General features: G+C 60.6%; 50 protein-coding genes and 1 tRNA gene (2 of these 51 only partly in view). 19 read left to right on the top strand and 32 right to left on the bottom strand.

The features are described from left to right. From QRN46_RS05665 to rpsU, 18 genes are all read right to left on the bottom strand, one after another. Window positions 1-1,088 carry the 5' portion of a S9 family peptidase gene (locus tag QRN46_RS05665; RefSeq protein ID WP_041475444.1) on the bottom strand. Its footprint begins 721 nt before the window's first position, so only the first 1,088 of its 1,809 coding nucleotides appear in the window; it begins with the start codon at window positions 1,086-1,088; its stop codon lies off the left edge, out of view. Beyond that, window positions 1,054-2,193, bottom strand: a complete 1,140-nt coding sequence (gene pqqE / locus QRN46_RS05670; RefSeq protein WP_011336230.1) for a pyrroloquinoline quinone biosynthesis protein PqqE — start codon at window positions 2,191-2,193, stop codon at window positions 1,054-1,056. Before pqqE ends, QRN46_RS05665 begins: the two co-directional genes overlap by 35 nt. Beyond that, complete coding sequence (gene pqqD / locus QRN46_RS05675; RefSeq protein ID WP_011336229.1) at window positions 2,186-2,461, bottom strand: pyrroloquinoline quinone biosynthesis peptide chaperone PqqD; 276 nt, start codon at window positions 2,459-2,461, stop codon at window positions 2,186-2,188. Before pqqD ends, pqqE begins: the two co-directional genes overlap by 8 nt. Then, on the bottom strand, window positions 2,458-3,210 hold the full coding sequence (gene pqqC, locus QRN46_RS05680; RefSeq protein WP_011336228.1) for a pyrroloquinoline-quinone synthase PqqC: 753 nt from the start codon (window positions 3,208-3,210) through the stop codon (window positions 2,458-2,460). The genes pqqD and pqqC overlap by 4 nt, the downstream gene beginning before the upstream one ends. A gap of 20 nt (window positions 3,211-3,230) precedes the next feature. Then, on the bottom strand, window positions 3,231-4,142 hold the full coding sequence (gene pqqB, locus QRN46_RS05685; protein ID WP_011336227.1) for a pyrroloquinoline quinone biosynthesis protein PqqB: 912 nt from the start codon (window positions 4,140-4,142) through the stop codon (window positions 3,231-3,233). Between the two features lie 84 nt (window positions 4,143-4,226). Then, window positions 4,227-4,301: a pyrroloquinoline quinone precursor peptide PqqA gene (gene pqqA / locus QRN46_RS05690; protein ID WP_003444522.1), complete on the bottom strand. Its 75-nt coding sequence runs from the start codon at window positions 4,299-4,301 to the stop codon at window positions 4,227-4,229. A 159-nt stretch (window positions 4,302-4,460) separates the two neighbouring features. Continuing rightward, the gene (gene pqqF / locus QRN46_RS05695) at window positions 4,461-6,887 is read right to left on the bottom strand and encodes a pyrroloquinoline quinone biosynthesis protein PqqF (RefSeq protein WP_285354384.1); all 2,427 of its coding nucleotides are present in this window, start codon (window positions 6,885-6,887) and stop codon (window positions 4,461-4,463) included. Window positions 6,888-6,925: 38 nt separating this feature from the next. Further along, window positions 6,926-7,720, bottom strand: coding sequence for a carbon-nitrogen hydrolase family protein (locus QRN46_RS05700; protein ID WP_011336225.1), 795 nt, complete (start codon window positions 7,718-7,720; stop codon window positions 6,926-6,928). Between the two features lie 12 nt (window positions 7,721-7,732). Beyond that, window positions 7,733-9,415, bottom strand: a complete 1,683-nt coding sequence (locus QRN46_RS05705; RefSeq protein ID WP_011336224.1) for a flavin monoamine oxidase family protein — start codon at window positions 9,413-9,415, stop codon at window positions 7,733-7,735. A 146-nt stretch (window positions 9,416-9,561) separates the two neighbouring features. Then, window positions 9,562-10,023, bottom strand: coding sequence for an Lrp/AsnC family transcriptional regulator (locus QRN46_RS05710; protein WP_285354385.1), 462 nt, complete (start codon window positions 10,021-10,023; stop codon window positions 9,562-9,564). Between the two features lie 147 nt (window positions 10,024-10,170). Then, on the bottom strand, window positions 10,171-10,635 hold the full coding sequence (locus QRN46_RS05715; protein ID WP_011336222.1) for an HIT family protein: 465 nt from the start codon (window positions 10,633-10,635) through the stop codon (window positions 10,171-10,173). A 22-nt stretch (window positions 10,636-10,657) separates the two neighbouring features. After that, window positions 10,658-11,623 carry a HesA/MoeB/ThiF family protein gene (locus QRN46_RS05720; RefSeq protein WP_011336221.1) on the bottom strand — a complete coding sequence of 322 codons (966 nt, stop codon included), beginning with the start codon at window positions 11,621-11,623 and terminating at the stop codon, window positions 10,658-10,660. Between the two features lie 60 nt (window positions 11,624-11,683). Then, entirely contained in the window at window positions 11,684-11,899 is a 216-nt protein-coding gene (locus QRN46_RS05725; protein ID WP_041475442.1) for a hypothetical protein, read from the bottom strand. A 374-nt stretch (window positions 11,900-12,273) separates the two neighbouring features. Continuing rightward, window positions 12,274-12,350: transfer RNA gene (locus QRN46_RS05730), tRNA-Ile, on the bottom strand. 15 nt (window positions 12,351-12,365) lie between these two features. Then, complete coding sequence (locus tag QRN46_RS05735; protein WP_285354386.1) at window positions 12,366-16,112, bottom strand: bifunctional diguanylate cyclase/phosphodiesterase; 3,747 nt, start codon at window positions 16,110-16,112, stop codon at window positions 12,366-12,368. Window positions 16,113-16,238: 126 nt separating this feature from the next. Further along, window positions 16,239-18,086, bottom strand: coding sequence for an RNA polymerase sigma factor RpoD (gene rpoD / locus QRN46_RS05740; protein ID WP_011336219.1), 1,848 nt, complete (start codon window positions 18,084-18,086; stop codon window positions 16,239-16,241). Between the two features lie 67 nt (window positions 18,087-18,153). Further along, window positions 18,154-20,121, bottom strand: a complete 1,968-nt coding sequence (dnaG, locus tag QRN46_RS05745; protein WP_221616019.1) for a DNA primase — start codon at window positions 20,119-20,121, stop codon at window positions 18,154-18,156. Between the two features lie 480 nt (window positions 20,122-20,601). Next, window positions 20,602-20,817 carry a 30S ribosomal protein S21 gene (rpsU, locus tag QRN46_RS05750; RefSeq protein WP_002551877.1) on the bottom strand — a complete coding sequence of 72 codons (216 nt, stop codon included), beginning with the start codon at window positions 20,815-20,817 and terminating at the stop codon, window positions 20,602-20,604. 199 nt (window positions 20,818-21,016) lie between these two features. Here rpsU and tsaD point away from each other — a divergent pair, with 199 nt between their 5' ends. Beyond that, on the top strand, window positions 21,017-22,042 hold the full coding sequence (gene tsaD, locus QRN46_RS05755; RefSeq protein ID WP_011336217.1) for a tRNA (adenosine(37)-N6)-threonylcarbamoyltransferase complex transferase subunit TsaD: 1,026 nt from the start codon (window positions 21,017-21,019) through the stop codon (window positions 22,040-22,042). Window positions 22,043-22,065: 23 nt separating this feature from the next. Here the strand turns inward: tsaD and plsY are convergent, their stop codons facing one another. Further along, window positions 22,066-22,635, bottom strand: coding sequence for a glycerol-3-phosphate 1-O-acyltransferase PlsY (gene plsY, locus QRN46_RS05760; protein ID WP_285354387.1), 570 nt, complete (start codon window positions 22,633-22,635; stop codon window positions 22,066-22,068). A 74-nt stretch (window positions 22,636-22,709) separates the two neighbouring features. Between plsY and folB the strand changes: the two genes are divergently transcribed. Both folB and folK read left to right on the top strand, forming a co-directional pair. Next, window positions 22,710-23,066, top strand: coding sequence for a dihydroneopterin aldolase (gene folB, locus QRN46_RS05765; protein ID WP_011336216.1), 357 nt, complete (start codon window positions 22,710-22,712; stop codon window positions 23,064-23,066). After that, entirely contained in the window at window positions 23,057-23,575 is a 519-nt protein-coding gene (gene folK / locus QRN46_RS05770; RefSeq protein WP_011336215.1) for a 2-amino-4-hydroxy-6-hydroxymethyldihydropteridine diphosphokinase, read from the top strand. The genes folB and folK overlap by 10 nt, the downstream gene beginning before the upstream one ends. A gap of 39 nt (window positions 23,576-23,614) precedes the next feature. Here the strand turns inward: folK and QRN46_RS05775 are convergent, their stop codons facing one another. The 11 genes from QRN46_RS05775 to QRN46_RS05825 form a co-directional block, all read right to left on the bottom strand. Then, window positions 23,615-24,844, bottom strand: coding sequence for a multifunctional CCA addition/repair protein (locus QRN46_RS05775; protein WP_285354388.1), 1,230 nt, complete (start codon window positions 24,842-24,844; stop codon window positions 23,615-23,617). Window positions 24,845-24,907: 63 nt separating this feature from the next. Further along, the gene (locus QRN46_RS05780; RefSeq protein WP_011336213.1) at window positions 24,908-26,479 is read right to left on the bottom strand and encodes a SpoVR family protein; all 1,572 of its coding nucleotides are present in this window, start codon (window positions 26,477-26,479) and stop codon (window positions 24,908-24,910) included. Continuing rightward, window positions 26,476-27,747 carry a YeaH/YhbH family protein gene (locus tag QRN46_RS05785; RefSeq protein WP_011336212.1) on the bottom strand — a complete coding sequence of 424 codons (1,272 nt, stop codon included), beginning with the start codon at window positions 27,745-27,747 and terminating at the stop codon, window positions 26,476-26,478. The genes QRN46_RS05780 and QRN46_RS05785 overlap by 4 nt, the downstream gene beginning before the upstream one ends. A 205-nt stretch (window positions 27,748-27,952) precedes the next feature. Beyond that, a complete protein-coding gene (locus QRN46_RS05790; protein WP_011336211.1) occupies window positions 27,953-29,875 on the bottom strand; it encodes a PrkA family serine protein kinase in 1,923 nt (640 codons plus the stop codon). A 296-nt stretch (window positions 29,876-30,171) separates the two neighbouring features. Next, on the bottom strand, window positions 30,172-30,501 hold the full coding sequence (gene glpE / locus QRN46_RS05795) for a thiosulfate sulfurtransferase GlpE (RefSeq protein WP_007959911.1): 330 nt from the start codon (window positions 30,499-30,501) through the stop codon (window positions 30,172-30,174). 33 nt (window positions 30,502-30,534) lie between these two features. Continuing rightward, complete coding sequence (locus QRN46_RS05800; protein ID WP_011336210.1) at window positions 30,535-31,416, bottom strand: symmetrical bis(5'-nucleosyl)-tetraphosphatase; 882 nt, start codon at window positions 31,414-31,416, stop codon at window positions 30,535-30,537. Continuing rightward, window positions 31,416-31,796, bottom strand: coding sequence for a Co2+/Mg2+ efflux facilitator ApaG/CorD (gene apaG / locus QRN46_RS05805; RefSeq protein WP_011336209.1), 381 nt, complete (start codon window positions 31,794-31,796; stop codon window positions 31,416-31,418). Before apaG ends, QRN46_RS05800 begins: the two co-directional genes overlap by 1 nt. 116 nt (window positions 31,797-31,912) lie before the next feature. Then, window positions 31,913-32,731, bottom strand: a complete 819-nt coding sequence (gene rsmA / locus QRN46_RS05810; protein WP_011336208.1) for a 16S rRNA (adenine(1518)-N(6)/adenine(1519)-N(6))-dimethyltransferase RsmA — start codon at window positions 32,729-32,731, stop codon at window positions 31,913-31,915. After that, entirely contained in the window at window positions 32,728-33,717 is a 990-nt protein-coding gene (gene pdxA, locus QRN46_RS05815; protein ID WP_011336207.1) for a 4-hydroxythreonine-4-phosphate dehydrogenase PdxA, read from the bottom strand. Before pdxA ends, rsmA begins: the two co-directional genes overlap by 4 nt. Continuing rightward, entirely contained in the window at window positions 33,714-35,030 is a 1,317-nt protein-coding gene (locus QRN46_RS05820; RefSeq protein WP_285354389.1) for a peptidylprolyl isomerase, read from the bottom strand. The genes pdxA and QRN46_RS05820 overlap by 4 nt, the downstream gene beginning before the upstream one ends. Further along, entirely contained in the window at window positions 35,011-37,824 is a 2,814-nt protein-coding gene (locus QRN46_RS05825; RefSeq protein WP_011336205.1) for an LPS-assembly protein LptD, read from the bottom strand. The genes QRN46_RS05820 and QRN46_RS05825 overlap by 20 nt, the downstream gene beginning before the upstream one ends. A 130-nt stretch (window positions 37,825-37,954) precedes the next feature. Between QRN46_RS05825 and QRN46_RS05830 the strand changes: the two genes are divergently transcribed. The 3 genes from QRN46_RS05830 to QRN46_RS05840 are packed head-to-tail and all read left to right on the top strand — an operon-like array spanning window position 37,955 to window position 40,411. Then, complete coding sequence (locus QRN46_RS05830; protein WP_285354390.1) at window positions 37,955-38,974, top strand: aminoglycoside phosphotransferase family protein; 1,020 nt, start codon at window positions 37,955-37,957, stop codon at window positions 38,972-38,974. After that, window positions 38,971-39,642, top strand: a complete 672-nt coding sequence (murU, locus tag QRN46_RS05835; protein WP_201817804.1) for an N-acetylmuramate alpha-1-phosphate uridylyltransferase MurU — start codon at window positions 38,971-38,973, stop codon at window positions 39,640-39,642. Before QRN46_RS05830 ends, murU begins: the two co-directional genes overlap by 4 nt. A 1-nt stretch (window position 39,643) precedes the next feature. After that, entirely contained in the window at window positions 39,644-40,411 is a 768-nt protein-coding gene (locus tag QRN46_RS05840) for a TerB family tellurite resistance protein (RefSeq protein WP_221616023.1), read from the top strand. Window positions 40,412-40,473: 62 nt separating this feature from the next. On the opposite strand, the gene QRN46_RS05845 is transcribed toward QRN46_RS05840, so the two are convergent. Further along, window positions 40,474-41,463, bottom strand: a complete 990-nt coding sequence (locus QRN46_RS05845) for an alpha/beta hydrolase family protein (protein ID WP_285354391.1) — start codon at window positions 41,461-41,463, stop codon at window positions 40,474-40,476. Window positions 41,464-41,536: 73 nt separating this feature from the next. Here QRN46_RS05845 and QRN46_RS05850 point away from each other — a divergent pair, with 73 nt between their 5' ends. The 10 genes from QRN46_RS05850 to trpE all read left to right on the top strand — a co-directional run bounded on the left by QRN46_RS05850 (window position 41,537) and on the right by trpE (window position 53,563). Beyond that, a complete protein-coding gene (locus QRN46_RS05850) occupies window positions 41,537-43,936 on the top strand; it encodes a PAS domain-containing sensor histidine kinase (RefSeq protein WP_011336201.1) in 2,400 nt (799 codons plus the stop codon). After that, window positions 43,937-44,566, top strand: a complete 630-nt coding sequence (locus QRN46_RS05855) for a response regulator (protein WP_011336200.1) — start codon at window positions 43,937-43,939, stop codon at window positions 44,564-44,566. 218 nt (window positions 44,567-44,784) lie between these two features. Beyond that, entirely contained in the window at window positions 44,785-45,909 is a 1,125-nt protein-coding gene (locus tag QRN46_RS05860) for an ABC transporter ATP-binding protein (protein WP_007959931.1), read from the top strand. A 48-nt stretch (window positions 45,910-45,957) separates the two neighbouring features. Continuing rightward, entirely contained in the window at window positions 45,958-47,001 is a 1,044-nt protein-coding gene (locus QRN46_RS05865; protein ID WP_007959933.1) for an ABC transporter substrate-binding protein, read from the top strand. Between the two features lie 66 nt (window positions 47,002-47,067). Further along, a complete protein-coding gene (locus tag QRN46_RS05870) occupies window positions 47,068-48,315 on the top strand; it encodes an ABC transporter permease (RefSeq protein ID WP_011336199.1) in 1,248 nt (415 codons plus the stop codon). Window positions 48,316-48,327: 12 nt separating this feature from the next. Continuing rightward, the gene (locus QRN46_RS05875) at window positions 48,328-49,152 is read left to right on the top strand and encodes an ABC transporter permease (RefSeq protein ID WP_011336198.1); all 825 of its coding nucleotides are present in this window, start codon (window positions 48,328-48,330) and stop codon (window positions 49,150-49,152) included. 108 nt (window positions 49,153-49,260) lie between these two features. Beyond that, the gene (locus QRN46_RS05880) at window positions 49,261-50,409 is read left to right on the top strand and encodes an iron-containing alcohol dehydrogenase (protein ID WP_201817803.1); all 1,149 of its coding nucleotides are present in this window, start codon (window positions 49,261-49,263) and stop codon (window positions 50,407-50,409) included. A gap of 114 nt (window positions 50,410-50,523) precedes the next feature. Continuing rightward, complete coding sequence (gene rpe, locus QRN46_RS05885) at window positions 50,524-51,198, top strand: ribulose-phosphate 3-epimerase (protein ID WP_007918813.1); 675 nt, start codon at window positions 50,524-50,526, stop codon at window positions 51,196-51,198. Next, window positions 51,195-52,013, top strand: a complete 819-nt coding sequence (locus QRN46_RS05890; protein WP_201817802.1) for a phosphoglycolate phosphatase — start codon at window positions 51,195-51,197, stop codon at window positions 52,011-52,013. Before rpe ends, QRN46_RS05890 begins: the two co-directional genes overlap by 4 nt. Window positions 52,014-52,084: 71 nt before the next feature. Further along, window positions 52,085-53,563 (top strand): anthranilate synthase component I, encoded by a 1,479-nt coding sequence (gene trpE, locus QRN46_RS05895; protein WP_201817800.1) that lies wholly within the window; start codon window positions 52,085-52,087, stop codon window positions 53,561-53,563. A gap of 68 nt (window positions 53,564-53,631) precedes the next feature. On the opposite strand, the gene estP is transcribed toward trpE, so the two are convergent. Further along, on the bottom strand, window positions 53,632-55,542 hold the full coding sequence (gene estP / locus QRN46_RS05900) for an esterase EstP (RefSeq protein ID WP_011336195.1): 1,911 nt from the start codon (window positions 55,540-55,542) through the stop codon (window positions 53,632-53,634). A gap of 403 nt (window positions 55,543-55,945) precedes the next feature. Here estP and QRN46_RS05905 point away from each other — a divergent pair, with 403 nt between their 5' ends. The 3 genes in view from QRN46_RS05905 to trpC are tightly spaced (at most 9 nt apart) and all read left to right on the top strand, a layout consistent with a single transcriptional unit that may run on beyond the window. Continuing rightward, window positions 55,946-56,539 (top strand): aminodeoxychorismate/anthranilate synthase component II, encoded by a 594-nt coding sequence (locus QRN46_RS05905; RefSeq protein ID WP_007956309.1) that lies wholly within the window; start codon window positions 55,946-55,948, stop codon window positions 56,537-56,539. Between the two features lie 9 nt (window positions 56,540-56,548). Continuing rightward, window positions 56,549-57,598, top strand: coding sequence for an anthranilate phosphoribosyltransferase (trpD, locus tag QRN46_RS05910; RefSeq protein WP_011336193.1), 1,050 nt, complete (start codon window positions 56,549-56,551; stop codon window positions 57,596-57,598). Beyond that, window positions 57,595-57,671: the start of an indole-3-glycerol phosphate synthase TrpC gene (gene trpC, locus QRN46_RS05915; protein WP_201817798.1), read on the top strand. 760 nt of this gene lie beyond the right edge of the window; the window shows 77 of its 837 coding nt (coding positions 1-77); the start codon lies at window positions 57,595-57,597; the stop codon falls past the right edge of the window. The genes trpD and trpC overlap by 4 nt, the downstream gene beginning before the upstream one ends.

Here is a 57,671-nt window from a genome sequence, read left to right on the forward strand (position 1 = left end):
CCGTGGGCTTCACCCGAACCGCTGGGATAGCGCAGAGTTTGCGGGCGGCTGATGCGCTCGGCGGGTAGCGGTGCGACTCCGCCGGCCAGGATGTTCACTTCACGCGATTCGCGATCAATGGCGATCACCGCTGAAGGGCTGATCGGTGAGGCGGCAATGCAGTAAATAAATTGATCATCGACAGCCAGATGACGGAAGCGGCTGTAGTCGCCGGTGAAGTCTTCACCGTTGAGCGCCAGACGACCGAAACCGCCTTCGCTCCAGCTCGCCAAAAAGCCTTCGTCGGTGGGCAGCCAAGTGCAGCCACCAAGTTGCCATGGAGCTGGTGCGTGATCGGCTTTGGCGCTAGCTAACGGTTGCAAGTCGTTTGCCGACGCGACCCACGGTTGCCAATAACCACCACGATCGGTCAGACAGCCCAGTCGGCCATTGGCATCGAAACGCGGTTGCTGGATCGACTCTTCAAGGGTTTCACCCGCCACACAGCGTGGGACGGAAAACCCGCTATCCGAGCGCTCGGCGAGCATCAGTCGTGTGGATGTCCACGGCTGATACGGACGGCTCCACTCGATCCACGCCAAGCGCTGGCCGTCCGGACTGATGATCGGCGATGCATAAAAATCCGCGCCTTCAATCAGCCTATGACGCTCGCCATTCGCCAGATCGATAGCCACCAGCCGATGGCGATCACCGTTCTCTTCAATGGCCAGCACCTGCCCGTCGGCGTAATTCAGATCGCCATAACGACACTCGCCAGACGTCAATGCCACGGGCTCGCCGTCCAGCGTCTGGCGATACAGCTGTTGATCCGCCTCGTTGACGAAAACCACCCCGTCAGGCGTCAGGCAAAACGCCCCACCGCCATATTCGTACACCCGGCTGCGCACGCTGAAACCCGTAGGCGTCAGACATTTCGCCGCGCCATCGCGCCAGTGCCAGATCCGGCACGCGGCGTCTGTTGGGCGATATTCATTCCAGAACAAGCCATGGGCACCAAGTTGCAATTCGGCGAAATCCACGCCGGCAGCAACCGCAGCGGTGGCGCTGAAAGGCTCAGCCTTTGGCGATGAGTCGCGAGTTTCGTTCATTGCGAAAGGCCAGTTGTTCGATGGTCTGGGTGGCGTGCTCGGCTTCTTCGCGGGCCTTGAGGATCACGCCGTGATGTTCGGACTTGCTGCACACCGGGTCGGCATTGCTGGCATCGCCGGTGAGCATGAAGGCCTGGCAGCGGCAGCCGCCGAAGTCCTGCTCTTTCTCGTCGCAGGAGCGGCACGGCTCGGGCATCCAGTCATAACCGCGAAAGCGGTTGAAACCGAACGAGTCGTACCAGATGTGCTGCATGCTGTGGTCGCGCACATTGGGAAATTGTACCGGCAGCTGTCGGGCGCCATGACAGGGCAGGGCGGTGCCGTCCGGTGTGACCGTCAGAAACAGACTGCCCCAGCCGTTCATGCAGGCTTTCGGGCGCTCTTCGTAGTAGTCCGGGGTGACGAAAATCAGCTTGCACGGATGCCCTTGGGCTTCCAGTTTTGCGCGGTATTCGTTGGTGATGCGTTCGGCGCGAACCAGTTGTTCCTTGGTCGGCAACAGGCCGACACGATTGAGCTGCGCCCAGCCGTAGAACTGGCAGGTGGCGAGTTCGACGAAGTCGGCCTCCAGCGCAATGCACAGTTCGATGATGCGGTCGATCTTGTCGATGTTGTGCCGATGAGTGACGAAGTTCAGCACCATCGGATAGCCGTGAGCCTTCACGGCGCGAGCCATTTCCAGTTTCTGCGCGAAGGCCTTTTTCGAGCCGGCGAGCAGGTTGTTCACTTGCTCGTCGCTGGCCTGGAAACTGATCTGGATGTGATCGAGCCCGGCCTTCTTGAAGTCGCTGATCTTCTGCTCGGTCAGGCCGATGCCGGAGGTGATCAGGTTGGTGTAGAAACCCAACTGGCGCGCTTCGCGGATCAGCTCGGCGAGATCCTGGCGCACCAGCGGTTCGCCCCCGGAAAAGCCCAGCTGCGCCGCACCCATCTCCCGCGCTTCGCGGAACACCTTGATCCACTGTTCAGTGCTCAGCTCTTTGCCCTGCTCGGCGAAATCCAGCGGATTGGAGCAATACGGGCATTGCAGCGGGCAGCGGTAAGTCAGCTCGGCGAGCAGCCACAGCGGCAGGCCGACCTCAGGCTTGGGCGGCAGATCAGTCAAGGGTGATCCAGTGCTGCGCACGGGCAACCTCCATGAATTGCTCGATGTCGTCACCGAGCTCGGGCACGCCGGGGAACTGTTTGTCGAGTTCGGCAATGATCGCCGCGACATCCCGCTCACCGTCGATCAGGCCGCCGATCAATGCGGCACTTTCATTGAGTTTGATCATGCCTTCCGGGTACAGCAGCACATGGCCTTTCTGCGCCGGTTCGTACTGGAAACGGTAGCCGGGACGCCAGGTCGGGGTCTTGCTGCGGTCGAAACTCATAAGGCGATTCCTTTATGCCAGACCCGTTGATCGGTGACGCTGTGATACGGCGGGCGGTTCAGTTCGTAGGCCATGCTCATGGCATCGAGCATGCTCCAAAGGATGTCCAGTTTGAACTGGAGAATTTCCAGCATGCGTTCCTGGCCTTCGCGGGTCTTGTAGTGCTCCAGCGTGATCGCCAGACCATGCTCGACATCGCGCCGGGCCTGGCCGAGACGGGTGCGGAAATATTCGTAGCCGGCCGGGTCGATCCACGGGTAATGCTGCGGCCAGCTGTCGAGGCGCGACTGGTGGATCTGCGGCGCGAACAGCTCGGTCAGCGAGCTGCTGGCGGCTTCCTGCCAACTGGCGCGGCGGGCGAAGTTGACGTAGGCGTCGACGGCGAAACGCACGCCGGGCAGCACCAGTTCCTGGGAGCGCAATTGATCCGGATCGAGACCGACGGCCTGGCCGAGGCGCAGCCAGGCTTCGATGCCGCCATCTTCACCGGGCGCGCCGTCGTGGTCGAGCAGGCGCTGAATCCACTCGCGACGGATCTCGCGATCCGGGCAGTTGGCGAGGATCGCCGCGTCTTTCAGGGGGATGTTCACCTGATAGTAGAAGCGGTTGGCGACCCAGCCCTGTATCTGCTCACGGGTGGCCCGGCCTTCATACATCGCCACGTGATACGGGTGATGAATGTGGTAATAGGCGCCCTTGGCGCGCAGGGCCGCTTCGAATTCGGCGGGGGACAGCGGGGTGTCGGTCATTGCGGTTCTCCGGGCATTCGTTACAGGACGATGCTCATGCCGTCATACGCCACTTCAACATTGCGCCGCACCAGTTCCGCGCGCTCCGGGGAGTCTTCGTCGAGAATCGGGTTGGTGTTGTTGATGTGGATAAGCACCTTGCGCTGTTCGGGAAGCTGCTCCAGCACTTCGAGCATGCCGCCGGGGCCGTTCTGCGCCAGGTGGCCCATTTCGCGGCCGGTGCGGGTGCCGACGCCACGACGCTGCATTTCATCGTCGTCCCACATCGTCCCGTCCACCAGCACGCAGTCGCTGCCGGCCATGATTTCCAGCAATGGCGCGTCGACCTTGCCCAAACCCGGCGCGTAGAACAATTTGCCGCCGGTGCCGAGGTCTTCGACGATCAGGCCGATGTTGTCGCCCGGGTGCGGGTCGAAGCGGTGCGGTGAGTAGGGCGGTGCGGCGCTGCGCAACGGCAGCGGGGTGAAGCGCAGGCTCGGGCATGCGGCGACGGTGAAACTCTGGTCGAGTTCGATGCGGTTCCAGTCCAGCCCGCCGTTCCAGTGCTTGAGCATGGTGAACAGCGGGAAACCGGTGCTCAAGTCTTCGTGGACCATGTCCGTGCACCAGACCTGATGCGGGCAGCCTTCGCGCAGGCTGAGCAGGCCGGTGGTGTGGTCGATCTGGCTGTCCATCAGGATGATCGCGCTGATGCCGGTGTCGCGCAGGGCCCGGCCCGGTTGCATCGGGGCGAAGCTCTGAAGCTGCGCGCGGATGTCCGGCGAGGCATTGCACAGCACCCAGTTCACGCCGTCATCGGAAATCGCGATGGACGATTGGGTACGGGCCTGGGCATTCAGGCTGCCGTCGCGAAAACCGGCGCAATTGACGCAGTTGCAGTTCCACTGCGGAAAACCGCCACCGGCGGCCGAACCCAGAATCTGGACGAACATGAACGCTCCATCATTTCAACGCTGAAAATAAAACGCCCCGGCGAGCCGAGGCGTTGCACTGCAGTGTTCTGCTTGAGGCAGGACTCAGCGGCTGGCGAAGTACATGGTGACTTCGAAGCCGATGCGCAGGTCGGTGTAAGCAGGTTTAGTCCAAGCCATCGGGTGACTCCTTTTTCAGGTGGGTGAGATAGCGCTATCCATAGGTATAGTCCACGGCAGCGCGGGGATGTTCCAAATAGTTAGGTGGCTATGTTACTCAAAATTTCAGGGGCTTTGCCCGTGAATCTTTGAGAAAGCTCCTTGCAGCCCCGGTAATGATCATTTAGCCGCGTGCCAGGGCGCGCCCGGCGAAGGGCTGTTGGCCAGGCCGTGCCAGCCGCCCTCGGCGCGGATCAGACGTTGTGCGGCGGCCAGCAACGCCGGGCGATCCAGTTGAGCGACTGCGCTGCGTAATTGCAGCAGATAATCCGACGAGTGGCCGGCGAGGCGGGCCTGCCACAGGAGTTCGGCCGCATCTTTGCCGGACAGGACGTTGTCATCGAACTGATCGGCAAGCGTCTGGCGTTGCTGAGTGAGGCTGGCGGCATCCAGCTGTTCGACAAGGGCTGGCAGGCCATCGAGAAACTGCTGAATGTGGTCGAGCAATTGCGCGGCGGTGGCCGTGGGCGATTGCACACCGAACAGCAATCCGGTCTGGCCGTGGAGCTGGCGCAGGCCGCTGAACACCGCATAACCGAGTTGCAATTCAACGCGCAGGCGTTGGTAGAACGGCGTCTGGCACAGGTGGGCGATCAGGCGCCACGCGGCTTCGTCAGCGATTTCGTGGCTGGCGGTTGGGCAGAACAGCAACAAGGCGTGTTCGCTGGACGCGCTGTCGATCTGACTCCACAGGTATCCAGAGTTGATTGTCGACGGTGGGGGAATTTGATTGTCCGGGATGCCGGGGATACGGCTCAGGGCGAGGCCCATGGCTGACTGGGTTTGTTGGTTTAGCCCCAAAGCCAGACCGTCCCAGCGGGAAGTTGTCCACAGCTGCGCGGCGTCATCGGATTCGCCTACCGCTGTCAGGCACTTTTCGGGCAATGCCTTGAGCAGTTGGCGGATCGGTATCAGCGCAGGTTGCGGCTCGCCTTTCGCGGAGTCGGCGCCCACTTGTGTCAGAGATTTCAGCGCGTGCTCCAGCACAACGGGCAGCGTGTCCTGCAGGCCAGTGAGTTTGAGCAACCACTGATCAGCTGAGGCGCTGAAGGACAACTCGACCCCAGCCTGACGCGCGTCGTCGGAAACCTCCCGCAGACTGCGTTGCAGTTTCGCTTGCAGCTCGGCCGTGGCCGCGGCTTCCGTCTGCCAGCGAACATATACCGCACCTTCGTCACCGTTATCCGGCAGCGCTTGGCTGAATTGCATCGGCGAGCGTTCGCGACGGCTGCGCGAGCGATCCTGAGCGAACGTGCGCAGGCCACGGTGGGCGCTGGTCTGGCCGCGGATCAGGCCGGCGTTGGCCAGCGGCTCGGCTGTGCGCAGGAACGGATTGGCGGCAGGCAGATGCCAGTGGCTGCTGAAGTTATCCACAGTGCCGATTTTGCCGAGAATCACTTTCAGCGCCGCAACGGCCGAATCGCAGAGGCCGTTTTCACGTCGTTCGCTGTCGAGTCGCGCCAGCTGAAACGCGCCGCTGACCTGCTGCTGCCGTTCAAGCAGCGTTGCATACTCCTGACGCAACGCTGGCCAGTCCCGCTGCGCTGTGAAGAAGCTCAACCAGTCGAGAAACTGCGCGCGGAGAGCGTCGAGTGACCCGGATGCCCCAGTGAACTGAAGATGCAGAACTGCCTGCTCAGCAAATTGATAGGGCACACAGGCCTGTAAGCCTTCCGCGAATCCCTGCTGTTGCAAGTGAGCGAGCAGCCCACCGGGTTTGGCGCTGTTCAACCAGTGACAGAGAAACGCCAGCGCTTCGGCCGACGACTCCGGCAAACCCTCCAACGCAAACAGCAGATTTCCGTTCCGCTCGCCGAGCTGTTGATAACTTTCCTGTGCGTTGTCCATCAAGCGAACGGGGGCTGCCTGTGCAGTTTTATCCCCAGCCGTCAGCGCGGCGGCAAACTGTTCGGCCAGCGTGCGCAGCTCTTCAACACTTTGCGGCCCGACCAGGCTCAGGATCATCTGCCCGGTGCGGTAAAACTGCTGATGAAAGTCTTTCAACGCCTGCTGAAAATCCGCGTGTTCTACCGGCAGACTGTCGCGGTTCCCGGTATGAAAGCCGCGCAACGGATGCGATGCTGACAACCCTTCGAACAGCGCTTCTTTTTGCTGAGCTCCAGCATCCTGCGACCACGCGACAAACTCCGCCTGCAACACTTCCCGTTCCCGCAACTGATCGTCCGGATTCATACACGGACGGGCGAGCATGTCTGACAGACGCTCCAGCCCACCGCTGAAGGACGCCGGCGGCAATTCAAAGAAGAAATCGGTGGTGCGCTCGCGGGTGCTGGCATTCACCTGACCGCCGTGACCTTGCACGTAGGCCATCAGGCCTTGGCTTGCGGGAAAACGCTCGGTGCCGAGGAACAGCAAATGCTCAAGAAAATGCGCCAGCCCCGGCCACGCCAACGGCACGTCATGACTGCCGGCAGCCACCCGCAACGCCGCGGCGCTGCGCTTCAGGCCGGGCACGTGGCGCAGGGTCACGCGCAAGCCGTTGGCCAGGGTTTCGGTGTGGGGACGGGGATGGGTCGGCGCAGGCATGGGCACTTCCAGAACAGTGAAGTGCCAATGCTAGCGGATTAGCGCTTGTTGAGCGCGTCGTAAAGTTCGGGACGGCGGTCGTTGAAGTAACGGTTGGCGCTGCGCGAGTCGACCATCAACTGGCGATCCAGCTCGCCGACGATCAAGGCTTCATCCAGCCCGGCCTGAGCAATGCGGCTGCCATCCGGCGCGGCAATGCTGCTTTGTCCGCAGTAATGGATGTCGCCTTCGTGGCCGCAGTAGTTGGCGTAAGCCACGTAGCACTGGTTTTCGAAGGCACGGGAGCGCACGGAAACATCGGCAATGAAATCGAAAGGAATCATGTTGGCGGTCGGCACCAGAATCAGCTCGGCGCCCTCAAGGGCCAGGCGCCGGGCATTCTCCGGGAACTCCAGGTCGTAGCAGATCAGGAAACCGAGCTTCCAGCCGTTGAGCTCGACGATGGGAAACTCGCCATCGCCGGGGCTGAACATCGAACGATCCAGATCGCCGAACAGATGCGTCTTGCGGTAATTGCACAGGCGCTCGCCGCTCGAATCGATCAACTGCACGGCGTTATAGATCTGCCCTTCGGCGGTGCGCTCAGGGTAACCGTAAAGGATCGCCAGACCGGCAGCCTTGGCGATCCGTCCGACTTGCTGCGCCCACTCACCGTTGTAGACCTCGGCCAATGTCGCGACCGCCTCCTTGCCGATGTTGTAGCCGGTCAGGAACATCTCCGGCACCACCAGCAGGTCGGCGCCTTTGGCCTCCATCGCCAGTTGGTGCAGGCGCTGAAGGTTGGCGGCGGGTTCCAGTGGCAGCGGTGGACATTGGTAAAGGGCTACACGCATTGAAGATTCCTCTTACTCGGGCAGGGCGATCGGGCCGATGTCGTTGAACACATCACCCGGGCCAGGGTTCTCTTTATGTGTGGACCCGCCGAAGTGCTTCATGATTCCCCAGACTGCATTGAGCGAGGTCTGCACCGCACCTTCGACCCACGCAGGCGTCCATGATACGTCGTCGCCGGCGATGAAAATCCCGCGCTGCTCCTGCGGCATGTCGTCCTGCATGAAGTGCGCGTACATGCGCTGGTTGTAGCGATAGTGGCCGGGCAGGGCGCCCTTGAACGCACCGAGGAAGTGCGGGTCGGCTTCCCACGACACGGTGATCGGATCGCCGATGATCCGCGCGGCGATGTCGACTTTCGGGTAGATCTTCTTCAACGCATCCAGTGCCAGCTTCACGCGTTTTTCCACTGGGTGCGGGAGCATCTTCAGCGCATCGCTCATCCACGAGTACGACAGACAGATCACGCCCGGCTTGTCGTCGCCGTTATCGAACAGGTAGGTGCCACGGGTCAGGCGATCGGTGAGGGTCATGCTCATCAGGTCGCGACCGGTTTCCGGGTCCTTGTCCTTCCAGAACGGGCGGTCGACCATCACGAAGGTCTTCGACGATTGCATGTAGCGCGTGCGGTCCAGGGCCATCCACATCTTTTGCGAGAACAAGCTTTCGTCGCATTCGATCTGGGTGGTCAGCAGCCAGCTCTGGCAGGTGGTCAGTACGGCGGCGTATTCGCGGGTGTCGCCATTGTTGTCGGTGACCGCGAAACGACCGTCAGGCGCGTGGGCGATTTTCTTTACCCCGGAGCGCGGGGCACCGTGGTGAAGCGACTTGAGGCTGGTACCTGCCGGCCAGTGTACGCACCGCTCCGGCGCATGACGCCAGATGCCTTGCGGTACTTGTTCGACGCCGCCGACCACCAGATGCTGGTGATCGTCGCAGTTGGTCATCACCACACGGAAGATTTCCAGCATCGAGTTGGGGAAGTCCGAGTCCCAGCCGCCGGTACCGAAACCGACCTGGCCGAACACTTCGCGGTGATGGAACGACAGTTTGGCGAAGGCTTTGGAGGTGGCGACGAAGTCGTAGAACGTGCGGTCGTCCCACAACGGAACCAGCGTGTTCCACAGCTCTTTCAGGCGCGGCACGTCACGGTCGCGGATCGCCTGCTGGATATCGGCGAACTGCGAACCGGCCTCCAGAGCGTCGGCCCAGGCGTCAGCCACTTCCTGGAACAGTGCAGGAAGATCCTTCAGGCTCTGTGCATAATGGGTTTTGCCTTCCAGGTCGATCACGGTGCTGCCGGAGGCCGGGGTCAGCGGGTTGGGGAAGGGCTTGGTCTCGAGGCCGAGTTTGTCGACGTAGTGATAGAACGCGGTGGAGGACACCGGGAAACGCATGCCGCCGAGTTCGGCGACGATCCCGTCAGTACCGTTAAACGCTTGCGAACGCAGACGACCGCCGAGCTTCGAGGCCTCATACACGACCGGTTTCAAGCCGAGTTTCATCAGCTCATACGCCGCCACCAGACCCGCGATGCCGGCCCCGACGATGGCCACTTCGGCGCCGTGGTTGTGCTCGGGAATGCTGCCGAGACCGGCCGGGTGTTCGATCCAGTCGTCGAAGGCGAAAGGAAAGTCCGGGCCAAAAATGGTGATCGGTTTCTTACCGTCTGCAGGATGGCGATTGTTCTTGTTCATGGCTGACCTTGCTGGCGACCCGACGCTGGAGGCGCGTCTGAGTATAGGAAAAGATGCCAGCCATTCTAGGGAGCGTAGAACACGTTAATAAGACGCAATGTGTCGTCGTTTTGAGTGCATATGCTGCAATCTGACGATTTTATTGGTCAGACTGGATGGCCGCGATCAATCTTGCTGCTGAGAATGATCGAGGTCGTGGTTTTCTCCACACCGTCTACGCTGCCGATCTGATCCAGAAGTTGATCAAGCTGCTCCGGCGAATCGGTCCGCAGCCACGCCACATAATCGAATTCGCCACTCACCGCGCACAATTGCAGCACCTGAGCCATTGCGCTCAAACGGCGCAACACCTCTTTGCCGGAGCGTGGCTGCACCTTGATCCCGACGTAAGCCTGCAATCCGCCGTCCACCACGCGCTGGCCCAGACGCACGCTGTAGCCGGTGATGACTTTGGCCTTTTCCAGCCGCGCCAGTCGTGAAGTCACGGTCGTGCGGGCGATCCCCAATTGCCGGGCCAGCATCGCCACGCTTTCGCGGGCGTTGATTTGCAGGGCTGCGATCAGCTGGCGGTCGATTTCATCAAGACCTGTGGAGGCGATTTTGGACATGGGTTATCTCGGAATTGGCCTGCCTACGTGCTTCGACGTATGCGAATCAGTCAATTAGCGCATCTATCAAACCTCCTGTCTATTGGAGAGGGCGCGCGACTATTGCCAATATCGAGCCCGGCAACACGATGCAAATCGTCGAGTAAGTTACAGAGATGCGTGATTTCTGATTTTTCTCGCAAGTTCGGCCAATTCCTGATCATCGGCACGCTTCCAGTCATGCGATGAGATATATCCCTCATAGCGAGTAAAATATTTATCGATATTTGAACTGATAGGTTTGAATTCGCTGCTATTACCGGTGCCGTGCATCGGGAACAGTTTTGCGTGAAGATGATCCACACCGTAACCCTCAAACATCATTCCTGTGCGTGCAACATCTGGAAGGGCGCTATCGAGTAATAAAGCAACGGCTTTTGCAGCCAGGGTCAACTCAGTGAGTGCCTGATCTGACTGTGCAAACGCGTAACTGGACGCGTGTGCTTTAGGGATGACAACGGTGAACCCCGGGGTGTTAGGACATATTGACAGAAATGCCAGATGGCTTTCGCTTTCCCAGATTACGTGTGCAGGTGCCTTGCCTGATGCGATATCGCAGAAAATGCAGCTCATTTATTTATCCAATATTGACCGGTCAATAAGTTTCAGTTTGGAAGTTTAAAGGAAAGTGGCAAGCGTCCCATTCGATAGTGTGATCTTTGTTCGACTCGAAACTCCGTTTGGCTAGCATTGCGATAGATCCGGAAGCCAACAGCGATGCCATATTTACATTTAGCGGGCCGAAACTGGGCATGATTGAGTGTGGGAGCCGCTGCCAGGGTGTGATTTCGGTCGTGGCGGATAAGGTTTCAACCTGTTCACCGGAATGCAGGTAAACCTTACAATTGGAGTGGTTGTAGCCTCCACTCACAACAGGAACTCCACTTGCCTGAGCAATGCCTGCCGCGTCTTCAGCCAGAGAGGACGGATTATCTGCGGTGATGATAATGATGTTGGCGTCGTATTGACGCTGCAGGTTCTCGATAGCGAATTTGTCCGCTTCTATCGCTAGAGTTTCGATCGTTGTATTCAGAAAACGCGCTTCAATGGCGTACTTCAACGTCGAGACTTTAGGCTGGCCTATGTCTGCCCTCGTCCAGAACAGCTGCCGATTGAGGTTGCTTTCCTCAATGGCGTCGGCGTCCACCAATATAAATTTTTTAATGCCGCAACCTGCCAGCACCATCGCAGTCACGCTACCGATCCCTCCGCAGCCAACAACCAGTGCGGTACTTTTTTCGATGGTGTTCGTGTCTTCGATGATTGCGCTGCAAGACGATGTCCCGCACAGAAAGTAACTAGTCGTTCTGCTCGTTGCCGGGTTTTCTAATAAAGCATGGATTTGGGCCAGTTCTTCGAGGGTGCCGGTTGCAAGTGAGCCAGCTTCGACCAAGCCTTTTGCAAGACCGGCAATTGATCGTTGATTGATTCTGACTGTGCTTTTAGGGCCATCAATCAACAAGCCGCTATCTGTTTCGGCAAAAAAAGTCGAGGGGGCGATCAAGCCCAAAACGTTTCCTTGTTCATCCTTTAGATAAAAATCGATTGCTGCACTGTCCATATTGCTTCTCTGATCGAAATGAAAATCCCAGGGCAGCGGTGCTGCAACCTGGGAGTTTACTTAGTTGCAGCGAGGCTTGGAGAACACAATGCGGCCATCAGAACACATGATTCCAATCATGGCTGTAGTGCCCGATGCGACGGTTTTCTTACCCATGACTGTTGTCAAAGGTTCGCTGCCCGAAGTTATAGCGTCTTTGGTTTGCGCAGCCTGTGCATTCAAGATGGAGGCACCCAGTATGAGTGCAGCGATACCTGCAGCAGCCTTAATTTCCATATTTTTAGCTCCATATTATTAATACTAATGATTCTTTCCAGCATTTCCATATTGTGTTTCTGATCTATTGTCTGTCAACTCTTGGTTGTTTCTGACTGTAAAAGGGGCGTCTGCGATAACTTGTGATAATTAATTTTTCGTTACATTGTTTTGGCGGTTTTAACCAAGGAGAACAGCGATTGCATGCACAAACTCGGCAGCAAACAGATGAGCTATATGATCCTGTGAATCAGATCGCGGCGTGAGCCGGCAGCATCGAGATGGGAGGTACGACAATCGCCGGATTGTAGAGACTGTGCGGTCTCGTTTATGCGTTGTCTGAGGGGGGAACGCAGATACGAAAAAGCCGCACATAAGCGCGGCTTTTTCATGTTTGGTGGGCCCACACGGACTTGAACCGTGGACCAAAGGATTATGAGTCCTCTGCTCTAACCAACTGAGCTATAGGCCCTCAGTAGGCCGCGGATTATAGCGACGGTTTCTCGGCTGTGCTATCCGAAAAATCCGATACGGATATGCGAAGAAACGTCGCGGCGAATTCCTCGGGTGGCAGCGGCAGGCTGACGATGTAGCCCTGGATCTGCTCACAGCCTTCGGCGGCGAGAAATTGTTGCTGGGCCTGGGTTTCCACGCCTTCGGCGATCACGGTGAATTGCATGCTGCGGCCCAGGGCGATGATGGCGCGGACAATCGCCGCGTCGTGCGGATCATCGGGCAGGCCGCGGACGAAAGACTGGTCGATCTTGAGGATGTCCAGTGGCAGGCGTTTGAGGTAGCTCAGCGAGGAATAACCGGTGCCGAAGTCGTCGATGGCCAGTTGCACGCCCAGGTGTTTGAGCTGGTGCAGCACCGCCAGCGCTTCTTCAGCCTGGCTCATGATGAAGTTTTCGGTAATTTCCAGTTGCAGTAATTCCGGCCGCAGGCGGTTGTCCTTGAGCAGTTGCTCGATGCGTCCCAGCAGGTTCGGCTGGCGCAGTTGCGCGCCGGCGAGGTTGACCGACAGCGGGCCGAGGGATTCATAGATCTGGCCCCACTCGAACATCTGCCGGCAGGCGGTTTCCAGCACCCAGTCGCCGATTTGCAGAATCATCCCGTTTTCTTCCGCCAGCGGAATGAAATGCTCTGGCGGTACTTCGCCGAAGTTCGGATGACGCCAGCGGATCAGGGCTTCGGCGCCGACCAGGCTGTGATCGTCGAGGCTGATTTTCGGTTGGTAATAGAGGTACAGCTCCTCGCGCTCGATGGCGCGGCGAAGTTCGTGCTCCAGCGCCACACGCTCGCTGGCCTGGGCGGTGAGATCGCGGGTGTAGCTTTCGACCCGGTTGCGGCCCTTGGCCTTGGAGCGATACATCGCTGCGTCCGCGTTTTTGATCAGGGTTGCGACATCGCAGCCGTCGCGCGGGTAGAGACTGGTGCCGATGCTGGCGCTGATGAAGAACTCATGCTCGCCAGCCTGGAACGGCGCGCCAAAGCAGTTCAGCAGTTTGGTGGCGATGTTGTCGGCATCGCCGGGTTGCTGCAGGCCGGGCAGCAGAATGATGAATTCGTCGCCGCCCAGCCGCGCGACGGTGTCGATATCCCGCAGTTGCTCCTTGAGGCGCACGGCGATGCCCTTGAGCAACAAATCGCCGACCGGATGACCGAGGCTGTCGTTGATGTGCTTGAAGCGGTCGAGGTCGAGGAACAGCACTGCGCCCTGGCCGCCGTTTTCCTGCTGGCTGTTGAGTGCCGTCAACAGACGGCTTTCGAACAGCGTGCGGTTCGGCAGGCCAGTGAGCGGGTCGTGATGCGCCTGATAGTCGAGTTTGGCCTGGGCGTGCTTCAGGCTGGAAATATCGGCGAACACCGCAACGAAGTGAGTGATGAACTTGTCGCGGTTGCGCACGGCGCTGATAGTCAGCCAGCTCGGGTACAGCTCGCCATTTTTGCGCCGGTTGGAGATTTCTCCCTGCCAGTGACCTTCATCGGTCAATTGATGCCACATCGCTGCGTAGAACGCGCTGTCGTGCAGGCCGGACGCAAGCAGGCGCGGGGTGTGGCCGAGCGCTTCGCTTTCGCTGTAACCGGTGATTTCGGTGAAGGCCCGGTTCACGGCGCTGATGTGTTGCTGGGTGTCGGTGATCAACACGCCTTCGGCGGTACTTTCGAACACGGTCGCGGCCTGTTGCAGCTTTTCTTGCATCAAGTGGCGTTCGGTGATGTCCCGGGCGATGGTCAACATGCAGTCTTCGTCGCCGATCGGCAGCGGACGGCTGGACACCTCGCAGAGGCGTATCTGCCCGTCGCTGCGGCGGATGTGGCAGCTGAAGTCACGAACGAACCCGTCGCGGTGCAGCAGGTCGAGCATTTGCTTGCGTTCGTTGAGGTTGACCCAGATGCCCAGGTCCAGCGCCGAGCGATCTACAGACATGGCGCTGTTGAAACCGGTGATACGACTGAAGCCTTCGTTGACCTCCAGCAACAGGCCATCGCTCTGGCGCGACAGCAGCAGGCCGTCCGGCGAGGCGTGGAAGGCCTTGGCGAACTTTTCTTCGGAGGTTTGCAGTTGCTGCTGGGTTTCCTTGAGCTGAGTAATGTCGCGCACCACCACGACCAGCGCCGGTGTGGTGTCGAGTTCGAAGGGTTCGGCGGAAATCAGCCCGGTGAACACCTGGCCATTATTTCGGCGAAAGGGCATCTCCAGGTTGCGAATGCTGCCGGCTTGCAGGCGCTGAAGCAGGCCCGGGCCGACTCCGGGAATGCCCCAGATGTTGAGTTCGGTGGCGGTCTGGCCAATCACTTCTTCGGCCTTGAGCCCGATCTGTTCTTCAAAAGCTTCGTTGACCTCCAGCAGGCAGCCGTCGGAGAGCCGGGCGATGACCAGAATGTCCGGGCATTGCTGGAACACTGAAGCGAACTTTTGTTCTGACAGGCGCAACGCCTCTTCGGTGCGCTTGGTTTCGCTGATGTCGATCATCAGGCCGCGCATCACCGGTTCGTGGCCGTGTTCGATCAGGCTGACAATGTCGCGCACCCACAAACAACGGCCGTCAGCGGTGATCACCCGGTAATCGAGGCTGTGGTCGCGCCCGGCCAGCACTTCATGATCGCAGAAACTCTGAGCACGAGTCAGGTCTGCCGGGTGAATGATGTTGCGCCAGAAGCCCGGAATCAGCCAATGGGACAGTGGATAACCGAGCAGGTCTTCGGCGTGGGGCGAAACATAGCTGTAGGTGAAATCGCTGATCCGCGCTTCCCAGGCGATGGCCGAGAGACTCTCCACCAGTCCGCGATAGTGATATTCGCTGCTGCGCAGTTCCTGTTCGAGATCGATACGTCGGGCGATCTCCGAGCTCAGGCGACGGTTGATGCGGATGACCACCGCCAGCACGATGACCAGAAGCGAGAGGCCCGGTAACCCGTAAATCAGCAGATCCGACCAGAATGTCCGGTGATCGAGGACGTTGCCGACCCAATGCTCCTGGATGCTGCTGATTTCTTCCGGGGACATGTCGGCCAGCACCTTGTCCAGAATCCCCACCAGCATTTTGTTGTCCCGCGGGACGCCCATTGCCAGTTGGTAGCGGTAAGGGGTTTCGCCGCTGACATATAAACCATCCAGTTTGAGCTGGCGCAGGCTCCAGACGCTGGATGCCAGGTCTCCGACCACGGCGTCGACTTCATCGGTAGCCAGGGCCTGCAACGCGGAGCTGACGTTGGGCATCGCCACCAGGTTGAGGTCGGGGTGATGGGTGCGCAGCAGTTCGTGGGGCGCGTAGTTTTCGACCACGGCGATTTTCAGGCCGTAAAGATCCTCGAGCTTGCGTGGTTGCGGGCCGCCGACGTGGGCCAGGATGACGATCGGAAAGTCGAGGTAAGGGCGGGTAAATGAGAGGTAGCTTTGGCGTTCCGGGGTAGACATGATCCCCGGCAGCAGGTCGATCGTGCCGTTTTTCGCCTGTTCGAGCACTACCGTCCAGCTCACCGGCTCGATGGGCGTGAGTTTGATCGCCAGGCGTTGGCGAATCACATCGATATAGTCCGCAGCCAGGCCCTGATAGCGGCTCTGATCGTCGCGGAACTCGAAGGGTGGCCACGACGCATCGACACCCAGGCGCAAATCCGGGTGAGCCGCCAGCCAGCTACGTTCTTCATCGTTCAGAGTCAGCGCGTCAGCCGTTGCGGTCCAGATCATCAGTGGCAGCAAAAAAAGCACGGACGCCAGTCTGGGCATAACGGTCTCGTTATGGCTCGGGGGGAATGTTTCGAGTGTAGACGGGCTGTGCGCGGGGGAGGGCGGAGCTGAGTATTTAATCTGCCATATAAACAAAACCCCCGGCCTGGGCCGGGGGTTCTGGTATCACTCGTCGAGGAAGGAGCGCAGATGCTCGCTTCGCGTCGGGTGGCGCAGCTTGCGCAGCGCCTTGGCTTCGATCTGACGGATCCGCTCGCGGGTCACGTCAAACTGTTTGCCGACTTCTTCAAGCGTATGGTCGGTGTTCATGTCGATACCGAAACGCATGCGCAGTACCTTGGCTTCACGGGCAGTAAGGCCGGACAGCACTTCGCGGGTCGCTTCTTTCAGGCTCTCGACAGTGGCGACATCGATTGGCGACTGCATGGTCGAGTCTTCGATGAAGTCACCCAGATGAGAGTCTTCGTCATCACCGATCGGGGTTTCCATGGAGATCGGCTCTTTGGCGATCTTCAATACCTTGCGGATCTTGTCCTCAGGCATTTCCATGCGTTCACCCAGCTCTTCCGGGGTCGGTTCGCGACCCATTTCCTGCAGCATCTGCCGGGAAATACGGTTGAGCTTGTTGATCGTCTCGATCATGTGCACCGGAATACGGATGGTGCGGGCCTGGTCGGCGATCGAGCGAGTGATCGCCTGACGGATCCACCAGGTGGCGTAAGTCGAGAACTTGTAACCACGACGGTATTCGAACTTGTCCACCGCTTTCATCAGACCGATGTTGCCTTCCTGGATCAGGTCGAGGAATTGCAGGCCACGGTTGGTGTACTTCTTGGCGATGGAGATCACCAGACGCAAGTTCGCTTCAACCATCTCTTTCTTCGCGCGGCGGGCTTTCGCCTCACCGATCGACATGCGACGGTTGATGTCCTTGATCTCGGCGATGGTCAAACCGGTCTCGGTTTCCAGCGCGGTCAGCTTTTGCTGGCAACGGATGATGTCCGGTTGCACGCGGGCGATGGCTTCGGCGTACTTGCTCTTGCCTTTGGCCAGGGCGTCGGACCAGCTTTCGTCGACTTCGTTGCCCGGGAACTGGCGCAGGAAGTCGGCACGAGGCATACGTGCATCACGTACGCACAGTTGCATGATCGCGCGCTCTTGCTGACGCAGGCGATCCAGGGCGCTGCGAACACGCTCGACCAGGGCTTCGAACTGCTTCGGCACCAGCTTGATCGGCATGAACAGCTCGGCCAGGGCCAACAGTTCGGCAATTGCCGCCTTGTTGTGACGACCGTGCTTTTTCAGGGCCTTGCGGGTGATTTCCATCTGGTCGGCGACAGCACCGAAGCGCTGTGCGGCAATGACCGGATCCGGACCGCTTTCGGCTTCTTCTTCGTCATCGGAAGCTTCGGCGTCATCGTCCTCGGAGTCGTCATCCGCTTTCGCGGCTTTCGCGTCGATCGGTGGCGGTACTTCGGCGGCAGGCGGCGTAATGCCGTCGTCCGGGTCGATGTAACCGCTCAGAACGTCGGACAGGCGACCACCTTCGGTGGTGACGCGAGTGTACTCGGAGAGAATATGGTCAACCGTGCCGGGGAAGTGCGCGATGGCGCTCATCACTTCACGGATCCCTTCTTCGATACGCTTGGCGATTTCGATTTCGCCTTCACGAGTCAGAAGCTCGACCGTACCCATTTCACGCATGTACATGCGCACCGGGTCAGTGGTGCGACCGATATCGGTCTCCACCGCCGCCAACGCAGCGGCTGCTTCTTCCGCAGCGGCCTCGTCGGTATCGGCGTCGGCCAGCATAAGGGCGTCCGCATCCGGAGCACTCTCGTGTACGGGGATCCCCATGTCGTTAATCATGCGGATGATGTCTTCCACCTGCTCCGGATCTGAAATATCCTCGGGCAGGTGGTCGTTGACCTCGGCGTAAGTCAGATACTTCTGCTCACGACCCAGTTTGATCAACTCAATAATACGAGACTGCTGTTGCGCTTTTCCGGACATAACACCCTATCCACTGAAGGTCTTGGCGGGCAAAAAACAAGCCGAGGATTATACCTGAGCTATGACCTCACGCGCCAGTTGAGGTCGGGTTTGATGCGGAAACATTGCGACTTAAAAGGTCGCGCAGTTGATTTTTCTCTTCGGCGCTCAGTTCGCTTTGACGCGCTTTCCTGAGCAGTTGTTCCAGATTTCGCTCGCGTTGGCGGGCTGACAAGCTAGTAATGGTGTCGAAAAACTGTTGTTCAAGGTTGTCTCCGTCAATCAGCCATTCCTTTTCCGCCAGCGCCTTGAGCAGGCGACCCTGTTCGGTTCCGTGCCATCGCGCGATCAACTGAAATGAGTTTAGCTTGGGATTCTTCTGTACGGCTTCGAGCAGTGCCACCAGCAGCTGTGCGTTGGTCTGGTTCTCGTCCGCGAAGTGCCCGGCGTCCTCGACTTTTTCCGCCAGTTGCGGGTGATGCAGCAAAGTTCTCAGGGCGGCCAGGGTCGGTGGTTCGACGGCGGCCGGCACGCGTGGGGCACGGGGCTGATCGCGATCACCGCCACGCTTGCCATTTTTGTCCCACGGTTTCTTGTCCCATTTCTTGCCGCCGGCACCGGATTTCTTCGGCGTCCATTCCTGCTGCGGCACATACATGTCCTGTGCCTGCGGCTGATGGTAGTCGCTGTAGTCCGGCATGGCGTCGTAATCGATGCCTGGGTCGTAGGCCGGCGGCGCTTCCTGCGGTGCGCTCTGGGCCAGCTGGCTGACGCTCTCGCTGCTCAGGCCGGTGATTTCCGTCAGGCGCTGGCGCATCAGGATGCGCAGGTTGGCGCCGGGGACCTTGTCGATCAACGGTGCTGCGAGCGTGGCCATGTGGGCCTTGCCCTCCAGCGAGCGCGGGTCGGCTTCTTCGGTCAGTTGCTGGAAGAAGTAGTCCGCCAGCGGCTGCGCGTGCTGATTGATCCGGGCGCGGAAGGCGTCAGTGCCCTCGGCGCGAATCAATGTGTCCGGGTCTTCGCCTTCGGGCAGAAACAGAAAGCGTGCACGGCGTCCGTCTTGCAGGCTGGGCAGTGTTGCTTCCAGTGCGCGCCAGGCAGCATTGCGGCCGGCCTGATCGCCGTCGAAGCAGAACAGCACGTTCGGCACGACGCGAAACAGGCGCTTGAGGTGTTCTTCGCTGGTGGCGGTGCCCAGTGTCGCGACGGCATTGCGCAGGCCTTGCTGGGCCAGGGCGATGACATCCATATAGCCCTCGACGACGATGATTTCGTCGAGGTTGCGATTGTTCTTGCGTGCTTCGTACAGGCCGTAGAGTTCCTGGCCTTTATGGAAAACCGGGGTTTCCGGCGAGTTCAGGTACTTTGGCTTGTCGTCGCCGAGCACTCGACCGCCGAAAGCGATGATCCGTCCACGGGTGTCGCGGATCGGGAACATCACGCGATCGCGAAAGCGATCGTAGCGTTTGCCGGTTTCGGCGTTTTCGATCAGCAGGCCGGCCTCGATCATGGCTTTCTGCTGCAAGGTGTCGCTGCTCAGGTGTTTGAGCAGGTTGTCCCAGCCCGGTGGTGCGAATCCGAGACCGAAGTCGCGGGCGATCTCGCCGGTCAGGCCGCGACCCTTGAGGTAATCCACCGCTGCCTTGCGTGCCGGATGGCTTTTGAGCGCCTGTCGATAAAAGTCGGCGGCGGCGGTGAGCAGCGGGTACAGCGGTGAGTCGGTCGGCTGGCGCGGTTTGTTCGAACGACCGCCTTCTTCACGCGGCACTTCCATGCCGGCGGCTTTGGCCAGGTCTTCGACAGCCTGGGGGAAGTCCAGGTTGTCGTGATCCATGAGAAAGCCGAGGGCGTTGCCGCCGGCGCCGCAGCCGAAACAGTAATAGAACTGTTTGTCGGGGCTGACGCTGAACGACGGGGTTTTCTCTTTATGGAACGGGCAGCAGGCGGTGTAGTTTTTGCCGGCCTTCTTCAATTGCACGCGCGAGCTGACCACGTCGACGATGTCGGTGCGGTTCAGAAGGTCGTCAATGAAGCTCTGGGGAATCAGCCCGGCCATGGCGTTCTCGTCTGCGCTGTAATGGATCCGATGCGAAAGGCGGCCGGACGCGGGTCATTGAGTGATGCACGCACGTAGGGCGGCTCGACCGGTGTCGTTTGCGTAATCGCTGTCGGGAAGTGTATCTGCCGAAAATCCACTGACGTTAGTGTTCATCAGTCTTCGACTATTCGAAAATGTTGCGCTGAATCCGCTGACGGCCTGTAATCGGCCTCGGATAGCTCATGAAGCGGGCACGCAAGCAGGTGCCTTGGGCTGATCGTCGTAAGAGGAATCAGTGGGTGTGCTCGTCAGTAGCCTTGAAAGGCTCGTCAGAAAAGACGTGCACCGCTGGCAAAAGAGCCAGGCCTGACGCGGTGAAGCGGGTTTGTCTCGGTCGCATCTGCGGCTTCGACGGTGAAGCATCAAGCGTTTTACGCAAATGCCATTAGCCCGGCTGAGGGCCGGGCTTGGCAGAAGCTTGCTACGATCGTCTGTGTATTAGTACAGACGAACGGCGCGGCGCTGTTCGCGCTGAACTTTCTTGGCGTGACGCTTAACAGCAGCAGCTGCCTTGCGCTTACGCTCAGAAGTTGGCTTCTCGTAAAATTCGCGGCTACGAACTTCAGCCAGTACACCGGCTTTTTCGCAGGAGCGCTTGAAACGACGCAGAGCTACGTCGAAGGGTTCGTTCTCTTTAACTTTGACGGCTGGCATCCAGAGCTACCTTCATTCATTACCGGGGTCAACATCCTCGCGGCAAAAGAGCACTTGAAGACGTCGGTTTTTAAGGGTTGCGGATGTTAACCCCTCATCGCTCGGAATGCAAAGCCTCTGATCGAAAACCGCTGGTCGGGGCATCACGCGGCGACTATTATGCGCGCCTTCGAATTCAGCCTAAACAAGGCGCAAACCCATGCTAGTACTGGGATTAGAAACTTCCTGCGACGAAACCGGCGTCGCTTTGTACGACAGCGAGCGCGGACTGCTGGCCGACGCGCTGTTCAGTCAGATCGACCTGCACCGCGTCTATGGCGGCGTGGTGCCGGAGCTCGCTTCGCGCGACCACGTAAAGCGCATGCTGCCCCTGATTCGTCAGGTGCTGGCCGAGGCCGACTGCGTGCCGACCGAAATCGACGCCATCGCCTACACCGCAGGTCCCGGCCTGGTCGGGGCGCTGCTGGTGGGTGCTTCGTGTGCCCAGGCGCTGGCGTTTGCCTGGGGCATTCCGGCGCTCGGCGTGCACCACATGGAAGGCCATTTGCTGGCGCCGATGCTGGAGCCAAAACCGCCGGAATTTCCGTTCGTCGCTTTGTTGGTGTCCGGTGGTCATACGCAGCTGGTTCAGGTCGATGGCATCGGCCAATACAGTCTGCTCGGCGAGACGCTGGATGATGCCGCGGGCGAAGCTTTCGACAAGACTGCAAAAATGATGGGCCTGAATTATCCGGGCGGACCGGAAATCGCCAAGCTGGCAGAGAAGGGTGTCGCAGGACGTTTCACCTTCCCGCGTCCGATGTGTGATCGCCCGGGTCTGGATTTCAGCTTCAGCGGCCTGAAGACCTTCGCCCTCAACACCTGGCAGCAATGCGTCAGCGCCGGGGACGACAGCGAGCAAGCCCGTTGCGACATCGCGCTGGCGTTCCAGCAGGCCGTGGTGGAGACTTTGACCATCAAGTGCAAGCGTGCCCTGAAGCAGGCCGGCATGAAGCGTCTGGTGATCGCCGGAGGCGTCAGTGCCAACAGGGCGCTGCGTGTTTCGCTGGAGAAGATGCTCGGCGACATGAAGGGCGATGTGTTCTATGCCCGTCCCGAGTTTTGCACCGATAACGGCGCAATGATTGCGTTTGCCGGCTGCCAGCGTTTGCAGGCCGGCCAGCAGGAAAGCCTGGCGATCAGCGTGCAGGCGCGCTGGCCGATGGAGCAATTGTCAGCGCTGTGATAAGCAGCGCTCACATGCGGTATTTAAAAATGCCGTTCGCGCCCGGCGAACAGGTCGCGTAGATTGCCCCGGTGGCGCCAGACGATCAGCAGTGTCAGCGTGCTCATCGGCAACAGCGCCGCCGGTTCCTGCCAGGCCAGCAACGGCAGTGTCAGGGGTGTAGCGATCAACGCCGCCAGCGAGCTGGTGCGGGTCAGGTAGAACGTCAGCAGCCACGCACACACGGCCAGCAGCGTAGCGGGTGGATACAGGCCCAGCAGCATGCCGGCCGCCGTGGCAACGCCCTTGCCACCGCGAAAGCGGAAGTACAACGGGAACAGGTGACCGATCACGGCGCAGACGCCGATCCACGCCTGATCCTGCAGCGAAAGGCCCATTGCCGAAGCGATCAGCACCGGCAACAGGCCTTTGCACAGATCACCCAGCAGGGTCAGGATCGCGAGTTTGCGTCCGGCCAGGCGCAGCATGTTGGTGGCGCCGGCATTACCCGAGCCACTCATTCGCGGATCCGGATTTCCGGTCAGGCGGCTGAGCAAAATGGCGAAGGACAGAGAGCCGAGCAGGTAGGCGAGGATCGCCAGTAACCAAAACATGCTAACTATTCCGGGCGAGGACGCCCTGATTCTAACGGCGCATTGCGCCCTTGTCGTGCAGCGGAGAAAAGTGCTTGGACAGAGTGTTTATCGAGGGCCTGGAAGTCGACACCGTGATCGGTGCCTACGACTGGGAGCGCGGCATCCGACAGTGCCTGCGTCTTGATTTGAGCTTCGCCTGGGACAATCGCCCGGCCGCCGCCGGTGACGACCTGACCCTGGCGCTCGATTACGCCAGTGTGTCCACACGGATCCAGGCCTTTGCCGAGCAATCCCAGTATCAACTGGTCGAGACCTTCGCCGAGCGTCTGGTTGAAGTGCTGATGAATGAATTCAAGATCACCTGGGTGCGCCTGAAGCTGACCAAGCCAGGTGCCGTACCGGCCGCCAAGGGTGGTGTGGGTGTGGAGATCGAGCGCGGATGCCGCTGACCCAGGTCTATCTCGGGCTCGGTAGCAATATCGAGCGCGAAACCCATTTGCAGGCCGGTCTGGATGCCTTGTCCACGTTTCTGGTGGATATACGCTGTTCGCCTGTGTTCGAAAGCCAGCCGGTGGGAATCAAGAGCGGGCCGTTCTTCAACTTCGTGGTGTCGGCGTTCACCGATCTGCCGTTGATCGAGCTGGATCGCCGCTTGAAGTTCATTGAAGCGGACAACGGTCGTTATGCGCCGGATCGCAAGGGCTTGCCGCTGGACATCGACGTGTTGTTGTACGGCGATCTGGCGGGCAACTTCGACGGGCTGATCCTGCCTCGTGCGGAAATCCTGAAAAATGCCTTTGTGCTGTGGCCGCTGTCGCTGATTGCGCCGGATCGGGTGCATCCCGGTGCAGGAAAAAGCTTTGCCACGTTGTGGGCCGAAGCGCAGATCGATCAGGTGCTGGCACCGGTCGGATTCGAGTGGCGCGGTATTCAGCTCACGCCTTCAGATCTGTCTTGAACAGTTTGATCCGCCCTCGCGAGGGCGGATCAGGTGCTTTCAGGACGCCGCCGATTCCTTGTAAACCTTCAACGCCTTGAGCCGTTCGCGCTTGAGTGCCTCGCCCAGTTCCGGGCCTTTGAATCCCTTTTCCAGCAACGGCTGCACCGCCACGCCGCGTGCCACATTGGCCGCGCCGCGCAGGTAATCCGCCTGTGGATAACTGCGTTGCTCGAGCCCTTTGCGGCCTCGGGCATCCATCTCGCACGCGACGATGAACTCTTCGAAACGCTGTGGCCGACGGTAAACGTCAAAGCTTTGCAGCAACTCGAGCAAGGTCGAAGCCTTCAGCTCCAGGGCGCGATGCCCGTGGGTGTGATATTGGCCGACCAGCAAGGCCAGTTCCTGACAGTCCTTCGGTGCCTTGAAGCGTTCGTTGACTGCTTTGATCAACTTCAGGCCTTTGTGCTCATGGGCGATGTGCCGTGGCCATTCCTCCTCTGGAGTAAGACCTTTGCCGAGGTCGTGCAGCAGGCAGGCCCAGCGCACGGTCAGCGGTTGTTTGTGCAAGGCTGACTGCTCAAGCACGCTCAGGGTGTGAAGGCCGCTGTCGATTTCCGGGTGATGGGCTTCCGGTTGCGGCACGCCGAACAAGGCATCGACCTCCGGCATCAGCACCTTCAAGGCGCCGCAATCGCGCAACACCTGAATGAACACCTGGGGCTGATCTTCCATCAGTGCGCGGGAAATCTCTTTCCAGCTGCGTTCGGCCGTAAGGGCTTCCAGTTCACCCGATTCGCTGAGCTGACGCATCAGCTCCAGGGTCTCGGGCGCCACGTTGAAACCAAGTTCCGCGTAGCGAGCGGCAAAGCGTGCAACACGCAGGACCCTGAGCGGATCTTCGGCAAACGCGGGAGAAACGTGGCGCAGAATCCGCTCTTCGAGATCGCGCTGACCGTGGTAGGGATCGGTCAGGTTTTGCTGATCATCCTCGGCCATGGCGTTGATCGTAAGGTCGCGGCGGATCAGGTCTTCTTCAAGCGTGACCTCGGGGCTGGCGTGAAAGGTGAAACCACCATAACCGCGACCGCTCTTGCGCTCGGTGCGGGCGAGGGCGTACTCCTCGCCACTTTTCGGGTGAAGAAACACCGGAAAATCCGCGCCGACCGGGCGAAATCCCTTGGCGAGCATTTCTTCTGTAGTCGCCCCGACCACCACCCAATCGATATCGGTGACCGGTTTGCCCAGCAGGCGATCACGTACCGCACCGCCGACCTTGTAAATCTGCATAAAAAACCTCCGTTGGCCCGACAGGATAACCCTTGCGCCGGACTTCTGGAGGTCTCAACGGAGTCAAAGATGAATGACGGCCAGGTCGAGTCGACCGTAATCCCCCTCGCTGTGTTCGCTGCGGGGCGGAACATGATGGGTCTTCATGATCTGGTCGCCTTGCAGGGTTTCCAGATGAATGTCGAAGCCCCACAGCCGGTGCAGGTGTTTGAGGACCTCCTCGGTGGAGTCGCCCAGCGGTTTGCGGTCGTGTTGCTGGTGGCGCAGGGTCAGCGAGCGGTCGCCGCGGCGGTCGATGCTGTAGATCTGCACGTTCGGTTCGCGGTTGCCCAGGTTGTATTGCGCGGCCAGGGTCTCGCGGATGATCCGGTAACCGCCCTCGTCATGGATTGCGGGCACCAGCAGATCGTCCTTCTGATCGTCATCGAGGATGCTGAACAGCTTCAGGTCGCGGATCACCTTGGGTGACAGGTACTGCAGGATGAAGCTCTCATCCTTGAAGCTGCTCATGGCGAACTTGATGGTCGACAGCCAGTCGCTGCCGGCGATTTCCGGGAACCAGCGGCGGTCTTCTTCCGTGGGCTCTTCGCACATGCGCCGGATGTCGCGATACATCGCAAAACCCAGCGCATAAGGGTTGATACCGTTGTAATAAGGGCTGTCGAACCCCGGCTGGAACACCACGCTGGTGTGGGACGTCAGGAACTCCATCATGAAGCCGTCCGTCACCAGGCCTTCGTCGTACAGGTCGTTCATCAGCGTGTAGTGCCAGAACGTCGCCCAGCCTTCGTTCATCACCTGAGTCTGGCGCTGCGGATAGAAATACTGGGCGATCTTGCGCACGATCCGCACGATCTCGCGCTGCCAGGGTTCCAGCAGCGGGGCGTGTTTCTCGATGAAATACAGGATGTTTTCCTGCGGTTCGGCCGGGAAACGAGCGTTGTCCTTGTCGCTGTATTTGTCCGCGCCTTTGGGTATGGTGCGCCACAGGTCGTTGATCTGCTTCTGCAGGTGCTCTTCGCGATCCTTTTGCCGACGCCGCTCTTCTTCGGCGGAAATCGGGTACGGACGTTTGTAGCGGTCGACACCGTAGTTCATCAGGGCGTGGCAGGAATCCAGCAGATCCTCCACGGCATCGATCCCGTGGCGCTCCTCGCACTGCATGATGTACTGCTTGGCGAACACCAGGTAATCGATGATCGAACTGGCGTCGGTCCAGGTGCGGAACAGATAGTTGCCCTTGAAGAAGCTGTTGTGGCCGTAGCAGGCATGCGCGACCACCAGTGCCTGCATGCAGATGGTGTTTTCTTCCATCAGGTAGGCGATGCACGGATCCGAGTTGATCACGATCTCGTACGCCAGCCCCATCTGCCCGCGACTGTAGGATTTTTCGGTGCTGAGGAAGTGCTTGCCGTAGGACCAGTGGTGATAGCCCAGCGGCATGCCGACCGACGCGTAGGCGTCCATCATCTGCTCGGCGGTAATCACTTCGATCTGGTTGGGGTAGGTATCCAGGGCATAACGGGCCGCGATACGGGCGATTTCACGGTCGTACGTCTGGATCAGCTCGAATGTCCATTCCGAGCCGGTGGAAATGGGTTGGCGCTTCTGCTCTTTGGCGGTCTTGGCGGTCATGTCACTAACCTGCGCTGGAAGAGTTCACGGAAGACCGGATAGATATCCCCGGCCGAGACCAGTTGTTGCTGGGCAAAAGTGTCGGAAAAAGCTTCGGCGATGCGTTCGTATTCGTACCACAAGGCCTGATGTTCGCGCGGGGTGATCTCCACGTAAGTGTAGTACTGCACGAACGGCATGATCTGGTTGATCAGGATGTCGCGGCAGATCGGCGAGTCGTCGTTCCAGTTGTCGCCGTCGGAAGCCTGGGCGGCGTAGATGTTCCATTCATTGCTCGGGTAGCGCTCGGCCATGATCTCCTGCATCAGTTTCAAGGCGCTGGAAACGATGGTGCCGCCGGTCTCGCGGGAATAGAAGAACTCCTCTTCGTCGACTTCGCGGGCGCTGGTGTGGTGGCGGATGAACACCACGTCGATCTTGTCGTAGTTCCGCTTGAGGAAAAGGTACAACAAGATGAAAAACCGCTTGGCGATGTCCTTGGTTGCCTGGGTCATGGAGCCGGAAACGTCCATCAGGCAGAACATCACGGCTTTGGAGCTTGGATTGGGTTGCTTGACCAGCAGGTTGTATTTCAAATCGAACGTATCGAGAAACGGCACGCGATGGATACGCGCACTGAGTCGTTCGATTTCTGCTTCAAGATCCTGAATATCCCCGAAGTTGTCCGGTTCTTCGCGTTTGAGTCGCGCCAGTTCCTCCTTGACCTCGCGCAGTTTGGCGCGGCTGCTGCCCGATAACGCAATGCGCCGGGCATGGGCCGAGCGCAGGGTACGGATAATGTTGATCCGCGAAGGGTTGCCCTCGTTGCTGATCCCCGCACGTACGGTCTTGAAAGTGTCGGTGCCGGTCAGGTTGCGCTTGACCAGGTTGGGCAGTTCGAGGTCCTCGAACATGAATTCGAGGAATTCTTCCTGGGTGATCTGGAAGACGAACTCGTCCATGCCTTCACCGGAGTTGCCGGCCTTGCCCGGCCCACGGCCACCACCACCTCCCGGCGGACGCGCGATGTGTTCGCCAGCGGTGAATTCCTTGTTGCCGGGATGAACCACGGTCTGCTTGCCGCCGCGACCATGGTGAAGCACCGGTTCGTCGATATCGCGACCAGGGATGCTGATCTGCTCGCCGTGCTCCATATCGGTGATGGAACGCCGGCTGACCGCCTCTTCGACAGCCTTCTTGATGTGGTCACGGTAACGCCGCAGGAAGCGCTGACGGTTCACCGTGCTCTTGTTCTTGCCATTGAGACGTCGGTCGATCACATAGCTCATGACTGCTCCTTAGAAGCTGTCCTGCCAAGGGGCGAGCGGTCATGCAGCATTGAACCGAATGCCAAGGGACGTACACGCTCCCCCAAGCGCTCTGGGTGCTGCCTGCACCTCGCTACCGCCTTTCGAACACCTTCCAGAGGCCTGTGTAGCAGAAAATGCGCGCACAGGCCTCGGGCTGACGACAACCGGTCTGACCGGCCGCGGTTTACTGTGATTTTCTGACCCGCAGATACCACTCAGAAAGCAGTCGTACCTGTTTGTCGGTGTAGCCGCGTTCGACCATTCGTGTAACGAAGTCGTTGTGTTTCTGCTGATCCTCTTTGCTGGCCTTGGCGTTGAAGCTGATGACTGGCAGCAGATCCTCGGTGTTCGAGAACATTTTCTTCTCGATGACCACCCGCAGTTTTTCGTAGCTGAGCCAGGTCGGGTTCTTGCCGTTGTTGTTGGCCCGGGCACGCAACACGAAGTTGACGATTTCGTTGCGGAAGTCCTTCGGATTGCTGATGCCGGCCGGTTTCTCGATCTTTTCCAGCTCCTCGTTGAGGGCGACGCGATTGAGGATCTCGCCGGTTTCCGGATCGCGGTATTCCTGATCCTGAATCCAGAAGTCCGCATACAGCACGTAGCGGTCGAAGATGTTCTGGCCGTACTCGCTGTAAGACTCGAGGTAGGCGGTCTGGATCTCCTTGCCGATGAATTCGATATAACGCGGCGCCAGGTACTCTTTCAGGTAACGCAGATAGCGCTCGCGGGTTTCGGCCTGGAACTGTTCCTGTTCAATCTGCTGTTCCAGCACATAGAGCAGGTGTACCGGGTTGGCGGCAATTTCGTGCGGATCGAAGTTGAAGACCTTGGACAGAATCTTGAAAGCGAACCGGGTCGACAGACCGTTCATGCCTTCGTCGACGCCCGCCGCATCGCGGTATTCCTGAATCGACTTGGCCTTCGGATCGGTGTCCTTGAGATTTTCGCCGTCATACACGCGCATCTTCGAATAGATGTTGGAGTTTTCCGGCTCCTTCAGGCGTGACAGTACGGTGAACTGCGCCAGCATCTTCAGGGTGTCCGGCGCGCAATGGGCCTTGGCCAGGGAGCTGTTGAACAACAGCTTGTCGTAGATCTTCACCTCGTCGCTGACCCGCAGGCAGTACGGCACCTTGACGATATAGATCCGGTCGATGAACGCTTCGTTATTCTTGTTGTTGCGGAAGGTGTGCCACTCCGATTCGTTGGAGTGGGCCAGCAGAATCCCGGTGAACGGAATCGCACCGAGGCCTTCGGTACTGTTGTAGTTGCCTTCCTGGGTCGCAGTCAGCAATGGGTGGAGCACCTTGATCGGTGCCTTGAACATTTCGACGAATTCCATCAGGCCCTGGTTGGCCCGGCACAGCGCACCGGAGTAGCTGTAGGCGTCGGCATCGTTCTGCGGGAATTCTTCGAGTTTGCGGATATCGACTTTGCCTACCAGCGCGGAGATGTCCTGGTTGTTTTCGTCACCCGGTTCGGTCTTGGCCACGGCGATCTGGTTGAGGATCGACGGGTACAGCTTGACCACGCGGAACTGGCTGATGTCTCCGCCGAATTCGGCCAGGCGCTTGGTGGCCCATGGCGACATGATGGTGTTCAGGTAGCGCCGTGGAATGCCAAAGTCTTCCTCGAGGATCGCGCCATCTTCGGTGGCGTTGAACAGACCCAGTGGCGATTCGAATACCGGCGAGCCCTTGATGGCATAGAAGGGCACTTTTTCCATCAGTTGTTTCAGCTTCTCGGCCAGGGACGACTTACCGCCGCCGACAGGGCCGAGCAGATAGAGGATCTGTTTCTTTTCTTCCAGGCCCTGAGCGGCATGGCGGAAATACGACACGATCTGGTCGATGCATTCTTCCATCCCGTGGAAGTCTTCAAAGGCCGGATAGCGGCGGATCACCTTGTTGGAAAAGATGCGCGACAGCCTCGAATTGGTCGAGGTGTCGAGCAGTTCCGGTTCGCCGATGGCCATTAACAGACGCTCGGCGGCGGAAACGTAGGCACTGCGATCCTTTTTGCACAGTTCCAGGTACTCCTGCAGGGAGAATTCTTCCTGGCGTGTGGACTCGAAGCGTTGTTGGAAGTGGCTAAAGATACTCATGACGTCACCTCGCTCGATACGTGGAGCCGACGCCGGATCACTCAGTCGATGCTGGCAGCAGCCGCGATGGCAGCTGTTGTTTACCCCCCAGAACCCTTCCGCGATCGACAATCGCGAAAGTCACTCCCGATGACCCGTGCGCCGGTGTACCGGCTCTCCCCTGTTTTGGATGGCCTGGGCTTAAGGATAGTTGGGAATTCGGGAGGTAAAGGCGAGATACGTAATTAGTTGTGGCAGACCGTTCGTCTGCCACCGCGCGAGCCCACGGGAGCCGGGGCTTGCACGTTACAAAAAAATTATTCGGAGGTGCCTTGCGCGGTTTCCGAAGGAAAAGTCGTACGCCACAGTTCGAAGCCGCCGTCCATGCTGTAGACGTCGGAGAAGCCCTGGCTTACGAGATACGCGGCGGCACCCTGGCTCGAGTTGCCGTGGTAGCAGACCACGACGGTCGGGGCATCGAGGTCGGCGCCCTGGATGAAAGCATGCAGGGAATGATTATCCAGATGCTTCGAGCCGCTGATGTGCAGTGCGGCAAATGTTGCCGGGTCACGGACGTCGACGACCACGGCGCCTTGTTCGCGCAGGGCCTGGGCCTGTTCCGGGGGGATACGTTTGAATTCGCTCATGGCGGGCTCCTTTGGCTCGGCTGAAAACGCAGTCTAGCGCGGGGCGCTGACGGGAGAAGATTCGGTGATCAGTGGTGCGACGGTGGGCAGGGCGGCCCCGTGTTCGTCGCATTTGCATGACAGCCGTTCGCCGCTGTCGACATTCATCAGGGTCAGGCTGCCGCCCCAGACGCAACCGGTGTCGAGGGCGCAGATGCCGGGCTCGTGGACGTTGCCTTCCAGCGCGGCCCAGTGACCGAAAATGATCCGCAGGCCACGGGTCTTGCGCTCCTTGTGCTGGAACCAGGGCTTGTAGCCCGGCGGCGCGGTGTCGAGGCCTTCCTTGCTCTTGAGGTCGAGCTTGCCTTCGGCGGTGCAGAAACGCATGCGGGTGAAATAATTGGTGATCACCCGCAGGCGTGTCACGCCTTTGAGGTCGCTGTCCCATTTCGCCGGCTCGTTGCCGTACATACCGTCGAGGAAGGGTGGAAGAAGGTTGTCGTCACGCAGCGCGGTCTCGACTTCTTCAGCGTACTTGAGCGCCTTGCGCAGCGACCACTGCGGCGGGATGCCCGCATGTACCATGGCCACTTCGCGCTGCTCGTCGTAGTGCATGAGTTTTTGCTGGCGCAGCCATTCCATCAGTTCGGCGCAGTCGGGCGCTTCAAGGATTTCACGCAGCGTGTCGGACTTCTTCAGGCGCTCGATGTTCTTCGCCGCTGCCAGCAGGTGCAGGTCGTGATTGCCGAGAACACACACCAGCGACTCGCGCATGCCATAAAGGAAGCGCAGGGTTTCCAGTGACTGCGGACCACGATTGACCAGATCGCCGACCAGCCACAGGCGATCCAGAGCCGGGTCGAACGCGACCTGCTGGAGCAGGCACTTGAGCGGTTCGAGGCAGCCTTGGAGGTCGCCGACGGCATACGTCGCCATCAGTGCAGGGCTCCGGGAACGGCGAGGCGGAAGGGCTTGATGATCGCATCGAAGTGCTTGCCGTCGTCGGCGACCATTTCGTAACTGCCTTGCATGGTGCCGACCTTGGTGGTCATCACCGTGCCGCTGCTGTAGGTGTGGCTTTTGCCAGCGCCGATCAACGGTTGCTGGCCAACCACGCCGGCGCCGCGCACTTCTTCGACATGCCCGTCGCCATCGGTTATCACCCAGTGGCGCGACATCAGGCGGGCCGGTTGCTCGCCATTGTTCTGCACGGTGATGGTGTAGGCGAAGGCAAAGCGCTCGTGCTCGGGTTGCGATTGGTCTGCCAGATAGTGGGTAACGACACTGACATCGACCTGGTAGCGAGGATCGGACATGCAAAAGGCCTTAAAAACGAAGCGGGACGCGGGGCGTAGCTGATTGGGATTCAGTCTAGGCAAGTATCGGGCAGTAGACCAGAGTTGGCATCCTGCCCGATAGCGATCATTGCCGGTCAGTCGGCTTCAGGTGCTTTCGCCGGCTGTTCGGCGAGCTTGTCGGCCAGACGTACGAACGCGGCCAGATCGAGTTGCTCGGGGCGCAGGCTGCCATCGACTCCGGCGGCTTCGATTTCGGCATTGCTCAGCAACTGCTTGAGGGTGTTGCGCAGGGTCTTGCGGCGCTGATTGAAGGCTTCACGCACCACGCGCTCGAGCAGGCGATGATCCTTGGCCGGATGCGGCAGCACCGCGTGCGGTACCAGGCGGACGATCGCCGAGTCGACTTTCGGCGGCGGATTGAATGCGCCCGGGCCGACGTTGAACAGGTGCTCGACCCGGCAGTGGTACTGAACCATGATCGACAGACGGCCCCAGTCACCGCCACCGGGACCGGCGGCCAGACGCTCGACCACTTCCTTCTGCAGCATGAAGTGCATGTCGCGGATGATGCCGGCGTTGTTCAGCAGATGGAAAATCAGCGGCGTGGAGATGTTGTACGGCAGGTTGCCGACCACACGCAGGCTGTTCGGCGCAGCGTTCAGGCTGTTGAAGTCGAACTTCAGCGCATCGCCCTGATGCAGGTTGAAATTGCTCTTGCCGGCGAACTGCTGGTTGAGGATCGGGATCAGGTCCTTGTCCAGTTCCACCACATCCAGCTGTGCGCCGGAGTTGAGGATGCCGGCGGTCAGTGCGCCCTGGCCCGGCCCGATTTCCAGCATGCGGTCGCCGGCCTTGGCATTGATGGAGCGCAGGATGCGGTCGATGACGCCGGCATCGTGCAGGAAGTTCTGGCCAAAGCGTTTGCGCGCCTTGTGTTGGTATTGCTCGGTCATAAACGGGTCTCGGCCATCTGGTAGGCGGTTTCCAGGGCGGTTTCCAGGCTGCCGGTGTCGATCCTGCCGCTGCCGGCCAGATCCAGGGCGGTGCCATGGTCGACCGAGGTGCGGATGATCGGCAGGCCCAGGGTCACGTTGACTGCAGCGCCGAAGCCTTTGTACTTCAGCACGGGCAGGCCCTGGTCGTGGTACATCGCCAGCACTGCGTCACAGTGCTCCAGATATTTGGGGGTAAACAGAGTGTCGGCAGGCAGCGGGCCACGAAGGTCCATGCCCTCGCCGCGCAGGCGCTCCAATGTGGGTTCGATGATGTCGATTTCTTCATGGCCCAGGTGTCCGCCTTCGCCGGCGTGCGGGTTGAGTCCGCAGACCAGGATACGCGGTTGGGCGATGCCGAATTTTTGTTGCAGGTCGGCGTGCAGAATCCGCGTGACCCGTTCCAGGCGCTCCGGCGTGATCGCATCGGCAATGTCGCGCAAGGGCAGGTGAGTGGTGACCAGCGCCACGCGCAAACCGCGGGTGGCGAGCATCATCACCACTTGGGCGGTGTGGGTCAGGTCGGCGAGAAACTCGGTGTGACCGGAAAACGCGATGCCCGATTCGTTGATCACGCCTTTGTGCACAGGCGCGGTGATCATCCCGGCGAAGTCGCCGTTCAGACAGCCATTGCCGGCGCGGGTCAGGGTTTCGAGGACGAATGCGGCGTTGGCCTTGTCCAGTTGCCCGGCGACCACGGGGGCGCTGAGCGGGGTGTCCCAGACGTACAGGCTGTTGGCGGGCGCGGGAGCGTCCGGCCAGTTGTCAGGCGCCACTTCCAGCAAGCTGACAGCCAGCCCCAGCTGCGCGGCCCGCTCTTGGAGCAGGTCGCGGCTGGTGATGGCAATCAGGGGGTGTGGCTGGGCTTGCGAGGCGAGCAGCAGGCACAGGTCGGGACCGATGCCGGCCGGTTCGCCGGGTGTCAGCGCGAAACGCTTGGGTTTCACTGCGCTGCCTGGTCTGCACCAGGGAGTTTGATCTCAACGTACGCTTCGTCACGGATCTGACGCAGCCAGGTCTGCAGCTCTTCGTCGTATTTGCGGTTACGCAGTACGGTCATCGCTTGCTGCTCACGGGCCTGTTCGGTGCTGTCAGTGGCGCGACGGCCAAGGACTTCCAGAACGTGCCAGCCGTACTGGGTCTGGAACGGCTTGGACAGCTGACCCTGCGGGGACTTGGCCATCACGGCGCGGAATTCCGGTACCAGTGCGTTCGGGTCGATCCAGTTCAGGTCGCCGCCGTTGAGGGCAGAGCCCGGATCTTCCGAATACTTCTTGGCCAGTTCGGCGAAATCTTCACCGGCTTCGATGCGGTTGTAGAGCGATTGGGCCAGTTCCTTGGTCTTGGCTTCGTCGCGAACCGGACTTGGCTTGACCAGAATGTGGCGCACATGCACTTCGTCGCGCATCTGGCTCTCGCCACCACGTTTTTCCAGCAGCTTCAGGATGATGAAACCACCCGGAGTGCGTGCCGGTTGAGTGATGTCGCCAGTCGCCATGCTGCTCAGTTCACGGTCGAACGGCGGTGGCAGTTGAGCGGCTTTACGCCAGCCCATATCGCCGCCTTCCAGCGCGTTGTCACTGGCGGAGTTGGCCACGGCCATCTGGCCGAAGTCAGCACCTTGCTTGAGCTGTTGGTAAACGTCCATCGCCTTGCGAGCGGCACTCTGAATCGCTTCGGAGTTGGCGCTTTCCGGGGTCGGAATCAGGATGTTGGCCAGGTGCAGTTCTTCGGACAGTTGCATCTTGCCCAGATCGGAGGCGAGGAAGTTCTTCACTTCCTGTTCCGAGACCTGAATGCGCTCGGCCACGCGGCGCTGGCGCACACGGCTGATGACCATTTCGCGGCGGATCTGCTCGCGAGCGTCCTCATAGGACAGGCCATCACGGGACAGGGCGATACGGAACTGTTCCGGGGTCATGTTGTTGCGCTGGGCAATGGTGCCGACAGCCTGGTTCAGTTCTTCATCGGTGATGCGGATACCGGAGCGTTCGCCGATCTGCAGTTGCAGGTTTTCGACGATCAGGCGCTCGAGCACCTGTTGATCCAGCACGCCCGGAGGCGGCAGACCGCCGCCACGCTTGGCGATGGTTTGCTGAACTTCGTGGACGCGTTGATCCAGCTGGCTCTGCATGACCACATCGTTGTCGACGATGGCCACCACTCTATCGATGGACTGCACCGCGGCGTTGGCCGCGGTACCCAGGAACAGCGCGCCCAGCATCAGCGGGCGCAGACAATCAGAAAGCTTGGTCTTCACGTTGACGATAACCTTGGATGCCTTTGTCGAGGAAGCTCTCTACCTTGGCGCCGGTGAGGCCGCCGAGTCCCTTCAGAACAATTTGGAGGAAGACGCCGTGGTCGCCTTTTTCGTTTTCCGGGGCGTTCTGACTGAATTCGTCATAGCTGACCCAGTAACGGTTGATCAGGCGCAGTTTCCAGCAGCAGTTGTCATATTCGAAACCACCGAAGGCTTCCAGCGTGCGATTGCGGTTGTAGTCGTACTGCCAGCGGCTGATCGCGCTCCACTGCGGAACGATCGGCCAGATGACCGAGAAGTCATGCTGCTGGATCTTGTAGTAGTCCTTCACGTAGCCAGGCTGGCCCGGTGTGCCGTAGTCACCGCCGCCCACCGACCATTTACCGGTGTTCTGGTCGTAACGAACCTGGTCGTTGCGATAGCGATAACCGACGTTGACCACCTTGTTCGGGTTGTCTTCAGGCTGGTAGTGGAGCATTGCACTGCCGGAGCGTGGGCTGCGGCTGTCCGGATCCCAGTTGTAATCGGCAGTGGTGCGCCAGTCGCGGTTCCAGCGGTACTCGTATTCCAGAGCGTACGGCGAAACATTGGAATGCGCGTCGTCGCGGGTCTTCGGATCAATGCCCGGCAACTGGACTTCACGATCCTTGAAGTAGAGTGCCTGACCGATACTGATGCGTTGACGCTCGAAGCCGTCTTCCTCGATCCAGCGGTTGTCGATGCCCAGCGACAGTTTGTTCTCGTCACCGACGCGGTCGGAGCCGGAGAAGCGGTTGTCACGGAACAGCGACGCATAGTTGAAGGTGTATTCGCTGGTATCGAAGACTGGAATGTCTTCCTGGTCTTTCTCGGGTACATAGAGATAGAACAGGCGAGGTTCCAGGGTCTGGCGATAATTCTTGCCGAACCAGGTGGTGTTGCGGTCGAAGTACAGGCCGCCATCGATGCTGGCGATCGGTACGCCACGGTTCTGGCTGCTGCCGAATTCACCGCCGACATAGCGGGTGCCGGTCGCGGCTGCCGCGTTCTGTTGAGCGACGATCTGGCTCTTGCCGGTCCCGTCCAGATCCAGCTGGTACTGGGTGTACTGGTACTTGAGCGATGGCTTGAGGAAACCGTAGGTCCAGTTGAGCGGCAGGCTGACGCTTGGCTTCAGGTTCAAACGATCGCCGTTGGCACGGGCCAGGCCGATGACGTTATTGTCCAGGCGGCGTTCCACAGTGCCGTCTTCATTAACGAAGTTGCCATTTTGCAGGTCACGGTCGAAGCGAACGACCTCGGTCTCGTAATCGAAGTTCAGACCTTCCGGGTGATACGGCAGCTGACCATTGAAGGTGATCTGCGGCAGACGGTCATACGGTGTGATGTTCGATACGGTGGCAAGTTGGTAGGCCTGCGCATTCAGGCGCGCGGTGTAGTTGTCGCCACGATAGGTAACCGAGCCCTGCTGGTTCACGAAGTCGGCGCTCTTCACACCGATCTGATCGGTCTGCAGATCCTGGAAGTAGTACGGATCGCTGATCTTGGTGTAGTCCACCTGGGTGAACACGCGGGAGTCGAGACCACCCTTGTGTTGCCAGTTGTACATGTAGCGATTCTTCTGGTAGTCGGTCTGTTTGCTGCGCTCGGTTTCCTCGTCGTTGAGGAACGCCGCACCGAACTGCCCTTCGCTGGACTTGGTGAGGTAGCGGAATTCGCCCTCCATCAACAGACCGCGTTTAGCCATGTAGCGTGGATACAACGTGGCATCGTAGTTCGGTGCCAGGTTGAAGTAGTACGGGGTCACCAGCATGAAGCCGGTGTCGCTGCCGGTGCCGATGGTCGGCGGCAGGAAACCCGACTGACGACGATCGTCGATCGGGAAGTAGATGTACGGGGTGTACAGGACCGGAATGTCCTTGACCCGCAGCGTCACGTTGGTCGCGGTACCGAAGCCGGTGGCAGGGTTCAGGGTGATGTTGTTGCCCTTGAGCTGCCAGGCGTTGCTGTTCGGTTCGCACGTGGTGTACGTGCCGTCCTTCAGACGGATGATCGCGTTTTCGGCACGCTTGGCGTACAGCGCGTTACCGCGGATGCGCGACTTGTGCATGACGTATTCGGCGTTGTCGACCTTGGCTTCACCGGTGTCGAGCTGCACATCGGCGTGGTCACCGACGATCAGCGCGCCGTTGTCGCGAATGCGCACGTTGCCGGCCAGTTCGCCACGGCTTTCGGCCTGATACAGGTTGGCCTCGTCGGCTTCGACCTGCATGCTGCCCTGACGCATGACCACGTCACCGGCCAGACTCGCAACCTGCGAATCCTGCTGATAACGCGACGCCTTGGCGCCGATGAAGGTCGGGGCGTCACTTTTATTCGTCTTGTCATTCATGCCAGGACGAATCGGTTCGATATAGGAACCAGAGCAGTAAGGACCGGTCTCGGCCAGTTGGGCGGCGGTGAGCTTCTCGCGCGGAACCCAGTCGAGGTGACTGTAGTCTTCGCTACGGGATTTCAGGCCACGGCCCTTGGACTCGGTAACCAGTACCGGCTTGGGCCCGGACTCCGCAGTGGAGCCGCTCTCGGCCGGGGCTTCGCCAGCGGCGCTGACGGCACTGCCGTCATGCACGGGACGCGGCGGCAAGGCAGCGGCCGGCGTCTTCGGCGAGCAGGCCCAGCCACCCGTTGCCGAGACGGCGCAGTCATACTGCTCGGCGGCAACAACGAATGAACTGGCCAGAGGTTGCATAGCCAGCAGACTGCCGGTTACCAACAACGGAAATTTTTTACGAAACGCGGGGGATTTCAATGCCATCTTATTAGTCCGGGCTTCCTGCGTGCCATCTGCCCGCGGTGTGGGCCGCACGCCTCTCGATGGTCTGAAAAAGATGCTGGATAATAAAGCATGACCCGCTTGACGGCTAGCGCCGTCGGAGACCCTTGCAATGCCTGATCAAGATGTACGCTTGCAACACCTGAAAGTTTGGCTCGATGAACAGCTGGCAACCCTTTTTGCAGCTCAGGGCTGGGGAGCCGTACCCCCGGCCACGTTGACCGCGGCCAGCAGCGACGCGAGTTTCCGCCGGTATTTCCGCTGGGAAGGCGCCGGTCGCAGTTTCGTCGTGATGGACGCGCCGCCGCCTCAGGAAAACTGCAAACCGTTCGTGGATATCGCTTTTTTGCTGGCGAAATCCGGCATCAACGTGCCGAAAATTTATGCCGAGGACCTCGAACGCGGGTTTCTTTTGCTCAATGACCTGGGCAACAAGACCTATCTGGACGTGATCGACAGCGAAAATGCCGACGCGTTATTCAGCGATGCCTTGCAAGCGCTGCTGGCTTTTCAGCAGCTGCCGATGGTGGCACCACTGCCGAGCTATGACGTCGCGTTGTTGCGCCGCGAGCTGGAGCTGTTTCCCGAGTGGTACGTGAAACGCGAGTTGGGCGTCGAGTTCGATGCCACTCAACAGCAGCAGTGGCAAAAGGTCAGCGAGCTGCTGATCGACAGCGCCCTGGCCCAGCCGAAAGTGCTGGTGCACCGCGACTACATGCCGCGCAACCTGATGCTCAGCGAGCCGAACCCCGGCGTGCTGGATTTCCAGGACGCCGTGTACGGCCCGGTGACCTACGACGTGACCTGCCTGTTCAAGGACGCCTTCCTCAGCTGGCCAGAAGGACGAGTGCGCGGCTGGCTGGAAAGCTACTGGCAGCAGGCGTCAGCACTGAACATCCCGGTGCAGCCGGACTTCGAGGAGTTCCTGCGCGCCAGCGACCTGATGGGCGTGCAGCGTCATCTGAAAGTCATCGGAATCTTCGCCCGCATCTGCCATCGCGACGGCAAGCCGCGTTACCTCGGCGATGTGCCGCGGTTCTTCTCTTATATAGAAGCGGTCATCGCGCGCCGTCCCGAGTTGGCGGATTTGCAGGCACTGCTCGCCAGCCTGCGTGGTGGAGCGACGGCATGAAGGCAATGATTCTGGCGGCCGGCAAAGGCGAGCGCATGCGCCCGCTGACCCTGACCACCCCCAAACCGCTGGTGCGAGCCGGCGGCGTGCCGCTGATTGAATATCACCTGCGTGCCCTGGCCGCGGCCGGTTTCAACGAGATCGTGATCAACCATGCCTGGCTCGGACAGCAGATCGAAGATCATCTGGGCGATGGTTCGCAATTCGGCGTGTCGATCCAGTACTCGCCTGAAGGGGAACCTTTGGAAACCGGCGGCGGAATTTTCCGCGCCTTGCCGCTGTTGGGCGAAGACGCGTTTCTGGTGGTCAACGGTGACATCTGGACCGATTACGACTTCAGCGTGCTGCATCAGCCGATCAACGGCCTGGCGCATCTGGTGCTGGCGGACAATCCGGCGCATCACCCGACAGGGGATTTCACCCTGACCGACGGCCTGGTGCGTGATGGCCAGGCCGATTTGGCAACCCTGACCTACAGCGGCATAGCCGTACTGCATCCGCAGTTGTTCGACGGCTGCCGCGACGGTGCCTTCAAACTGGCGCCGCTGTTGCGTAAAGCCATGGCGGACGGGCAGGTGACCGGCGAGCGGTTGAAGGGGCACTGGGTCGATGTCGGTACGCACGAGCGTCTGGCCGAAGCTGAAGCCTTGATAGAAGCGAGTCGCTGATATGTTGTGGCCAGGGACTCTGATTGGAGCCGGAGCGGGTTTTGCTATCGCCAGCATTCCGGGGGCCATGCTTGGGGCTTTGTTGGGGCAGGCGCTGGATCGGCGCCTGCATTTGCAGAGCTGGGGGCATTTGCGGGAAAAACTCGGCGGCCGGCCGATGCTGCGCAACGACGAATTGTTGTTTGTGTTGCTCGGGCGTCTGGCCAAGAGCGACGGGCGGGTCACGGACGGTCACATTCAGCAGGCGCGGCAGGAGATGCGCGCGCTGGAAATGAGCGAACCGGCACAGCGCCGTGCGATTGCCGCGTTCAATCGCGGCAAGTCCGGCAACGACAATCTGCGCGGTTATCTGCGTCGCTTGAGCACTCAACCCCATGCGGCCGAAGGCGTGTTGCGCGCCTGCTGGCGAATGGTCTGGGCCGATGGCCGGGCCGGCGTCAGCGAGCGAGAATTGCTGGCGCAGTGGGGCAAGTGGCTGGGCTGGACGACCCATCAGATCCAGGCGCTGGCGGCGGACTACGAGCCGCACAAGCGTCCGATCGTCAGTGCGGCGGTGAGCTATCAGGAGGCGATGCGCCTGCTCGGTGTCTCAGCCACCAGCGAACCGGCGCAGATCAAACGTGCCTATCGACGCCTGCTCAGCCGGCATCACCCGGACAAGGTCGCCGGGACGGGTGCCACGCCGGCGCAGGTGCGTGAGGCCACCGAGAGGACCCGCGAATTGCACAATGCCTACACGTTGATTCGCGAACGGCGGGATTTTCGTTAGGCATAAAAAAATCGCAGCGTCGGGCTGCGATTTTTTTGTCTGCGTTTTGACGGTCCGGACTATTAGTCCGGGCTCTGCGGATTCAGCCAGCCACGCACCCGGCGGAACAATTGCTCCTGTTCGGCCTTGTTGTCCGGCAAGGCCTTGAGTGCGACCTGACTGAACGCGGACGTCTTCAGTCGCTTGCTCGCCTGCAGGCGCTCCAGTGCCGCGTTGCGGTCCAGCGCTTTATCCATGTAGAAAATGTCCGCCGTCGGCAGCTTCAGGGTCGGTGTCAGTTCCACCAGCTCCGGTTTGGCCTTGGCCGGGGTCTGCGCGGCCACCAGCAGCAGCTTCTCGACCTGCGAGCTCTGTCTCTCGCTCATGTAGCGCGCCGCCCAGTAAGCGCCGGTGCCATGACCGAGCACGACGATGCTGCGCGCGCTCTGTTGTTCGGCGTAGGCCAGCGCGGCGTCGATGCGGGCGAAGATTCGCTCGGCGTCGGCCTTGGACTGTTCCTCGGTGGATTCAGCCACGACCTTGTCGGCCACATCGGCTTCGCCACCGGCGGCTTGTTCGATCGGCTCGGCGGTGGTCGAATCCTTACTGCCCGGGTCGACGGTTTTCGGCGCGGCGGGTGCTTCGACCACGCGCGGTGCGATGGCATCGCTTTGCAGATCGGGCAGTGTGATACTCAGGCTGCTCCACTCGACGTCCGGCAACTTGCGGCGCAACGGGCTGATCGCCTGGGGCCAGTCGGCGGTTTCGCCGGTGCCGGGAATGAGGATCACCGCTCCTTTGGGTTCGGCGGTGTTGGCCGGTTTCCACAGGGCGAGGAAGGTGTCGCTGCCGGCTTGCAATTGCTGTTGTTCCTGGGCCGGAACCTTGCGTTCGAGTGCCGCGGCTTCTTCCTGACTACGCTCAAGCAGAGGCTGGCGTTCGAGCGGTTTTTCTTCGGTGGCTTTTTCTGCGGCGGGGGCGGATGCCGGATCCGCGGCTTCGACGGAAAACGCACAAGGCAGGATCAGCGACAGGCACAATGCTGGCATTGCCAGGCGATAGACAGGGGGCATCGGTTATTCCAGGCCAGAAGATATCCCGGCAGCCTAATGGGTTGGTCAGAATTTGTCAGTGTATGAGACTTCAATGATGCGTTTTTGCTGCCTGTGGGTTATCGGCTGTCTGGCGTTTCCCTTGATGGGCTGGGCGGCGCCTGCGCCCCCGAGTCACCTCGCGCGGTTGTCGGCGAGCGAACAACAGTGGCTCGCACAGCACAATGAATTGCGCGTGGGCCTGGTGTTGCAGGCGCCGTACGCGCAATACGACCGGCGCTTGCAGCGGCTGTCGGGGGCCAATGTCGAGGTGATGAAGGCATTGGCGAGGGCGCTGAATGTCGAGCTGAGCTGGCGCAACTTTCAGGATCTGGCACAACTCGAGGCCGCTGCCCGGGACGGCGAGATCGACATCGCTCCGGGCCTGACCCAGACCCCGGGCGGGCTGCGTCTGTGGCAGTTCTCCGACCCGTACATGCGCGTGCCGCAACTGGTGGTCAGCGACCAGAAAAGCAGCGCGACCGTGGAGCTGGAAAAACTCGACAGCCAGACCCGCGTCGCCGTGCGCATGCCCGGCGTCACCGCCGATTACCTGCGCGGCAACTATCCGCACCTGAATCTGCAAGGCGTACCGATGGAGCGTCAGGCGCTGCAACTGTTGCTGAGTCAGCAGGCGTCCTACGCGGTGGTCGATGAGGCGCAGCTCGGTCGGCTGTCGGCGGAACCGGAGTTCGCCGGGCTGGTGGTGGTCGGTGATATCGGTCTGCCGCAACTGCTGCGCATCGGCACCCGCCGCGACTGGCCGGAGCTGGCCGGAATCGTTGAAAGCGCCCTGCGCGCAATCCCGGCCAAGGATCTGGAGCGCCTGCATGCGCAATGGCTGCAACCCAAGTATCCACGGCTTTCCGAGTCGCCGGGCTTCTGGCAGAACCTGAGTCTGTTGTTCGCAGTGTTGCTGCTCAGCTGCGTGGCCATCGTGTTCTGGCAACGCCGCCAGCAACGCAGTCTTGAACAACGTTTGTTCGACGCGCGTGAAGACATCGCCCTGCGTGCCGCCAGCGAAGAAGCCCTGCGCCTGACCCAGTTTTCCATCGATCAGAGCACCGTCGGCATTCTCTGGGTCAACTGGGACAGCCATGTGCGCTACGCCAACCGTGCGGCAGAAAACATGCTCGGTTATCCGCAGGGCGCCATCATCGATCGACCGTTGATCGACTTCGAACCGGGCCTGCACATGGATCGCTGGCTCAACCTGTGGAAGCGCGCCCGGGCCAGCGAAGAAGGGCCGCTGAGTTTTGAAACCAACTGCGTGCGGGCCGATGGCAGTGTGCTGCCGGCCGACGTGTCGCTGAGCTTCCTGCGATTTCGCGATGGCGAGTACCTGGTGGTTTACCTCACCGATGTCACCGAGCGCCGTCGTGCCCTGGCGGCGTTGCAGGAAAGCGAGGCGCGGCTGCAAGGCATCGCGGCCAATGTGCCGGGGCTGGTGTTCCGTCTCGAGCGCGCACCGGTCACCGGGCAGATCGACTTTGCCTACATCAGCGAGGGCAGCGAAAGTCTGGTCGGCTACGCGCCGGCCGCCATCGCCCATCGCGACATGGGCTTGCGCAGTCTGGTGCATCCGGATGACCGGGCCGCCTATCACCAGACCCAGGATCAGGCGCTGGACACCGACAGCGACTGGTCGTGGCAGGGCCGAATTCTCACGCGTCAGGGCGAGCAGCGCTGGGCCGAAATCAAGGCCATCACCCGTCAGCTGGAAGGCGGGTCCTATGTCTGGGACGGCATCGTCTGGGACATCACCGAAAGCAAACGCATCGAACTGGAGCTGGCGGCCTCCCGTGAACAATTGCGCGAATTGTCGGCGCATCTGGAAAGCGTGCGGGAAGAGGAAAAGGCGCGCATCGCCCGCGAGGTTCACGATGAGCTGGGGCAGATGCTGACGGTGCTGAAACTGGAGACGTCGATGTGCGAACTGGCCTACGCGCAACTCGACCCAGGCCTGAACGAGCGGCTGAACAGCATGAAGCGCCTGATCGCCCAGTTGTTCCAGTTGGTGCGCGATGTGGCGACGGCATTGCGCCCGCCGATCCTCGATGCCGGGATCGCCTCGGCCATCGAGTGGCAGGCGCGGCGGTTCGAGGCGCGCACGCAGATTCCGTGTCTGGTGCAGGTGCCGGACAACCTTGCACCGCTCAGCGACGCCAAGGCCATCGGCCTGTTCCGCATTCTTCAGGAGGCGTTGACCAACGTCATGCGCCATGCCCAGGCGCATACTGTAGAACTGACGCTGACGCAGGAAGGTGACGAATTGTGTCTGACGGTCAGCGATGATGGCGTAGGATTTGTCGCCGCTGCCGGCAGGCCGACATCCTTTGGGCTGGTGGGCATGCGCGAGCGGGTGTTGATCATGGGCGGGCAGCTGTCACTCGACAGCGAACCGGGCGAGGGCACCACGCTGAGCGTGCGGGTGCCACTGGATGAGGAGAAGTAAGTGATCCGTGTACTGGTAGCCGAAGACCACACCATCGTTCGCGAAGGCATCAAGCAATTGATCGGCCTGGCCAAGGATCTGCAAGTGGTGGGGGAGGCGAGCAATGGCGAGCAGTTGCTGGAAACCCTGCGCAACGTGCCCTGCGAAGTGGTGCTGCTGGATATCTCGATGCCCGGCGTCAACGGGCTCGAAGCGATTCCGCGGATCCGCGCGCTGAACCATCCGCCGGCGATTCTGGTGCTGTCGATGCACGACGAAGCGCAGATGGCCGCCCGGGCACTGAAGATCGGCGCCGCCGGGTATGCGACCAAGGACAGTGATCCGGCGCTGCTGCTGACGGCAATTCGCAAGGTCGCTGCAGGTGGGCGTTACATCGACCCGGAGCTGGCCGACCGCATGGTCTTCGAAGTCGGCCTGACCGATGCGCGGCCGCTGCACTCGTTGCTGTCGGAGCGCGAGTTCTCGGTGTTCGAACGGCTGGCGCAAGGCGCCAACGTCAACGACATCGCCCAGCAATTGGCCCTGAGCAGCAAGACCATCAGCACCCACAAGGCGCGGCTGATGCAGAAACTCAACATCACTTCGCTCGCCGAGCTGGTGAAGTACGCGATGGAACACAAGCTGCTCTGAGCGACATATCCATTAGCGACAGGCGCTTTTGCCGGTTCTGGCGGCTTGAGCCCCGACCCATGCGCCGGGTTTGCCAAAACGCGCCATCCGTGTAGGGCAATCCCTACCCCCGGCCTTCCATCCGGCTGAGGCGATTCTCTCCTGCGCCCCGATTTGCGTGACTGCAAGCAGCCACTAGGCTTACTCCCACAGCAGTCATCAATAACAAAGGTGTGGGTATGAGCCAGGTCGAATCAAACGCAGGGGCCAGCGATGTGCTGGTCAGCTTTCGTGGAGTGCAGAAGAGCTACGACGGCGAGAACCTGATCGTCAAAGACCTCAACCTGGACATTCGCAAGGGCGAATTCCTCACCTTGCTCGGACCGTCCGGCTCCGGAAAGACCACCAGCCTGATGATGCTCGCCGGTTTCGAGACGCCGACCGCCGGCGAAATTCTCCTTGCCGGGCGGGCGATCAACAACGTGCCGCCGCACAAGCGCGACATCGGCATGGTGTTCCAGAACTACGCGCTGTTTCCGCACATGACCGTCGCCGAAAACCTGGCGTTTCCGCTGACCGTACGCGGCCTGAACAAGAGCGACGTCAGCGACAAGGTTAAGAAAGTCCTGAGCATGGTTCAGCTCGACGCGTTCGCATCGCGTTATCCGGCGCAGTTGTCCGGCGGCCAGCAACAACGTGTAGCACTGGCCCGTGCGCTGGTGTTCGAGCCGCAGCTGGTGCTGATGGACGAACCCCTCGGCGCCCTCGACAAACAACTGCGCGAACACATGCAGATGGAAATCAAACACCTGCACCAGCGCCTTGGCGTAACCGTGGTCTATGTGACCCACGACCAGGGCGAAGCCCTGACCATGTCCGACCGCGTCGCCGTGTTCCACCAGGGCGAGATCCAGCAGATCGCCCCGCCGCGCACCCTCTACGAAGAACCGAAAAACACCTTCGTCGCCAACTTCATCGGCGAGAACAACCGCCTCAACGGTCGCCTGCTCAGCCAGAACGGCGAGCGCTGCGTGGTCGAGCTGGGGCGCGGGGAAAAGGTCGAGGCGCTGGCGGTCAACATCGGCCAGACCGGCGAACCGGTCACCCTGTCTATCCGCCCCGAGCGCGTCAGCCTCAACGGTTCGAGCGACCAATGCGTCAACCGCTTCTCCGGGCGGGTGGCCGAATTCATCTATCTGGGCGACCACGTCCGGGTGCGCCTGGAAGTCTGCGGCAAGACCGACTTCTTCGTGAAACAACCGATTGCCGAGCTCGATCCTGCGCTCGCAGTCGGTGACGTGGTTCCGCTTGGCTGGCAGGTCGAGCACGTTCGCGCGCTCGATCCTCTTCTAGAGGCGCACTGAAACGCCCCGCAATACCAACACCAACCCTGCACGTGGAGAGAACAATAAATGTTGAGATCCCTGAAGTTCACAGCCCTGACCCTGGGCCTGATGGGTGCGGCAAGCGCAATGGCCGCTGGGCCGGATCTGACCGTGGTGTCGTTTGGCGGGGCGAACAAGGCGGCGCAAGTCAAAGCCTTCTACGCACCGTGGGAAGCAGCGGGCAACGGCAAGATCGTCGCCGGCGAGTACAACGGTGAGATGGCCAAGGTCAAAGCCATGGTCGACACCAAGAGCGTGTCCTGGGATCTGGTCGAGGTTGAATCGCCGGAGCTGTCCCGTGGCTGCGACGAAGACATGTTCGAACAACTGGATCCTGCGCTGTTCGGCAAATCCGAAGATTACGTCAAAGGCGCGATCCAGCCGTGCGGCGTGGGCTTCTTCGTGTGGTCGACCGTGCTGGCCTACAACGCCGACAAGCTGAAAACCGCACCGACCAGCTGGGCGGATTTCTGGGACACCAAGAAATTCCCGGGCAAGCGCGGCCTGCGCAAAGGCGCCAAGTACACCCTCGAATTCGCACTGATGGCCGACGGCGTTGCGCCGAAAGACGTGTACAAGGAACTGGCCAGCAAGGGCGGTCAGGATCGCGCATTCAAGAAACTGGATGAGCTGAAACCGAACATCCAGTGGTGGGAAGCCGGCGCTCAGCCGCCGCAATACCTCGCTTCCGGTGACGTGGTCATGAGCTCGGCCTACAACGGTCGTATCGCTGCGGTGCAGAAAGAGTCCAACCTGAAAGTGGTGTGGAACGGCGGCATCTACGACTTCGACGCCTGGGCCATCCCGAAAGGCCTGGACGCCAAGCGCGCCGAAGCGGCGAAGAAATTCATCGCGTTCTCGGTGCAGCCACAACAACAGAAGACCTACTCGGAGAACATCGCCTACGGCCCGGCCAACTCTCAGGCAGTGCCATTGCTGGACAAGGCGATCCTGAAAGACATGCCGACCACCCCGGAAAACATCGCCAACCAGGTGCAGATCGATGTCAGCTTCTGGGCTGACAACGGCGAGCAACTGGAGCAGCGCTTCAATTCCTGGGCTGCGAAGTAAGGCTGATGCATACGCGGCGTCACCCCCAGGGTGACGCCGTCATTTAAAAGATTTGCGGAGTACGTCATGGCCATCGCCGTTCCCCTGAACGAGGGCAACAGCCCCACCTTGAAGCAGCGGCTCAAGCACGCCGAGCGGGTCAACCGCTGGAAGGCCCAGGCGCTGATCGCGCCGCTGGTGCTGTTTCTGTTGCTGGTGTTCCTGGTGCCGATCGTGGCGCTGCTCTATAAAAGCGTCGGCAACCCGGAAGTGGTCAGCGGCATGCCGCGCACCGTGACTGCGATTGCCGCGTGGGACGGCCGAGGCCTGCCCGCAGAACCGGTCTATAAAGCCGCCAGCGAAGACCTCGCCGAAGCGCGCAAAAACCAGACTCTGGGCGATCTGTCCAAGCGCCTGAACATGGAGTTGGCCGGTTATCGCAGCCTGCTGACCAAAACCGCCCGCTCGCTGCCATTCGCCAGTGAACCGGCCTCTTATAAAGAAGCGCTGGAAGGCCTCGACGAGCGTTGGGGCGATCCGGCCTACTGGCAAGCGGTGAAGCGCAACACCAGCAGCATCACCCCGTTCTATCTGCTGGCAGCGGTGGATCATCGCATCGACGACCTCGGCGAAATTGCCCCGGCGACCCCGGATCAGGCGATCTACCTCGACATCTTCGCCCGGACTTTCTGGATGGGCCTGATCATCACCGTGATCTGCCTGGTGCTGGCCTATCCGCTGGCGTACCTGTTGGCCAACCTGCCGTCGCGTCAAAGCAACCTGCTGATGATTCTGGTGCTGCTGCCGTTCTGGACGTCGATCCTGGTGCGGGTCGCCGCGTGGATCGTGTTGCTGCAATCCGGCGGATTGATCAACAGCGCGTTGATGGCGATGGGCATCATCGATAAACCGCTGGAACTGGTGTTCAACCGCACCGGGGTCTACATCTCGATGGTGCACATCCTGCTGCCGTTCATGATCCTGCCGATCTACAGCGTGATGAAAGGCATCTCGCCAACCTACATGCGTGCCGCGATTTCCCTCGGCTGCCATCCGTTCGCCAGTTTCTGGCGGGTGTACTTCCCGCAGACCTACGCCGGTGTCGGCGCCGGTTGCCTGTTGGTGTTCATCCTCGCCATCGGCTACTACATCACCCCGGCGCTGCTCGGCAGCCCGAACGATCAGATGGTCAGCTACTTCGTCGCGTTCTACACCAACACCAGCATCAACTGGGGCATGGCCACCGCACTCGGCGGGCTGTTGCTGCTGGCGACCGTGGTGCTTTATCTGATCTACAGCTGGCTGGTAGGCGCCAGTCGCCTGCGCCTGAGCTAAGGGGAATTTGAAATGCTGAGTCCTTATATGTCGCCCGTCGAGCGGGTGTGGTTCTACAGCTTGCGGATCCTCTGCGGCTTGATCCTGTTGTTTCTGATCCTGCCGGTGCTGGTAATCGTGCCGCTGTCGTTCAACTCGGGCAGTTTCCTGGTGTACCCGCTGCAAGGTTTCTCGCTGCACTGGTATCAGGACTTCTTCGCTTCGGCGGAATGGATGCGCTCGCTGAAGAACAGCATCATCGTCGCCCCGGCGGCGACGGTACTGGCAATGGTCTTCGGCACGCTCGCTGCCATCGGCCTGACCCGTGGCGACTTCCCCGGCAAACCGCTGGTGATGGCGCTGGTGATTTCGCCGATGGTGGTGCCGGTGGTGATCATCGGTGTGGCCAGTTACCTGTTCTTCGCGCCGCTGGGCCTGGGCAACAGTTTCTTTTCGCTGATCGTGGTGCACGCGGTGCTGGGTGTGCCGTTCGTGATCATCACGGTGTCGGCGACCCTGCAGGGGTTCAATCACAACCTGGTGCGGGCGGCCGCCAGCCTTGGCGCCTCGCCACTGACCACTTTCCGTCGGGTGACCTTGCCGCTGATTGCGCCGGGGGTGATTTCCGGTGCGCTGTTTGCCTTTGCAACCTCGTTCGATGAAGTGGTGGTGACGCTGTTTCTTGCAGGTCCCGAGCAGGCGACGTTGCCTCGGCAGATGTTCAGCGGGATTCGCGAGAACCTGAGCCCGACGATTGCGGCGGCTGCGACTCTGCTGATTGCCTTCTCGGTGATTCTGTTGCTGACGCTGGAGTGGTTGCGTGGGCGGAGTGAGAAGCTGCGCACCGCTCAGGTCTGACAACTGCACAATCCGGGTTGTCTGCCATTCATGCGCTGAATGACAGACAACCCGATTTCCCCAGCTACGCTTGTGCTCAGCTCCCACATCTATAAGAGGCTGCGCACGATGAGTCTTTCCTCGTTCAAGATCGCTCACAAACTGATCACCGGCGCCGGGGCCATCGAGCAACTGGCGGCCGAACTCACGCGGCTGGACATCGACAACCCGCTGATCGTTACCGATGCCGCGCTGGTCAAGTCCGGCACGGTGGAGCTGGCGCTGGCGCAGATCGGCGAGCGCGAGTACGAAATCTTCGACCGGGTATTGCCGGATCCGGAAATCGCCATCGTCGAGGATTGCATGCGCGTCTACCGCGAAGGCGGGCATGACGGTCTGATTGGCCTCGGTGGCGGCAGTGCCATCGACATCGCCAAGAGCGTCGCGGCGTACGCCGGCTATCACGGTGCGCTGGAAGATCTGTTCGGCGTCGATCAGGTGCCGCGCAAAGGCCCACCGTTGATTGCGATCCCGACCACTGCCGGCACCGGTTCTGAAGTGACCAACGTCGCCATCCTTTCGGACAAGGTCGCCCAACTGAAGAAAGGCATCGTCAGCGATTACCTGTTGCCGGACGTGGCGCTGGTCAGTCCGCAGATGACCCTGACCTGCCCGCGCAGTGTCACCGCCGCCAGTGGCGTCGATGCGCTGGTGCATGCCATCGAATCCTATCTGTCACTGAATGCCTCGCCGATCACCGATTCGCTGGCCATCGGCGCGATCAAGTTGATCGCCCGGTCATTGCCCAAGGCCTACGCCAACCCGTCCAACCTGCAGGCCCGGGAAGACATGGCCACCGCCAGCCTGATGGCCGGCATGGCGTTCGGCAATGCCGGGGTCGGCGCGGTGCATGCGCTGGCGTATCCGCTGGGCGGGCGATTCAACATTGCTCACGGCGTCAGCAATGCGTTGCTGCTGCCGTATGTCATGACCTGGAACAAGATGGCCTGCGTCGAGCGGATGCAGGATATTGCCGAAGCCATGGGAGTGAAGACCGCTCATCTGAGTCTCAATGCAGCCGCCGATAGCGCCGTCGCGGCGATGACCGAACTGTGCGCGGCGGTGGAAATTCCACTGGGGCTGCGCAGCTTCGGCGTGCCCGAAGAGGCGATCCCGGCCATGGCCGTGGAGGCCGCCGGCATCGAGCGCCTGATGCGCAACAATCCGCGCAAGCTCAGCGCCGCCGACATCGAGAAGATCTACCGGGCGGCGTATTGAGAACCTGCCGGTCATCGGTCATGGCACAACCCAATCATCGCGGTCACGGTGCGCGCGCGGAAACTTGAGGTATACAATGCGCGCCATCGTGATTTAGCTCAGAAAAGGTGCGTCATGCAGCCCTTCGTTATTGCTCCGTCGATTCTCTCCGCCGACTTCGCCCGCCTGGGCGAGGAAGTGGACAATGTTCTGGCCGCCGGTGCCGACTTCGTCCACTTCGATGTCATGGACAACCACTACGTGCCGAACCTGACCATCGGCCCGATGGTCTGCGCCGCGCTGCGCAAGTACGGCGTGACCGCGCCGATCGACGCGCACCTGATGGTCAGCCCGGTGGATCGCATCGTCGGCGACTTCATTGAAGCCGGCGCCACCTACATCACCTTCCACCCGGAAGCCACGCTGCACGTCGATCGTTCGCTGCAACTGATCCGTGAAGGCGGCTGCAAATCCGGCCTGGTGTTCAACCCGGCGACCCCGCTGGATGTGCTCAAGTACGTGATCGACAAGGTCGACATGGTCTTGCTGATGAGCGTCAACCCGGGCTTCGGCGGGCAGAAATTCATCCCCGGCACCCTCGACAAGCTGCGTGAAGCCCGCGCGATCATCGATGCCTCGGGCCGTGACATCCGCCTGGAAATCGACGGCGGCGTCAACGTCAACAACATCCGCGAAATCGCTGCCGCTGGCGCCGATACCTTCGTGGCCGGTTCGGCGATCTTCAATGCGCCGAACTATCAGGAAGTCATCGACAAGATGCGTTCCGAACTGGCGCTGGCTCGCCCATGAGCGGTTTTGAGCAGCTGTTCCCGGGGCAACTGCCGCGGTTGGTGATGTTCGATCTGGATGGCACGCTGATCGATTCGGTACCCGACCTGGCGGCGGCGGTGGATAACATGCTGCTCTCCCTCGGGCGCAAGCCTGCCGGTATCGAGTCGGTGCGCGAGTGGGTCGGCAACGGTGCGCCGGTGCTGGTGCGCCGTGCGTTGGCCGGTGGCATCGATCATTCCGCCGTGGATGACGTCGAAGCCGAGCATGCGCTGGAGGTTTTCATGGAGGCCTACGGCGCCAGCCATGAGCTGACCGTGGTCTATCCCGGCGTGCGCGACACCCTGAAATGGCTGCACAAGCAGGGCGTGGCCATGGCGCTGATCACCAACAAGCCGGAGCGCTTCGTCGCGCCGCTGCTGGATCAGATGAAGATCGGCCGCTACTTCAAGTGGATCATCGGCGGCGATACCCTGCCGCAGAAGAAGCCCGATCCGGCGGCGCTGTTCTTCGTCATGAAGATGTCCGGGATTCCAGCCTCGCAATCGCTGTTCGTCGGCGATTCGCGCAGCGACGTGCTGGCGGCGAAAGCGGCGGGGGTCAAATGTGTCGGGCTGAGTTATGGCTACAACCATGGCCGACCGATTGCCGAGGAATCCCCGGCGCTGGTGATCGACGATCTGCGCAAGCTAATTCCCGGTTGCCTGGATACGGCCGCTGAGATAACGTTGCCCGACGCTGCTCAATCCCCTTCTGGAAACGCCATCGTGGTGGTCACCCGCAAACTCTGGATGAAAGTCATCAAGGCCCTGGCCCGCTGGCGTTGGCGCGCCTGACTTGTTCCTGGCCGGCTTGCCGGCGCGTTTGCACACCTGACTGATTTGCACCTCACACCACGAGGCACCTTATGATCCGCGAAGAATTCCTGCGTCTGGCCGCTGACGGCTACAACCGCATCCCGCTGGCCTGCGAAACCCTGGCCGACTTCGACACGCCGCTGTCGATCTACCTGAAACTGGCCGACCAGCCCAACTCCTACCTGCTCGAATCGGTGCAGGGCGGCGAGAAATGGGGTCGTTACTCGATCATCGGCCTGCCGTGCCGCACCGTGCTGCGGGTTCACGATCATCACGTGAGCATCACCGTCGATGGCGTCGAAACCGAAAGCCACGACGTCGAAGATCCGCTGGCCTTCGTCGAAACCTTCAAGGCCCGCTACAACGTGCCGACCATCGCCGGCCTGCCGCGCTTCAACGGCGGTCTGGTGGGTTACTTCGGTTACGACTGTGTGCGTTATGTAGAGAAGCGCCTCGGCAAATGCCCGAATCCGGATCCGCTGGGCGTGCCGGACATTCTGCTGATGGTCTCCGATGCGGTGGTGGTGTTCGACAACCTCGCCGGCAAGATGCACGCGATTGTGCTGGCCGATCCGGCGCAGGCCGATGCGTACGAACAGGGCCAGGCGCAATTGCAGCAACTGCTGGAAAAACTGCGTCAGCCGATCACCCCGCGCCGTGGCCTGGATTTCAGAAAGCAGCAGGCGGCCGAGCCGGTGTTCCGCTCCAGTTTTACCCAGGACGACTACGAAAAAGCCGTCGACACCATCAAGGAATACATCCTCGCCGGTGACTGCATGCAGGTCGTGCCGTCCCAGCGCATGTCGATCGACTTCAAGGCGGCGCCGATCGATCTGTACCGCGCGCTGCGTTGCTTCAACCCGACGCCGTACATGTACTTCTTCAACTTCGGCGACTTCCACGTCGTCGGCAGTTCGCCGGAAGTGCTGGTGCGGGTCGAAGACAACCTGATCACCGTGCGCCCGATTGCCGGCACCCGTCCTCGCGGGGCCACCGAAGAAGCGGACGTGGCGCTGGAAGAAGACCTGCTGTCCGACGACAAGGAGATCGCCGAGCACCTGATGCTGATCGACCTCGGTCGCAACGACACCGGGCGCGTATCGGAAATCGGCTCGGTGAAACTTACCGAGAAAATGGTCATCGAGCGTTATTCCAACGTGATGCACATCGTGTCCAACGTCACCGGCCAGTTGAAGGCCGGGCTGACGGCGATGGACGCACTGCGGGCGATCCTGCCGGCGGGCACCTTGTCCGGCGCGCCGAAGATCCGTGCGATGGAAATCATCGACGAGCTGGAGCCGGTCAAGCGTGGTGTGTACGGCGGTGCGGTCGGCTACTTCGCCTGGAACGGCAACATGGACACCGCGATTGCGATCCGTACCGCCGTGATCAAGAACGGCGAACTGCACGTGCAGGCCGGTGGCGGCATCGTCGCCGACTCGGTGCCGGCGCTGGAGTGGGAAGAAACCATCAACAAGCGCCGGGCGATGTTCCGCGCTGTTGCACTGGCCGAGCAAACCCCGGACTGAGTCATTGATGATTCAGCCATAAAAAAACGCGGCGCCTGTGAAGGCGCCGCGTTTTTTTTGCCTGCGAATCAGAAGTCGAGCGCTACGCCGACGTTGATCCCTTGCTGGGTGAAGTCGTCATCCTTGCGGATGTCGTAGCTGGCACGTAATGCCAGATCCTTGGTGAGGTTGTGGCTCACGCCCAGGTTCAGGCGGTTCAGGTTGGTCTGAGGGGTATAGCCGGCCAGGGTGTAGCGGTTGTTCGGCAGGCTGTTGAGGTTCATCGTCACATTCTGGGTGTCGTCGTTGTACTCGCGTTCGTGGGCCAGTTCGCCGAACACCTGGGTCTGCGAGGTGATCTGGTACTTGCCCTGGATCCCGAGGCCCAGGCGCCGGGAGATGCGCGACTGGTCATCGAACGTCAGCGCGGTGGAGTCGGCGCCGTTTTCCGAGTAACCATCGACTTCAACCTTGGCGAAATCGGCGCTGACGAACGGCGACAGGTGCCATGGGCTGCTTGCCTCTGGCGCAATGTCGTAACCCACGCGTCCACTGAAGGCCAGAACATAGCCGTCGGTATCGCCTTTCTCGCCGCGTTCGTTGACCCCCAGCTGGAATTTGCGTTTGAGGCTGTCGTAATCCAGATGTCCGGCGGTCACGGCGGCGTCACCCCACCAGCGGTTCTGCTGGTACTGGGCGAACGCGGTGCCCAGATAAGTGTTCAGTTTGTAGTCCGAGTCGTTGTCGCCGGCCTCGAGCTTCTGATTGTAGAAACCGGCCGCCACGCCCACGCGCCAGGCGTCGTTGAGACGGTAGCTGCCGCCGATGTTCAGGTTGTAACCGTTACCGTCAGCGCTGGCGCCGCTGCGCTGGCTGTCGAAGTCCTGATGCTGGCCACCACCGGCGACAATCGCCCGCCATTGGCCAACGGCCTGCCAGTTTTCCCAATCCGCCAGCCACTGGTTGCGCAGTTCATCCTGATGCGAGCGCAAGGTGCCTTGGGCCATTTGCGGAAGCAGAGTCGCTTCCCATGGCGCGGCCAGCAGCGAGTAAGCGTAATCGGCAATCAGGCGTTGCCCGGCTTCGGTCGGGTGGACGGCGTCGTTGTAGATCAGCTTGGTCGGATCCGGGGTGGCGCTGTTGATGCCATACCGGGCGTTCTCGGTGCAGCCGCTGCCGCTGAAGCAGGTGCCGACCAGATTCTGGTCGGTCGCCAGACCGAATTGCGCCGGATTGGCGAACGCCTCTTTGAGCAGAACCGGGACGTTCAGCGGAATCACGTTGGCATTGACGCTCTGCAACTGGCTGACCAGTTCGGTGTTGAACTGGGTGCTGAGTTGCGAGGTGAAGGCCTGCAGCGGCGAGCCGTTGATGGCCGGGGTCAGGCCGATGTCCGGCAACAGCCAGACCATGATGTAGCGGGCGCCGGCACCTTGCAGTGTGCGAACGCTGTCGACCAGTCGATCGGCGGCGGCATTCGCCTGAGGCAGGCTGGTGACGCGGCCCTGAAGGAAGTCGTTGCCGCCCCCGGTCAGGTAATACAAGGCATTCGGGTCAGCACGGAAACCGTTCGACGGCAGATAACCGGCGCGGGTGCGTTCGCCGGTGGCGGACTGGCTGGTGATCGAGTCGAGAATCTGGTCGGTGCGGTAGCCGCCGACAGCCCAGTTGTTACCATCCGGCTGGCCTTGGCCGGCACGTACTGCTGAGGACGAGGAGGCGGTTTGATCCGGTGTGAAGCCGAGTCGGCCACCGAGCAGTTGCGTCGAGTTCAGCGAGCGGAGTTCACCGCTGCCGTCCAAATACACCGGACCGGTGCGGTTGGTGTAGCGCTGTGTGGCGCCGGCCGGGCCGCCGCTGTCGGTGAAAGTCCCCGCATCGCTCAGGCTGTCGCCGAAGACCACGAAATTCGAATAAGGATTGGGTGCGGCGTTCGCCTGGGCGCAGGCCATCGCGAGCAGGCATCCGGCGAGCGGTACAAACAACGTCTGTTTGATCATGAGCAAGTCCGTTTATTTATTGTTGTAGTGAACGAAACGACAGTACCAAAAACTTCCGGCGTTTTGCCATCGGTCGTCAAGCCTCCCATTGTTTTATCCCCCACGGCCCCGGCCATATTGCGCGCTCCGCCCAGCTAAGTTACTGTGCCGAAACGTATGAACGAGACCTTCCCCGTGTTGATCACCAGCAAACTTCTGGATCAAGTCATCAAGGCACACGCCCGCTGGCGTTGGCGCGCCTGAATCTTTTCTGCCGGCCCCGCCGGATCTGTATCGCTTTGCCTTCCTTGCCCGTTTGAAATGCCGCTGTGCCGATGCGACCTGCGCGTCCGGCAGTGTGCAGCGCCCTGGCAAGTCATCCGAAGGCTGTCTTCAAGTCAGAATTCAAGAGGTTCGAAACGCCATGTTGCTGATGATCGACAACTACGACTCCTTTACTTACAACGTTGTGCAATACCTCGGCGAGCTGGGTGCCGAGGTCAAGGTGGTGCGCAACGACGAACTGACCATTGCCGAAATCGAAGCGCTCAACCCGGAGCGGATCGTCGTATCCCCGGGCCCGTGCACACCGACCGAAGCCGGCATCTCCATCGAAGCCATCAAGCATTTTGCCGGCAAGCTGCCGATCCTCGGTGTCTGCCTCGGCCATCAGTCCATCGGCCAGGCTTTTGGCGGCGATGTCGTTCGCGCCCGTCAAGTGATGCACGGTAAGACTAGCCCGGTATTCCACGAGGACAAGGGCGTGTTTGCCGGTCTGAATCGCCCGCTGACCGTCACCCGCTATCATTCCCTGATCGTTAAACACGAAACGTTGCCCGATTGCCTGGAGCTGACGGCGTGGACCCAGCACGATGACGGTTCGGTCGACGAAATCATGGGCCTGCGTCACAAGACCCTGAACATCGAGGGCGTACAGTTCCACCCGGAATCGATCCTCACCGAACAGGGCCATGAACTGTTCGCCAACTTCCTCAAACAAACCGGCGGCACGCGCTAAGGACTTTCCATGAATATCAAGACAGCCCTGAGCCGTATCGTCGATCACCTCGACCTCAGCACCGATGAAATGCGCGACGTGATGCGCGAAATCATGACCGGCCAATGCACTGACGCGCAGATCGGCGCGTTCATGATGGCCATGCGCATGAAGAGCGAGAGCATCGACGAGATCGTCGGCGCCGTGTCGGTGATGCGCGAACTGGCGGACAAGGTCGAACTCAAGACCCTCGACCGCGTGGTCGATGTGGTCGGCACCGGCGGTGACGGGGCGAACATTTTCAACGTGTCGACCGCGTCTTCCTTCGTGGTCGCCGCGGCTGGCTGCACCGTGGCCAAACACGGTAACCGTGCAGTGTCGGGCAAGAGCGGCAGTGCCGACTTGCTGGAAGCCGCCGGCATCTACCTCAACCTGACCCCGGTTCAGGTGGCGCGCTGCATCGACAACGTCGGCATCGGCTTCATGTTTGCCCAGACTCACCACAAAGCCATGAAGTACGCCGCCGGCCCGCGTCGCGATCTCGGCCTGCGTACCCTGTTCAACATGCTCGGCCCGCTTACGAATCCGGCCGGTGTGAAACATCAGGTGGTGGGCGTGTTCACCCCGGCGCTGTGCCGGCCGTTGGCTGAAGTCTTGCAGCGTCTGGGCAGCAAGCATGTGCTGGTGGTGCATTCGAAGGACGGTCTGGACGAATTCAGTCTGGCGGCGCCGACTTTTGTCGCCGAGCTGAAGGACGATCAGATCACCGAATATTGGGTCGAGCCGGAAGATCTGGGCATGAAGAGCCAGAGCCTGCACGGTCTGTCGGTCGAAGGCCCGGAAGCCTCGCTGGCGCTGATCCGCGATGCACTCGGCAAGCGCAAGACCGAGAACGGTCAGAAGGCTGCCGAAATGATCGTGCTCAATGCCGGTGCGGCGCTGTACGCAGCCGACCTGGCGACAAGTCTGAAAGAGGGCGTGGCACTGGCCCACGACGCTCTGCACACCGGTCTTGCTCGGGAAAAACTCGAGGAGTTGGGTGCCTTTACCGCGGTATTCAAAGTGGAGAATGAGGGATGAGTGTACCGACGGTTCTGGAAAACATTCTGGCCCGCAAGTTTCAGGAAGTCGCCGAGCGTAGCGCCCGTGTGAG

It is taken from the genome of Pseudomonas sp. lyk4-R2A-10, from assembly GCF_030209075.1.
Lineage (GTDB): Bacteria > Pseudomonadota > Gammaproteobacteria > Pseudomonadales > Pseudomonadaceae > Aquipseudomonas > Aquipseudomonas glycinae.

What these genes read in the sequence shown, in the direction of transcription:
- pqqD (WP_011336229.1), bottom strand. Translation starts at nt 2,461, where the DNA reads ATGAGTTTCGACCGCAGCAAGACCCCGACCTGGCGTCCCGGCTACCGT.
- pqqC (WP_011336228.1), bottom strand. Translation starts at nt 3,210, where the DNA reads ATGACCGACACCCCGCTGTCCCCCGCCGAATTCGAAGCGGCCCTGCGC.
- pqqB (WP_011336227.1), bottom strand. Translation starts at nt 4,142, where the DNA reads ATGTTCGTCCAGATTCTGGGTTCGGCCGCCGGTGGCGGTTTTCCGCAG.
- pqqF (WP_285354384.1), bottom strand. Translation starts at nt 6,887, where the DNA reads ATGCCTGCGCCGACCCATCCCCGTCCCCACACCGAAACCCTGGCCAAC.
- QRN46_RS05700 (WP_011336225.1), bottom strand. Translation starts at nt 7,720, where the DNA reads ATGCGTGTAGCCCTTTACCAATGTCCACCGCTGCCACTGGAACCCGCC.
- QRN46_RS05705 (WP_011336224.1), bottom strand. Translation starts at nt 9,415, where the DNA reads ATGAACAAGAACAATCGCCATCCTGCAGACGGTAAGAAACCGATCACC.
- QRN46_RS05710 (WP_285354385.1), bottom strand. Translation starts at nt 10,023, where the DNA reads ATGTCCAAAATCGCCTCCACAGGTCTTGATGAAATCGACCGCCAGCTG.
- QRN46_RS05715 (WP_011336222.1), bottom strand. Translation starts at nt 10,635, where the DNA reads ATGAGCTGCATTTTCTGCGATATCGCATCAGGCAAGGCACCTGCACAC.
- QRN46_RS05720 (WP_011336221.1), bottom strand. Translation starts at nt 11,623, where the DNA reads ATGGACAGTGCAGCAATCGATTTTTATCTAAAGGATGAACAAGGAAAC.
- QRN46_RS05725 (WP_041475442.1), bottom strand. Translation starts at nt 11,899, where the DNA reads ATGGAAATTAAGGCTGCTGCAGGTATCGCTGCACTCATACTGGGTGCC.
- QRN46_RS05735 (WP_285354386.1), bottom strand. Translation starts at nt 16,112, where the DNA reads ATGCCCAGACTGGCGTCCGTGCTTTTTTTGCTGCCACTGATGATCTGG.
- rpoD (WP_011336219.1), bottom strand. Translation starts at nt 18,086, where the DNA reads ATGTCCGGAAAAGCGCAACAGCAGTCTCGTATTATTGAGTTGATCAAA.
- dnaG (WP_221616019.1), bottom strand. Translation starts at nt 20,121, where the DNA reads ATGGCCGGGCTGATTCCCCAGAGCTTCATTGACGACCTTCTGAACCGC.
- rpsU (WP_002551877.1), bottom strand. Translation starts at nt 20,817, where the DNA reads ATGCCAGCCGTCAAAGTTAAAGAGAACGAACCCTTCGACGTAGCTCTG.
- tsaD (WP_011336217.1), top strand. Translation starts at nt 21,017, where the DNA reads ATGCTAGTACTGGGATTAGAAACTTCCTGCGACGAAACCGGCGTCGCT.
- plsY (WP_285354387.1), bottom strand. Translation starts at nt 22,635, where the DNA reads ATGTTTTGGTTACTGGCGATCCTCGCCTACCTGCTCGGCTCTCTGTCC.
- folK (WP_011336215.1), top strand. Translation starts at nt 23,057, where the DNA reads ATGCCGCTGACCCAGGTCTATCTCGGGCTCGGTAGCAATATCGAGCGC.
- QRN46_RS05775 (WP_285354388.1), bottom strand. Translation starts at nt 24,844, where the DNA reads ATGCAGATTTACAAGGTCGGCGGTGCGGTACGTGATCGCCTGCTGGGC.
- QRN46_RS05780 (WP_011336213.1), bottom strand. Translation starts at nt 26,479, where the DNA reads ATGACCGCCAAGACCGCCAAAGAGCAGAAGCGCCAACCCATTTCCACC.
- QRN46_RS05785 (WP_011336212.1), bottom strand. Translation starts at nt 27,747, where the DNA reads ATGAGCTATGTGATCGACCGACGTCTCAATGGCAAGAACAAGAGCACG.
- QRN46_RS05790 (WP_011336211.1), bottom strand. Translation starts at nt 29,875, where the DNA reads ATGAGTATCTTTAGCCACTTCCAACAACGCTTCGAGTCCACACGCCAG.
- glpE (WP_007959911.1), bottom strand. Translation starts at nt 30,501, where the DNA reads ATGAGCGAATTCAAACGTATCCCCCCGGAACAGGCCCAGGCCCTGCGC.
- QRN46_RS05800 (WP_011336210.1), bottom strand. Translation starts at nt 31,416, where the DNA reads ATGGCGACGTATGCCGTCGGCGACCTCCAAGGCTGCCTCGAACCGCTC.
- apaG (WP_011336209.1), bottom strand. Translation starts at nt 31,796, where the DNA reads ATGTCCGATCCTCGCTACCAGGTCGATGTCAGTGTCGTTACCCACTAT.
- rsmA (WP_011336208.1), bottom strand. Translation starts at nt 32,731, where the DNA reads ATGACCGAGCAATACCAACACAAGGCGCGCAAACGCTTTGGCCAGAAC.
- QRN46_RS05825 (WP_011336205.1), bottom strand. Translation starts at nt 37,824, where the DNA reads ATGGCATTGAAATCCCCCGCGTTTCGTAAAAAATTTCCGTTGTTGGTA.
- QRN46_RS05830 (WP_285354390.1), top strand. Translation starts at nt 37,955, where the DNA reads ATGCCTGATCAAGATGTACGCTTGCAACACCTGAAAGTTTGGCTCGAT.
- murU (WP_201817804.1), top strand. Translation starts at nt 38,971, where the DNA reads ATGAAGGCAATGATTCTGGCGGCCGGCAAAGGCGAGCGCATGCGCCCG.
- QRN46_RS05840 (WP_221616023.1), top strand. Translation starts at nt 39,644, where the DNA reads ATGTTGTGGCCAGGGACTCTGATTGGAGCCGGAGCGGGTTTTGCTATC.
- QRN46_RS05845 (WP_285354391.1), bottom strand. Translation starts at nt 41,463, where the DNA reads ATGCCCCCTGTCTATCGCCTGGCAATGCCAGCATTGTGCCTGTCGCTG.
- QRN46_RS05850 (WP_011336201.1), top strand. Translation starts at nt 41,537, where the DNA reads ATGATGCGTTTTTGCTGCCTGTGGGTTATCGGCTGTCTGGCGTTTCCC.
- QRN46_RS05860 (WP_007959931.1), top strand. Translation starts at nt 44,785, where the DNA reads ATGAGCCAGGTCGAATCAAACGCAGGGGCCAGCGATGTGCTGGTCAGC.
- QRN46_RS05865 (WP_007959933.1), top strand. Translation starts at nt 45,958, where the DNA reads ATGTTGAGATCCCTGAAGTTCACAGCCCTGACCCTGGGCCTGATGGGT.
- QRN46_RS05870 (WP_011336199.1), top strand. Translation starts at nt 47,068, where the DNA reads ATGGCCATCGCCGTTCCCCTGAACGAGGGCAACAGCCCCACCTTGAAG.
- QRN46_RS05875 (WP_011336198.1), top strand. Translation starts at nt 48,328, where the DNA reads ATGCTGAGTCCTTATATGTCGCCCGTCGAGCGGGTGTGGTTCTACAGC.
- QRN46_RS05880 (WP_201817803.1), top strand. Translation starts at nt 49,261, where the DNA reads ATGAGTCTTTCCTCGTTCAAGATCGCTCACAAACTGATCACCGGCGCC.
- rpe (WP_007918813.1), top strand. Translation starts at nt 50,524, where the DNA reads ATGCAGCCCTTCGTTATTGCTCCGTCGATTCTCTCCGCCGACTTCGCC.
- QRN46_RS05890 (WP_201817802.1), top strand. Translation starts at nt 51,195, where the DNA reads ATGAGCGGTTTTGAGCAGCTGTTCCCGGGGCAACTGCCGCGGTTGGTG.
- trpE (WP_201817800.1), top strand. Translation starts at nt 52,085, where the DNA reads ATGATCCGCGAAGAATTCCTGCGTCTGGCCGCTGACGGCTACAACCGC.
- estP (WP_011336195.1), bottom strand. Translation starts at nt 55,542, where the DNA reads ATGATCAAACAGACGTTGTTTGTACCGCTCGCCGGATGCCTGCTCGCG.
- QRN46_RS05905 (WP_007956309.1), top strand. Translation starts at nt 55,946, where the DNA reads ATGTTGCTGATGATCGACAACTACGACTCCTTTACTTACAACGTTGTG.
- trpD (WP_011336193.1), top strand. Translation starts at nt 56,549, where the DNA reads ATGAATATCAAGACAGCCCTGAGCCGTATCGTCGATCACCTCGACCTC.